This is a genomic window from Bacillus sp. MM2020_4 (genome assembly GCF_011250555.1).
In the GTDB taxonomy this organism is placed as follows: Bacteria; Bacillota; Bacilli; order Bacillales; family Cytobacillaceae; genus Neobacillus.
On record NZ_JAANMZ010000001.1, the window covers coordinates 172850 to 230520 of the forward strand.

Genomic DNA, 57671 nt, shown 5'->3' on the forward strand with positions numbered 1-57671 from the left:
GAGAAGTTTCGGAATGGAGAGTATGATACCTCTTTCATTGATACAACCCCAGAGCTATTCGTATTCCCTGTTAGTAAAGACCGAGGGACGAAGATGCTAAATTATATTGGAACGGTAACGGTAAATGGGTTCCCAGGTATTGAGAAAAAGAAGAGGCCTGTTTTCTCTAAACCAAGAATTCCAGCTTTAAAATATGATTTACCCATTCAAGACGGTACGAAGCAAATTTTAGATAAGTATGGAGCGGACGGACTTGTTCAATGGGTTAAAAACCAAAAACAGGTTTTATTAACGGATACCACCTTTCGCGATGCGCATCAATCATTGTTAGCGACAAGGATGCGGACAACAGATATCATGCATATTGCGGAACCAACAGCCAAATTATTACCTGATTTATTTTCGTTTGAAATGTGGGGTGGAGCAACGTTTGATGTTGCCTATCGGTTCTTAAAAGAAGATCCATGGGATCGATTGTTAACACTCAGGGAGAACATCCCAAATGTTCTGTTCCAAATGCTCATTCGGGGGGCCAATGCAGTGGGCTATAAAAACTATCCCGATAATCTAATCCGTGAGTTTGTTAACCAATCCGCTACTGCCGGAGTTGATGTTTTCCGGATTTTTGACAGCTTAAACTGGGTAAAAGGAATGGAAGTTGCCATCGATGCAGTGCGGCAGACGGGTAAAATAGCAGAGGCCTCTATTTGTTATACGGGTGATATTTTAGACCCATCAAGGGCCAAATATAATCTTGAATATTATAAAAATCTTGCTAAAGAACTCGAACAGCAGGGAGCCCATATATTGGGAATTAAGGACATGGCGGGCCTGTTGAAACCGGAAGCAGCTTACCGTTTAGTGACTGAATTAAAAGAAGTAGTTGAGATCCCAATCCATCTTCATACCCATGATACAAGTGGAAATGGAATCTTTACTTATGCCCGTGCCATCGAAGGTGGGGTTGACATTGTTGATACGGCATTAAGTACTATGGCAGGGTTAACATCACAGCCTAGTGCTAATTCATTATATTACGCTTTAGAAGGAACTGAACGAAAGCCAAAGGTAAATATCGAGGCACTCGAGAAACTATCGTATTATTGGGAGGATGTCCGCAAATATTATCAGGACTTTGAGAGTGGGATGATGTCACCTCATACAGAAGTCTATCAGCATGAAATGCCTGGCGGACAGTATAGTAATCTTCAACAACAAGCAAAGGCAGTTGGCCTTGGTGAGCAGTGGGAAGAAGTTAAAGACATGTATGCCCGTGTGAATAACCTGTTCGGTGATCTTGTCAAAGTGACACCTTCATCAAAGGTTGTCGGGGATATGGCATTATTCATGGTTCAAAATGAGTTAACAGAAGATGACGTATTATTAAAGGGACATTCGCTCGATTTTCCAGACTCAGTTGTGGAATTATTTGAGGGATACCTGGGACAGCCATATGGAGGATTTCCTAGCGAGCTTCAAAAGGTCATATTAAAAGGAAAGAAGCCTTTAGTAGCGAGACCTGGTGAACTTCTAGAGCAAGTAGATTTTACCAAACTTCAGGAGGATCTTTTCGCAGAGCTTGGCAGAACAGTAACAGCCCATGAAATTGTTTCTTATGCCTTATATCCAAAGGTATTTATGGAATTTATGAAAACGGTAGAACTTTATGGGAAAATTTCCATGCTTGATACCCCGACCTTCCTTTACGGGATGAGGTTGGGTGAAGAAATCGAAATAGAAATTGAAACAGGTAAAACATTAATTGTGAAACTTGTTTCAATTGGTCAGCCTCAGGCTGATGGCACAAGAGTGGTCTATTTTGATTTAAATGGGCAGCCGCGGGAAGTTGTGATTAAGGACGAAAGTATTAAATCCTCTGTGATTTCTAGATTAAAAGCAGATCCGAAAAACGATGAACATCTGTCTGCTTCTATGCCAGGAACAGTCATAAAAGTTGTCGTCGAAAAAGGGGAGAAGGTGGAACGTGGTGATCATTTAATGATTACAGAGGCGATGAAAATGGAAACGACGGTTCAAGCTCCTTTTTCCGGTATTGTTAAGGATATTTATGTGAAAAGCGGAGACGCAATTCTGACAGGAGACCTATTACTTGAATTAACTAAATCATAAAAAAAGCTGCCGGGAGAATTTTCACCGGCAGTTTCTTTATTGATGATTTCTTTTTGAACGAGAATATAACAATAAAAAATAACTTAAGACCCCAAATAAGCAGGTAATAAAGAAGGCGTGGAGCAGCGCAATATATAAGTTTAATCTGCTAAAGATGATGAAAGCACCTGCTATCACTTGTAATGATACAAGGATAAAAGAGATCATCCATCCATAATAAAGTACCTTTTGTTCTTTGTAATGGCGAATAGTTAAATAAAAAATATAGGTAATCCAGATAAAGATTAGCCCTGCAGCAGCCCGGTGTCCCATTTGCACCCATTCATAAATATTGGACGGTAATGAAGGGGCATCGTTTAAACATAGAGGCCAATCTCGGCAAATGAGGCTTGCTTTCATGTGTCGGACTAGTGCGCCTGTATAAATGACAAGGTAGCTATAGATGGATACACCAAGAATATGGAAGCCCATCCTTTTGTCAATGATGACCTTATCTGCATCAAATTTTTTATCAATTTCAAAAATCAGTAGTGTCAATAAAAGGACAGCCGCAAAAGAAACGAGAGAAATACCAAAATGCAAGGCAAGAACAAAACCTGATTGGCCCCATTTGACGGCAGCTGCTCCAATCAATGCCTGTAATAGTAAAAAGAAAAAGGAAAGTATGGAAAGAAATTTGGTTTCCCTAATGTGACCGATTGCCTTCCACGACCAAACTGAAAGAACGAGAACCATAATACCACCCACACCGGAGACAAGCCGATGGGCAAGTTCAATCATTAATTCAGGGGTTATTTCCAAAGGAAGAAATTTCCCGTGGCATAATGGCCACGATCTTCCGCAGCCCATTCCAGAACCAGTCTTTGTTACTAATGCCCCGCCAATTAAAATAAATATCATTCCGATTGTAGTTGCAACAGCCAACCACTTCAAAGAACGTCGCAAAAAATTCACCTCTTAAAAAGTTCAATAATTTGTCAATGGATAATTCTGACAGTATAATGAGTGAAAAATAACTAGATGTAAAAGTCCTTACCTATCATAACGAAAAAAAAAGAAAAAGAACAGGATTTACGCATAGATTTTTAGATTACTTTTAATTAATATAGGTGCCTGATGAATAATAAATATTTTTCACTATTATTATAGTGAAAACAGTTGAAACTTGAGTTTGAGTCTGTTAGAAATATATATATAGGTATTTTATTTAGAATCATTATTTTTTAAAAGTAATATAAATTAATATATATTTGGGTTAATTACTCTAGGCTTTTCATGAATATAATATGAATGGATACGAAAGAAAAGAGTTATGATTGGTAATTGTGCTAGTTTTCAACAAATATTTAATTCTGTCACAATTTAGTCAAAAATTATTCAAAAAAAGTTCACAAAAATACCTGAAAGTGTGATTTAATATACAGAGAAAGTGTTTTAAAAATCACTACATTTTTTAAAAATTGATTTTTACATAATATTATCGGACAAAATTAATAGTGGAGACATTTAAAAATAACTTTTGTATTTATATCCCCTCGATTGGTTAATATTTGGTAGTAAGGATTAGGAGGAGAAATATATGTCTAACACAAAGGCTTATGGAGACGCTGCCATAGAAAATGGCGCTGCGAGCCTACATACATCATTGGAAAAGACTTCAGCTTGGAAAGACTTCATGGCCCTTATCAAGATTGGAATTGTGAATTCTAATTTGATTACCACATTTACAGGTCTTTGGCTTGCACTTCATTTTTCAGGCCAAAGCTTTCTAAGTAATTTAGATATTGTATTTTTTACTGTGGCAGGATCTTCCCTCATTATTGCAGGCTCTTGTGCAGTCAATAATTATGTTGATCGTGATATTGATCATTTGATGGAAAGAACGAAAACAAGACCTACTGTTACGGGAAAAATAGTACCCGGAAAAGTTCTTGGATTAGGTATTTTACTGATAGGACTGGGAACACTGTGTTTATTCTTTACAACCATGACTGCAACAGTAATTGGACTGCTTGGAGTTTTTAGCTATGTTTTCCTCTATACACTGTGGTCCAAGCGACAATTAGTTTCGAATACAATCATTGGAAGTATTTCAGGTGCGGTGCCACCGTTAATCGGATGGGCAGCAGTTGATGCAAATCTTGACATCATGGCCTGGGCATTGTTTGTTATTATGTTTGTTTGGCAACCTCCTCATTTTTATGCACTTGCCATGAGGAGAGTGAAAGAATACAAAGCAGCGGGTGTTCCGATGCTCCCGGTTGTGAAGGGCTTCAAAACAACCAAAATTCATATTGTCATATGGGTAGCTTTGCTCTTACCCATACCGTTTTTTCTTACCAAATTAGGAATCCCATTTCTAATTCTTGCGACCGCTTTAAATATTGGTTGGCTGGCATTAGGGATTTATGGATATAGGGTCAAAGATGATATTAAGTGGGCAAAGCTAATGTTTGTTTATTCTTTGCAATATTTAACTATTATTTTTGTAGCGATGGTTATAGTTACGCTAATTTAGTTTTGTCTACGATTCTTTCCGTCGTATAAAAGGGAAGAATCGTCTTACATACTTCTTCGACCAAACACAATTTTTTAGAATTCATTAGTGAAAGAGGGGTTTGATTAAGCTATGAAAAGGCTTGCGAAATGGCGCTTGACTTCGTTGTTTGCGATCTTAGCGCTTATACTTTCCGGATGTAGCGGTGAAAGATATGTTTCCGCACTCCGACCAGCCGGTGAAGTTGCTGACATGCAATATGGTTTAATGAAGTTAAGCACCTATGTCATGGTGGGAGTAATCATTGTAGTAATGCTTATTTTTGTTATTATAATGGTTCGTTTTAGAAGAAAAGATGATAAAATTCCTAAGCAAGTTGAAGGAAGTCATACATTAGAAATATTATGGACGGCAATTCCTATCCTTTTGCTTCTAATTTTGGCTGTACCAACTGTTTCTGCAACATTCAAACTTGCTGATGTGAAAGAAATGGATAAAAAAGATACAAAAGCGTTAGTTATTAATGTAAGGTCACATTTATATTGGTGGGATTTTGAATATCCTGGTCAGAAGATTGTGACGAGTCAGGAATTAGTCGTACCAACGGATGAAAAGGTTTATTTCAACTTAAAGTCTTTGGATGTTAAGCACTCATTTTGGATTCCAGCTGTTGGCGGAAAATTAGATATGAATACTGACAATATTAATAAATTCTGGTTAGAATTTGATGATAAACGTGCAAATGAAGCTGGAAATCTCTTTTACGGAAAATGTGCAGAGCTTTGTGGTCCATCACATGCTTTAATGGACTTTAAAGTAAAAGCAATGAGCCGTGATAAATTTGATTCATGGGTATCTGCGATGCAGGATGTAAAAGAACCGCAAAAAGCACAAACAGATTTAGCTGCAGAAGGACAGGATATCTTTAATCAAAGCTGTATTGGCTGTCATGCTGTCACGCCTGCAAATAAAATGCCAGAAACAGCACGTCTTGCACCAAACTTAACCAATTTTGGTGACAGATCCCGTGTTGCAGGTATTTTAGATCATAAAAAGGAAGATTTAAAAAATTGGATCAAAAATCCTGAAACATATAAGCCAGGTAACCAGATGACTGGTAAATATCAAGATTTGTCAGATGATCAACTTGATGCGTTAGCAGAATATCTGATGGGCTTAAAGGTTCAGGAATAAGGGGAATCGGTTGAAAGGGAGGTAAAATTGTGAGTACCATTGCTCAAAAAAAGGGATTTGGCGGAACATTATGGGACTTTTTAACAACTGTCGACCATAAAAAAATTGCTATCCTCTATCTGATCGCAGGCGGATTTTTCTTCTTAGTGGGCGGACTTGAAGCAGTATTTATCCGTATCCAGCTTGCAGTACCAAATAATGACTTTGTTAGTGCAGGTGCATTTAATGAAATAATCACCATGCATGGAACAACAATGATTTTCTTAGCCGCTATGCCGCTTTTGTTTGCATTTATGAATGCGGTTATGCCTTTACAAATTGGTGCACGTGACGTTGCTTTTCCATTTGTAAATGCCTTAGGATTTTGGTTATTCTTTTTCGGAGGGATTTTCCTTAACCTTTCTTGGTTTTTAGGTGGTGCCCCTGATGCAGGTTGGACATCTTATGCCTCACTTGCCTTACACTCAAAGGGACACGGAATTGATTTTTATGTACTAGGATTGCAGATTGCTGGTCTAGGTACCTTAATAGGTGGGATTAACTTTCTTGTTACCATCATTAACATGCGGGCACCTGGTATGACGTATATGAGGATGCCGTTGTTTACATGGACAACATTTGTTGCATCTGCCATGATTTTGTTTGCTTTCCCTCCGCTTACAGTGGGTCTTACACTCATGATGTTTGACCGTTTGTTCGGAGCTAATTTCTTTGATGTAACGATGGGTGGTAACACGGTTATTTGGGAGCATCTTTTCTGGATCTTTGGACACCCTGAAGTTTATATCTTGGTACTTCCTGCTTTTGGGATTTTCTCAGAGATATTTTCAATTTTTTCAAGAAAACGTCTTTTTGGATATTCATCGATGGTATTTGCAACTGTGTTGATTGGTTTCTTAGGCTTCATGGTTTGGGCACACCATATGTTCACAACCGGTCTAGGTCCTGTTGCCAACGCAATCTTTGCTGTTGCTACAATGGCGATTGGTGTACCTACAGGCATAAAGATTTTCAACTGGCTCTTTACGATGTGGGGAGGAAGCGTTAAGTTTACGACCCCAATGTATTATGCATTTGGCTTTATTCCGTCCTTCGTTTGCGGTGGTGTAACGGGGGTAATGGTTGCAACGGCAGCTGCTGACTATCAATATCATGATACGTACTTTGTTGTAGCCCACTTCCATTATGTAATCGTTGGTGGGGTTGTATTGGCAATTTTAGCAGCAACACATCTTTGGTGGCCAAAAATGTTTGGTACTATGTTAAATGAAACATTAGGAAAAATCACTTTCTGGTTCTTCTTTATTGGCTTCCATTTAACATTCTTTATCCAACATTTCTTAGGGCTATGGGGCATGCCTCGTCGTGTTTTCACATACCTTCCGGGACAAGGATTTGACACATCGAATATGATTAGTTCGATCGGCGCTGCCTTTATGTCCGTTGGTGTCCTAGTTATGCTTTATAACATTATTATGACATCAGTGAAAAATGTTAAAGTTGGCAACGATCCATGGGGAGATGGAAGAACACTTGAGTGGTCTATTCCGTCACCACCACCTTTTTATAACTTTAAGCAGCTTCCGTTAGTTCGCGGCTTAGATGCCTACTGGTTAGAAAAAATGGAAGGTAAAAAAGGTATGACACCGGCGGAGCCATTAGGTGATATCCATATGCCGAATTCATCCTTTATTCCATTCATGATTCCACTTGGATTGTTCATTGCTGCATTTGGGGCAATGTACCATGTAGATAAAGTAGCATGGGCACTTCCACTGATGATTATTGGATTACTTATAACATTTGGTTCTATGTTTATTCGTTCTATTAAAGATGATCATGGTTTCCATATTCATAAAGAAGAATTGCAAGAAGAAAAGGGGGCTAAGGCATAATGCATGTTGAAGAGAAAATGACGTACGAAACATGGCCTGCGGCACCGGAGAAATCCACCCTTGAAGCAAAAAATAAATTTTTAGGTTTTTGGTTATTCTTAGGGGGAGAGACAGTTTTATTCGCCTCTCTCTTTGCTACCTATCTTGCTTTAAAGGATAAGGTACCAGATGCAAGTCAGCACTTGGCAAAGGATTTATTTGAATTACCACTTACATTTGTGGCAACCATGTTATTATTAACAAGTTCGTTAACAAGTGTATATGCAATGTACCATATGAAAAACTTTGCCTTTAAAAAAATGATGGTCTGGCTTGGCCTTACAGTATTATTAGGCCTTGGATTCTTAGGCCTTGAGGTTTATGAATTTTCACATTATGTCCATGAATATCATCATACCTTTACAAGCAGTGCATTTGGTTCTGCCTTTTATACACTAGTTGGTTTCCATGGCGCACACGTTGCTTTTGGATTATGTTGGATTTTAAGCTTAATGATTCGAAACTCTAAACGCGGTTTAAGCCTTTACAATGCTCCAAAGTTCTATGTTGCCAGCCTTTATTGGCACTTTATCGATGTTGTATGGGTGTTTATCTTTACGGTAGTATATTTAATGGGGATGGTGGGATAACATGTCAAATCAGCCATTAAACTCAGGTAACCCAAGTGTAGATTTAGAATATCGCCGCAAGAAAAGTGCAGAGGAAATGCGCTATCAAATTATTTCCTTTGCCCTGATGATTTTCTTAACGCTAGTGGCTTTTGCATCAGTAGCAATCGAAGGATTTACTTCATGGTTTACAGTACCTTTTATCCTTCTACTAGCGGCAGTCCAGGTAGTTTTTCAATTATTTTACTTCATGCATATGAGTCATAAAGGGCATGAAGCTCCACAATTGTTTCTGTTTTCAGGAGTCTTTGTTGGATTTACTGCGATATTGACATTTCTTACCATTGTTTGGTGGTAAGGGAAAAGAAGAAAATCGGCGTTATGCCGATTTTCTTTTTAAGTATTATTGTGTAATTCAATTTTTTGCACTCACAATTTTCTCTGGCTATAATAGAGGCAAGGATTCTTTTACTAAAGATTGAGGTGATATCAAGGTGCTACCACTAGATATATTTGGATTTAAAGCCCTTTGGAGCCCGTACTTTTTACTAATCTTAGTTGCGTTGACTATTGGCTATTTTCTCATGACAATTCCATTTAGATCAAGGTTTCGTGATAGTGAACCATTGACGGTGAAACAAGCTGCGATGTTCTTGACAGGTATGATATTATTGTATGCCATTAAAGGTTCACCGCTCGATTTAATGGGCCATCTCATGTTTTATGTTCATGGGATTTCCATGGTTATTTTTGTATTATTGATCCCACCACTGTTTATTTTATCAATTCCACAGTGGCTTTGGAGAAGTGTAGTTGAGATTAAAATAATCAATTCTTTATTTCGGCTTTTTACGAAACCGGTTATTGGAATTCTTCTATTTAATGGTTTCTTTTCCTTTTACCACATTCCGATCATTTTTGATCACGTTATGCAAAATCGATTTTACCATGGCGGGTACTCGATTCTTTTATTCGTATTGGCCGTTTTTATGTGGTGGTCATTAATCAGCCCGCTTCCAGAATATCAGCCATTAAGCGGAATTAAAAAAGTTGCTTTTTTATTTGCCAATAGTATGTTAATCACACCGGCTTGCGCCTTGATTATTTTTTCGGATGTCTCCCTTTATGCAACCTATCACGACCCAAAAGTTTGGGGGCAGGTAATGAGTTTATGCGTCGGACCATCAGTATTTTCAAATTTGAACTTGAGTGGACCAGAGTTATTTAGTTCGATGTCACTGGTTGATGATCAACGTCTTGGTGGGGTTGTCATGAAGATTATTCAAGAAATCATTTATGCTGTTGTATTAGCCCAAGTATTTTTTGAATGGTACCGTAAAGATCAAGAAGATTCAGAACGCGAAATGAAAAAGCAAATGTTAAATCCTCATTTTGTTGAATAAACTCCCATTTCATATGGGGGTTTTTTTTGAAAACTTCTGTATTTATTGAAAAGGATAGGGAACTCCACTAAAATGAGGGTAGAATATGTAAAAAGAGAGGAACTATATGAATTCGTTACCGATTTTACCAACAATCAGTACCACCTTTATTGTTTTAAGCGGCCTAACTGTAGCGATTGGATGGTGGCAAATAAAACAAAGGAAAATTGAGGCCCACAAAAAGACTATGTTTATTGCTGGGGTTTTTGCACTTATCTTTTTTATTATTTATGCCTCACGAACGATTTTTATTGGGAACACTGCTTTTGGCGGACCGGAAGAGATGAAGATTTATTACACGTTATTTTTAGTCTTTCATATTACGCTAGCGACAATTGGGGCTTTATTTGGAATTGTCTCCATCCTGACCGGGTTTAAGAATAAATTATCCATCCATCGTAAGCTTGGTCCTATCACGAGTATCATTTGGTTTTTTTCAGCGATTACGGGTGTAGCTGTCTACCTATTGTTATATGTTTTTTATCATGGCGGTCAAACGACCTCGATGATCAAAGCGATTCTTGGTTTTTAACAAAATTAAATGAGGGTGCAAAGTCATGCACCCTCATTTAATCCGTAATTATAATGCAAACTTACTAACATCTTCTTTAACGGTTTCGAGAATCTTCTTGCATTGGTTTACTAGTGAGGCAGGGAAATTCTCACCTTCGCCGTATTCAACTCCGTGCGGATAATAATGTTTACCTAAAAATGGTGTCATTAATTGTATGGTTGCCTTGAACGTATCGACGTCCCCTTCAAGCGCATAACCTTGAACACGAAGGTAATATATGCCCTCTTTTAATTCAAACTTGCGATCGTATGTAACACGCTCGTAATCCCATTGTCCTGCCCGGACCAAACCATGTTCATGCATGACTTCGTCTAAGCGGTTTAATTCCGCTTTTAACTTTTCTAGTCCCGTATTCTCAAATTTCATTATTAACCCTCCTAAAACGATTGCCTTACCGATCTTCCCTATATTGGTAGTATAGCAATTATAGTTCATTTTAATAATAGTTGAAAATGTTTCAACTTGCAATGGATAGTTCACTCGAATAAATTATTCGCGGTTTGATAACCATAGTATTGATAATGAAATAATTTTCTGGAGGATCGTGACATGGAGGAAATTCGTGAGATTATGACTGATAATGTGGAGTGCTGTACATTATTAGATAATATGTATGAGGTTGCAGTAAAAATGAAGGAACTAAATGTTGGCGCTATTCCTATTGTTGACGAGGAAAAACTTGTTGGTATGATAACAGACAGAGATATTGTCATCAGAGGTGTTGCTGAAAAACATCCTGGTTCAACAAAAGTAGAAGATATTATGAGTAAAACACTTGTAACAGTAACTCCCGATACTTCTAGCAGGGATGCGGCAAAGTTGATGGCAGAGCATCAAATTCGAAGACTACCGGTGGAGGAAAATGGAAAGTTACTAGGAATTGTTTCACTCGGTGATTTTGCCATAAGCGAATTAACAGATGATCAAGCAAAAGAAGCGCTGACTGAAATATCTGAGCAAAACTATAATGGTGTTCAATACTAAATTTATTTACTTGAATGATAATATTTAACAACCAGCAGGTGCATAGTGTACCTGCTTTATTTATTATCAGACATTTTTGTTAATGATTATTACTATTCTGGATATTGGTGATATAATTAAATTACCCATACATAAAATAATAGAAATACTAAAAGAGAGGGTGAATGCCTCTGCGGACTCTTAGTAGAATTTTAATACTCTCAGTCGTTTTTTTAACGATTGGTTTTTATGTTAGCATAAATGAAAAAAATGATGATAATGTTTTGATCAAAGAGGATCCGACCTTGGAAATGAAACAATCATTGCCTCAAGGGCTTGAAAATCCTGAAGGGAATAAAGCCTCTTTCGATAAACCAAAAGAAGGGGTAGCATTATTGATTGGACAAGACGTTTCTGTCCTAGAAAAGGAATTTGGAACTCCTGACAGAATTGATGAATCATTGTATGGCTATCAATGGTATGTATATAAACAGAACTATAACCGGTATATACAGGTTGGGGTTGAAAGTAATCGGGTTGTGACTATTTTTGCAATTGGCGAAACGCTGGATGTTGCTCCCTTTGAAATTGGACAGCCAGTTGAGGAAATTTTTAATACACAATACTTTGATACAAATATTAATCTAGTGGTAAATGGAAATTCCTACCGATTTGAATTGAATGATAATGATTTAAATCTTCGACCGATGGTTAAATTAGGAGATCTTTATGTCCAGCTCTACATTGACAGGATTACCGGGAATTTATCAAGTGTGCGCTTTCTAAACGCTGAAACACTTATTAAACAACGTCCATATGAACTTGCTTATAGCGGGGAGTTACCACAGGTGGAAGGACCATCTGAGGAAGCGTGGAAGCTAATAGAAAATGGGGTGGCACAGGAAATATTTGATATCACCAATGTATTACGGGTAAGGAACAAATTAAAACCGTTAATCTGGGATGACGCAATCGCTGAAGCGGCCTATGGGCATAGTAAGGATATGGCAGAAAATGACGACTTTTCCCATACATCTAAAAAATTTGGTGATCTAACCAATCGATTAAAAGCAGCAAAAATAGCTTATCAGACTGCCGGAGAAAATATTGCCGCAAAATATACGGATGCCCCTGGAGTAGTTGAAGGTTGGCTCAACAGTAAAGGTCACAGAGATAAGTTATTAAATAAGGATTATTCCCATCTAGGTGTTGGGGTCTATCAAAAGTTTTATACGCAAGATTTTATTCAAAAAGCGAACAATGAAAAAAGGTGACGATGTCACCTTTTTTCATTGTTCGTGATTTTCTTCTTTTCGTAATGATTAAATAAAATGGTGCTGCCTTCCCAGCTTCCATAAACTCGAATGACATCACCGATGATGAAAGAATCAGCTTTGACGTTTTTCTTAATTGGAGTGATCATTTTTGCGTTGATTATTTTTGCTTCAGTTTGCAGTTTAAGTGTTTGTACAAAAATGTAGCGATGATAATAAAAGCGCTGTCTCTCCTCCACAATATCTTTAATTTCTCCTGTAATGACGGCCTCATGCGGGATATTACCAACATTAAGCCATTTCACATCCTGTTCTTTCATCTCTTTTCTTGTCAGCCAGTAAAAATACAGGCAAATGATAGGAATAACGATGGCGGTAACCATTTTGATTAAACGCCCCTTACATTATTTTTTAATGATAAAAAAGGTTCCTGTTGCATAGGCGATTTTTTTCCCATCACTACGGTATACCTCCCCGGAGATAACCATCGTTTTACTGCCTTGATGAATGATTTCGGCTTTGCAACGAAGTGAATCACCAATACCTGGTGCAATATAATGAATATTAAGCTGATTGGTTACTGCGGCAAATCCTTCCGGAAGCTGTTGATAAGCCATGACACCCATGGCCGAATCAAGAACGGTCGCTGTAATCCCGCCGTGGACAATACTAAGGTCATTATTAATAATTGGATTAATCGGAATAGTAATTTCGCAGGAATTTTGGTCAAAACTTCTTTCCATATGTAGAAGGCCATCAATAAAGGTATTCCTGTTTCGTTTAATTTTTCTTTGGACACCTTCTAATAGGGTGGCAATGGCCTGAAGGTCTGTTTCTGATCCGGTTTCGAGACATGTTTCTAATAATCGACGCAATTCGTCTTTCATACTACTACCTCTTTCACTACATTATCTTCTGACATCTTACCACTTAGAAAGATAATAATAAATCATTTCACTCAGATTTGATGTTTCACATTTCATCTTTTCCTACATATTGTATTATTGGCGATTATTATGGGCTGAGGTGAGAAACATGACGCAAAAAAAATTGCACCCTTCCGTGCTCAAATTCAAAGAATTTGTCAAAAGTAATCCGAAAATCATTAAAGAGGTTCGGGATGGGAAGGCGACCTGGCAAGAGCTATATGAGGATTGGTATTTATTAGGGGAAGAGGATCAACGCTGGGAAGTGATAGGTACTGAAAAAAGCACTGACACTGAACCAAATAAAGAATCCAAGGGAGATTGGATGGCAAATATTATGGGGATGGTCAAAAAGATGGACCCAAATCAGATGCAAAATCATATTAATAATTTAAGTCAGGCATTAGGGGCAATCCAGGGTGTTATTTCCCAATTCCAAGGTGGAAATTCTGCCCCGGGATCAAGTAAGCCACCGGAGGGGCCGAAGCATCCTTTTGGATTTCGAAAAGACTAATGGAGGGGAATAATAAATTATGCGAAGAGATGTACTAGATTATATAGAACGCCAGAAGGACCTAAAGCAATTTGTTCGGGAGCAGCCACAATGGTATCGAAAACTATCAAGAAATCCCTATGATTTACAGTCGCTTGAAATTGCCTCCTTACATTATTATAAAAAGACTATTCCTGATCAAGTCGAAAAGTTTTCTAATAGTGTTCAAATGGCCTCCATGATGTATCATATGTTTCAAGCAATGAAGACTCAAGGGTGACAAAAGACCACATTCATTTTATATGTGGCTCTTTTTTTTGCGATTAGAATACGACTAAAAAGGTAAATGGAGGCGAACAATACCTAAATAAGGAGTGATAAGGTTGAAGATGATTATACGATTTTATATTCTACTAATCCTGCTATCGGGAATTGTTTCTGGATGCCAAAAAGATTTGCCAAAACCAGAAACAAAACCAAAAGTTATCTCTATTGACCGGTCGAGTCATTCAGATGTCAATTTAATCCCTGTTTATAATCAAAATTCAAGGGAGATTCCATCATTATTTGTACAGCATAAGATAAAAGGAAATCAACTTTTAGTTGAATGCATTGTTAATGGAATTAGTTTCAGGGAATCCGACCATTCTCGGAAAAAGACTGGGAAAATGGTTGTTTGGGTTGATGGGAAAAGGAATACTGAGGTAACTTCAGCAGCGTTTATTATTAAGGGCCTTTCTCCTGGGGAACATAAAGTAAAACTTGAAGTGGTAAAACTTACAAATGAACCTTACGGATTAGCAAAAGAATTTATGGTAAATATCCCTTGATAGGTAGAATATTTAGCATTCCATATACTTTCATGGTAAAATGGCATTGGAGGTGGGCACAGTGCTTGCTACTATTGAAAGAATTGAATTATTGGAAAATGCAGAAGGTTTAGCTAAGATGGTATTAGAGTCCGATATTGCGGAACAATACCAAATATGTTTATATAAAATGCAACATAACAAAGAAACACAAAGAAAGATAAAACAATTTGCCAACCTTAAGGAACTTTATGAAGAGGTTCAACGCTTCGGAAAATATCATCCTGATTATAAAAAGGTCATGATGAAAATTCGTGAGTATAAACGGGAAATGGATTTAGATCCTCTCGTTGCCGAGTTCAAGGTGGCTGAAAATGAATTACAAGATCTTTTAGATCAAATCAGCAGACTGGTCGGAAATGCAGTATCAGAACACATCAAGGTACCGAGTGGGAACCCATTTTTTGATAATGGCCACGGGAGCGGTTGTGGCACTGGCGGCAGCTGTGGGTGCGGATGAAAAAAATCAGCTTCCTAACTAGCTGATTTTTTTTATTATGAATTGAAAAGGGTTGTTTTAATGTGCTAGACTAATGTAAAATGATGGTTTTGCTGAAGGGGAAAAAAGTATGTTTGTTCAGAGACAGGGATTAGTTGTTTGGCTATATTCTTTAAAACAAGCTAAGATGTTAAGACGATTTGGAAATGTTCATTTTGTGTCTAAAAAGCTTAAATATGTTGTCTTATATTGTAATCAAGAAGAGATAGAGGGAATAATGGAAAAGTTAAATTCTTTTTCATTTGTTAAGAAAGTAGAACCTTCATATAAGCCATTTTTAAGAATGGAGTATGAAAATTCAGCCCCGGATAAGGCAAAGGAATATGACTATAAAATGGGAATTTAAATAGGTGAGGGGATTTTGGAACCCTCACCTATTAATTTGGGTATTGGTTATAAAAAAAACCCTGCAGAATTTTCTGCAGGGTCCTTCTACATCCTAATTAAAGGATAGAAGGCAAAGGGAGAGGAGAAACCGGAGGAAGAACTTATGGGGAAACGTAAGTCTTCTCCGCGGTTGGCAACAACATCCTCGAATTGATGTTGTTACTTACATTATTTCCACTACGCAAAAGGTTATACGTCTATTTAATAATTTTTCCATCCGGGCTGTTTTTGCTAACCAGGTATCATGATAAAAAGAAATGCTAGAACGGATTGTCTACTTTTTATAAATTATGATAGGATGGTAAAAAAAGCATAAGGCGCCTGTTTATTAGCGCCGAAGGCTGGACATTTCTCAAAGTCCAATATAATTCTGTTAAAATGTGGTGATAGGTCCATGAGAGTAGTTTCGGGTATTTGTAAGGGGAGACCTCTTAAAGCTGTTCCAGGAAATACAACTCGTCCGACGACGGATAAAGTGAAAGAAGCCTTATTTAATATGATTGGTCCTTATTTTGATGGGGGGATAGGGTTGGATTTATTTGCAGGCAGCGGTGGGTTAGGCTTAGAAGCTCTGAGCAGGGGATTAGAGAAGGTCATTTTTATTGACCGTGAGGCAAGAGCAATTCAAGTGATCCATGATAATATTAAAGCTTGTAAATTTGAGGAGAAATCCGAAGTTTTTCGTAATGATGCTGATAGGGCCTTAAAAGCTCTAGTAAAAAGGGAAGTCTGTTTTGATTACATATTTTTAGATCCGCCATACAAAAAACAGCAGCTTGTTCATTTAATGGAAAAGATGGATCAACAAGACTTGGTACAAACAGGTGGGATTATTGTTTGTGAGCATAGCTTTGATGTGGAATTGCCACAAACGGTTGGAAGATTCACAGAAATAAAACATGAAGTGTATGGAATGATTGCTGTGACGATTTATTCGCGAAATGCAGAAAGTAAGGGGGAATTAGGTTGGTTGGAATAGCCGTCTGTCCAGGGAGTTTTGATCCAATTACATATGGCCATTTAGATATCATTAGAAGAGGTGCAAAAGTATTCGATATGGTCTATGTGAGTGTGATGAATAATTCATCAAAAAATCCATTATTCAGCGTTGAGGAGCGAATTAATCTAATAAAAGCAGTAACTAAAGATCTTTCAAATGTAAAGGTTGATGAACATTCTGGTTTATTAGTTGATTACGCTAAAGAGGTTAAGGCAAATGCGATTTTACGAGGCTTACGAGCGGTTTCGGACTTTGAGTATGAAATGCAAATTACCTCGATGAACAGGGTGTTAAATGACGATATCGAAACCTTTTTTATCATGACAAACAACCAATATTCTTTCTTAAGCTCAAGTATTGTAAAAGAAGTAGCGAAGTATAATGGCGATATTTCCTCACTTGTTCCACCTATTGTGGAAAAAGAACTTCACAAAAAGTTTAAACTGTAAAAGAGCTGGGCACGTGCCTAGCTCTTTTTTAACCTGGTAAACAAGATTAGGATATACAAAAACAAAGAACAGATGGTTATGAGCGGTCCCATCTCCATGATTTTATGATAAAAATGGTTCGTCCATGAACCTTCTTCGAAAAACCAACCAACTGGCAATGCGTTTGATGGCTGTTCTTTGTTAGTAAAATGTACATAAATTGGTTTCCACAGAATAAGTGCAAAAAAACTGGCGAAAATACCATGGAAAATTCTCGCAATAAAAAAGGGTTTAAATCTAATATCTGTTTGGGCAAGGATACTGGCGACCTGTGCTTGGACACTAAAACCGCTAAAAGCTAAAATAAAACTGACGATCACTGCCTGTTGAAGAAGTGTTGCAGTTCCAACATGGCTGGTCAGGTCACTTCCCAGTGTTATTTCAAATAGCCCAGATATTAGCGGGATACTTAATTTTTCCGGAAATGATAAAAATGCTAGGACAATTTCCACGAACCTACCAAGTGCTGCCGTTATATGTAAATGATAAAGAAGTTTATTTACTACTGAAAACACTATAATGAATCCGCCCACCATTAATAAGGTTTGAATCGAAGAATTGACAGCATCGCCAAGAAGTTTCCCTATTGGTCGATTATCTTTTAATCTAGTTTGATGTAAGGCAGATAAAGCTGCTTTTATTTTGAATTTTTTCCCTTTTTCAGTGGTTTTGTCCGGAGATTCATTTCCATAAAAACGCATGATAATCCCAACGGAGATATTCCCCAAATAATGGGCTAATGCCAGGAGAATTCCTAAATTAGGATTATGAAAGAATCCCACTGATACAGCCCCAAAGATAAATAACGGATTTGAGGAATTGGTAAAGGAAACAAGCCTTTCTGCCTCAATTTGGGTTAATTGCCCTTCTTGGCGTAATCTTGCGGTAAACTTCGCTCCTGCCGGAAATCCGGAGGCCATGCCCATTGCTAATACAAACCCGCCCACGCCGGGAACTTTAAAAAGAGGTCTCATGAAGGGTTCTAGTATAACACCAATGAACTTAACTACACCAAAGCCTATCAACATCTCGGAGACAATAAAAAAAGGCAAGAGGGAAGGAAAGACAATTTTCCACCACATATTAAGGCCGCGGATCGAGGCTTCAAACGATACTTGTGGAAAGGAAATTAGCGAAGCCGCTAAAATCGTGACAGAAACAGAAAGAACGATTGTTTTTAATTTTGACCGAAACAATGAAGGGACCTCCTTCGGACAGATTGCTATAACTGTGCAATTCAATATTATCAATGCTAAAATAGAGAGTATTCTAAAAGTGAAAAACGCCAACCCTTGTCCCTATTTAATTCAAATATACTCATAGAACATGAATTTAGACCATAAGATTGAACGAGATTTCTATTCAGTAATTATTAGGAGGTCAAGCGATATGGAGCACCCAAAAATAGGCTTGGCACTTGGTTCCGGTGGTGCGCGCGGGTTTGCTCATTTAGGTGTCATAATGGCATTGACTGAAGCAGGAATTCCGATTCATTTGATTGCTGGCAGCAGTATGGGTGCGCTTGTGGCCGGCTTTTACGGTGCTGGGATTGATTTGGATCGGTTATATAAACTATCAACCGCTTTTAAAAGGAAATACTTTTTAGATTTTACTGTTCCTAAAATGGGGTTAATCTCCGGTAAAAAAATCAAAGAGTTTATCAGGGTTTTTACCCACGGGAAAAATATTGAAGATCTAACTTTACCAATCAGCATTGTGGCAACTGATTTATTGACAGGAGAAAAAGTCATTTTTAAAAAGGGGCCAGTTGCAGAAGCGGTACGAGCAAGTATCTCCATCCCTGGTATTTTTGTGCCGGAAAAATATAATGGAAGAATGTTAGTGGATGGCGGGGTAACAGACCGTGTTCCTATTTCAGTTGCCAAAGAAATGGGGGCGGATATTGTCATCGCGGTGGATGTTTCGCGAGTGAAACGGAATGCTGAAATAACCACCATTTACGATGTCATTATGCAGAGCATTGATATTATGCAAACAGAAATCATCAACAATCGAGAAAATTCTGCAGATGTGATGATCCGTCCTCCTGTTGAAATGTATAGCTCACGGGCCTTTACACATCATGAGGAAATCATTAATGCCGGAAGGGAAGAAACAAAAAAGCATATACGGCAAATTGAAACCGTTATTGAACAATGGAAGGGTGAGCACTAGCCATGCGTAAAAAAATTTATTTAGGATCTTTACTATTAATAGCTCTTATTCTTATAGGCGGAATGTATTATTCCTTGCCATACTATGTATCAAAACCAGGAATGGCTAAAGAACTAGCGCCCATCATTTCGGTTGAGGAAGGCTACAAGGATGAAGGGAATTTCATGTTGACAACGGTTAGAATGGGTAGAGCCAATATTTATTCCTATTTAGAAGCAAAGCTGCGAAAATATGAAGAAATTTATCCTTTAGAAATGATATTATACAAAAAGGAAACCGAGGAAGAATACAATGCTAGACAGCTCCATCTAATGGCAGGTTCGAAATTAAATGCTATTGAGGTTGCCTACCGTAAAGCGGGATTGCCTGTTCAATATAAATATAAAGGTATTTATGTTGTCCAGGTGGTTCCGGGAATGCCTGCGGAAGGAAAACTTCATGCAGGTGATCGAATTTATAAAGTAGATGGACATCAATTTCCTTCTTCAGAGAAATTTATTGATTATGTTGGTCAAAAACGTGTCGGGGATAAGGTCACGCTAACATATTCAAGAAATAAAAAAACACAGACAGCCATCTTAAGTCTACAGCCATTTAAAGAAGATCCTACAAAAATAGGTATTGGTATTTCATTAGTGGACGATAAAGAAATTTTGGTTGAGCCTAAGGTAAAGGTAAAGACGGATGAAATTGGCGGACCGTCTGCCGGATTAATGTTTTCTTTGGAAATATATAACCAATTAACAAGTGAAGACTTAACTAAAGGGTACCAAATAGCCGGAACAGGGACGATTGACGGGGCGGGAAATGTAGGGCCTATCGGTGGGATAGAACAAAAGATTGTTGCGGCTGACAAGGCGGGTGCGGAAATTTTCTTAGCTCCAAATGAAAAAGGGGCAAAAAAATCAAACTACAAGGATGCATTAAAAACAGCAAACGAAATTAACACGAAAATGAAAATAGTACCAATTGATACATTTGATGAGGCCGTTCAATATCTAGAACAACTACCTAAGAAATAGAAAAAGATGATGCATAGCGCATCATCTTTTTTATTCAATATAAATGGGCGACTGTGAATATTCCCGCTTTATCATTTCCTTTTTCAGCTGATTAGGGACGCCAAGTGCATACACACGTGCTGCTCTAACATCAAGGAGGATTTCATTTCCCTTAAAGGAAGAAAGCTTAGAAACAAGAGGAAGGCTGAAATTCTTTTTATTCTTGTTCAAATATTCTCTACCATTGCTGGTCATCCCTAATAGTCTTAAATAGGTGGCGGTTTCTCGTTGATTTTTCAATTCTGTTTTTTTCGTATTCGTTAGAATATGAACGCACAGACGTTGTAGTCTCGTCCATGTATACCGTTTCGTTTTTATTTTCTGCATAAATTCTTGAAAACTCCCAGCCTCTAAGGCAGCAGCCTGTAACCTGTTTTCAAGTCCTTCCTCCATCTCATAAATTTCTCGAAGTTCGTCCGGGGTCGTATGGAGAAGACGAAATTGCAGATAGCTCCAATAATTTTCCCATTGATGGAAAATTTGATAGCGTTGAAGATAGTCCTTTAACAATTGCCTGGTAGGTTCAGGTACGTATTGGTCAATTTCCGTTTTGCCATCTAATTTAGAGAAAATGGCCTTGCGGATACTCGTAGCACTTGCGATCGTTTCTGAGGCAAAATGTTCATCATGATAATCAGCATTTTTTCGGGGCACCGTCAACGGTTGCATCCCGCTTTTTTGTTTGTTAACCGCTTTTATGTATTCAAGTCCTAGGATGTTGTTCGGTTTCGCTAAATCTAAGTAATTTTCTGAGTTAGCCAATAGTTTAAATGCAAGCGATACGGCTTTTGGATAACTGACACCTTTATCCATGTATTGCTGGATATTTTCATCAAATGGTTGTTTCTGCTCATTTAAAAAATCAATGGTCTGATAAAAATCAGAGATATTTCCATTCTCACTTCCGAAGCTGACTGATTCGCAGCGGGCAGCATCTAGAATGGACACGGCCCCATTTGCAAAGGTTTCCGCTTTGTGTACAGCGAAGCGGTAGGGAAGTTCAAAGACAAGGTCGACACCACTCAATAACGCCATTTTCGTACGGGACCATTTGGAAACAAGTGCTGGCTCCCCACGCTGCAAAAAGTTCCCGCTCATTACGGCGATGACAACATCAGCCGTTGCTGCTTCCTTCGATGCTTTTAAATGGAAGGCATGTCCGTTGTGAAAAGGGTTGTATTCGACAATTACACCAACAGCATTCATTTACAATCTCCCTTTGATTTTTAACTTTTTTAACATTATAGCAAAATTCTAAGGAAACCAATCAAATAATGTGATAAGATGTTGAAGATGTTTGTCTTGGACTTATCTGGATACACTATAAAGGAAAACTCTTTTAAGTAATTCTAGTTACTGTAACATCACCTGACGGGGTGTAAAGAAAAAACATTGACAAAAATTTTATCGAAGGCTATAATTACCTTTGTTGCCTTGGGGTGATTCAATTGAAATGGACATTAAGTCAATTACAAAAATATCGAAACAAGGAATTTTTAATTGATGAGACGACTCGTGTGGATGAGATCAAACAAATTGATGCGACTATTCGCGAGGTTTCACCGATGCATATCACTGGTCGGGGAGATATCGACTCAACAAAAGTGACATTCCATTTAAAAATCGAAGGTCATTTAATCCTTCCTTGTTCTCGTACTTTAGTGGATGTAAAACTCCCAATTAATGTCGAAACAACTGAAACTTTCCTCTTACAAGGTTCAGTTTATGAAAGTGGAGAGGAAGCTTACCAAGTAAATGGTGATGTGATTGATTTAATGCCAATCATTAGAGAAATCCTTTTACTTGAGATTCCGATGCAAGTGTTTTGCGAGGATGTAGAATCTGAAGATGCAGCTCCGCAGTCCGGTAAGGATTGGGAAGTACTTCATGAGGAAAGTCAATCGAAAAAGATTGATCCGCGTCTGGCAGGACTTGCAAAGTTTTTTGACGAAAACAATTCTTCCGAATCATAATCGGCAAACCAAAGAAGCTAAGTGAAGAACCAGCACTCCTGGCCTTCATTACTTTCTTGATATTCTTTAAGGAGGTGGGAAGAATGGCTGTACCTTTTAGAAGAACTTCTAAAACTGCAAAAAGAAAGCGTCGTACTCATTTTAAACTAAATGTACCTGGTATGGTAGCTTGCCCAAACTGTGGTGAAATGAAACTTGCTCACCGCGTATGTAAAGCTTGCGGAACATACAAAGGAAAAGAAGTTGTGAACGACTAATTTCCGTTAAGGATAGAAAGCACAAGGAGCTAGTATAGTCCTTGTGCTTTTATCGTTTCTATACATACTATTGATTTCTGAGTTTCTAAAAATATAGTTATGAAAAGGGTGAGAGTGCTTGGCCTATACCATCGAAAAACGTGAGAAGGGCTATTTATTATTTACGATTACAAGAAGTGAAAAAAGAAACGCCATTAATTATGAAGTAATGAATGGCCTTCGTGAGGCAGTTAATAGAGCCTCTGAATCGGATATCAAGGCACTTATCATAACCGGTGATGGGTCACAAGCCTTTTGTTCCGGCGGTGATTTATCCGTTTTTCATAACCTTCATACCAAGGAAGAAGCGTATCCTATGCTCTCGATGATGGCAAACATTCTTTACTCGCTCCTTACCTTACCAATTCCGACCATTGCACTTATTAATGGGACGGTCATTGGGGGAGGTTGTGAGCTTGCGGCTGCCTGCGATTTTCGTTTAGCTCGAAAGGGAATTAAAGCAGGGTTTATTCAGGGAAAGCAAGCAATCACCACAGGCTGGGGCGGTGGCACCATCCTAGCAGAAAAACTTCCAACTGCGAGTGCGATGAAACTTTTAATGGAGGCAGAACTCAAGGAAGCAGAAGACTTAAAAAAACTGGGCTTTTTTAATGACCTCTTTGAAACCGACTCTCTTCATGCGTGCGAGGCATTCATGGAAAAGATGTTAGAGATTGATGGAAGTGTTCTTCAATCCTATAAAAAAGTCTGGATTAGAAAGTGGGAGCAATCCTTGCTGCGTGAAAGAATAGAGGAGGAGATTCGAAATTGTTCAGTCCTCTGGGAAAGTGATGCCCATCACGATTACGTAAAGTCGTTTGTGAGTAAAAAAACATTGAATAAAGAGTAAAAGACCACATAATAACAGTCTATCTTTTCTAGTAGAAGCATATGTATTATAAAAAACACTAGGAGGGATGGATTGATGTCACCTACGAGACAAGATGCATGGTCCCAGGATGAAGATTTGTTGCTTGCTGAAGTTGTCCTAAGGCATATTCGTGAAGGCGGGACACAACTGCAGGCATTTGAGGAGGTAGGTAAACAGCTGTCGAGAACTTCCGCGGCCTGCGGTTTCCGCTGGAACTCATATGTCCGTAAGCAGTATAAGTCTGGAATAGAGCTTGCAAAGAAGCAGCGGAAGGAGTTAAAGAAGCAAGACGCTCCAGTTGAAAGTGAGCCTATTCAAGAGCAGGCAATTGTGGAAGTTCTCCAGTCACCCCCTGGATGTGAACAAGGGAGTACGATCACCTTTCCCGCTGTAATCCATTTCTTAGAAGGACTCCAAAAACAAGCAGAGGCCTCATCTAGTTTTGAAGAGGATAGGAACAAATCCACTGAAAAAATCAAAGAGTTGGAAAAAAAAGCTTTTTACTTGGCAGCTGAAAACGAAAGACTGGCAAAAAATTTAAAGGCGATCGAGGAAGACTACCGTTCTTTAATTGAAATTATGGAACGGGCTAGGAAAATGGTCGTCCTTCATGATGAGGATCGACAACAAAAAGTAAAATTCCAAATGGACAAAAACGGAAACCTTGAAAGAGTGGAGAAGTAATAGGAAAAGCGGACACTTCTGTCCGCTTTTTCCGTGTTATTGGTTTTGGGCTTCCACACCTGCTGGATACCAGACTAGTGGATTTTCTCCACGGTCACGCTCCATATCATACTCTACGTTAGAAAACTCCATATGTTCCCAGAATTCTCTGGATTGAACTCTAGGGTTTGTCTTGATTGGGAGGCCCAAGCCTTTTGCAAATTCTACAAGAACTTTACCAAATCCCTTACCTTGATAGCCTGGTAATACCTCAAGCTTCCATAATTCTAAATAGTTTTGTGGTGGATAGAAATAACGGTCAAATTTAGCATCAATTTGATATAAACTCATTCGCGCTACTAGTTTGTCCCCAAAATAAATCCCGTAAAATGGAGAATCACTATCATCCTCAACCATATTTGCTTCAAGATCCTCAAGCATGGATAGTTCCTGAATCCCATATTCTTTAAATTTTTTAAATTCTTCTAGTGTTTTGAAATTTACTTTTAGTTTTTCCACTTTTGCTTTCATGGTCAACCTCCAAAAAATAATGATCTCAACATTTTGTATATATTCTTATGGATCTGAATAATATGAATGGAACAATTTTCGCATTATTCAAAATGAATTACTATCATTATATAACAAAACCATAAAAAATTCTTCAAATATCTTTCGAAAGCGTTTTCAAAATTTGCAGGAAATTCGGGGAATGATGTAGAAATTTAATTATGATGGAACAAAAGGGGTATGAAAGGGGAAAAAATGTGCAAAAAATTTTAATTGCCAATCGTGGAGAAATTGCCCATCGGATTATGAAAACCTGTCATGTGATGGGGATTGAAACAATTGCTATTTATTCTGAAGCTGATAAGGAAATGCCCTTTGTAAAGGCGGCAACAAAGGCTGTTTATGTAGGGGAATCACCTGTGAACAAATCCTATTTACAAAGTGATAAAATTTTGGAAATAGCAAAAAACGAAAAAGTGGATGCCATCCACCCCGGATATGGATTTTTATCTGAAAATGCAGCATTTGCTAGGAAAGTCATCAACGAAGGGATTATTTTTATCGGTCCGAAGCCTGAGACTATTGAATTAATGGGCGATAAAATTGTTTCCCGGCAAACAATGGAGAAAGCCGGTGTCCCCGTTGTTCCTGGCAGTGGTGGCGGCTTAAAAACTATTGAAGAAGCTCTTGGTCTTGCCGAGATAATAGGATACCCTGTTATGCTTAAAGCTAGTGGCGGAGGTGGCGGAATTGGTATGGTGCTTTGTGAAAATGAGCAAGCGCTCGTTAAGTCCTATGATTCGACAAAGTCGAGAGCAATGGCCTATTTCGGTTCAGATGAAGTTTTCATTGAAAAATATATTGCAAGTAGCAGGCACGTGGAAATTCAGATATTTGGTGACCACAGTGGGAATATGGTTCATTTGTTTGAAAGAGATTGTTCCATTCAAAGAAGACACCAAAAAGTTGTCGAAGAATCACCATCCCCTTTTCTATCTGATACGGTAAGGGAGAAAATGTATGAAACTGCTGTCAAAGCCGCGCGTGCTGTCGAATATTCAAATGCTGGGACGATTGAATTTATAGTCGATGAAAATGAAGACTTTTATTTTCTGGAAATGAATACACGACTCCAAGTGGAGCATCCTGTGACAGAAATGATTACAGGACTTGATTTAGTTAAATGGCAAATACTTGTGGCTGGGGGCGAGAAATTACCGTTGTTACAATCTGAGATTGTATCCACCGGAAATGCCGTAGAATTCCGCCTTTATGCTGAAGATCCTGTCCGGTTTTTACCGTCGCCGGGGAAAATTACCAAGTTTGATTGGAATGAAAATAATGGAGTCAGAATTGATTCAGGATATGAAGAAGGCGGAACAGTGACACCCTATTATGATCCGATGATTGCCAAATGTATTTTTCACGGTTCAACTAGGGCGGAAGCATTAGTTGCTGCAGAAAACTTCTTTAAAAAGTTGAAAATTGAAGGTATTAAAACTAACGCACCACTTTTCTTGAATATTCTAGCAGACCAAGATTTCCAACAAGGATTGTACACCACAAGCTTTCTAACAAAAAATTTAGTGAAATAGTAAGGAGTGTAAAAATTATGAAAGAAATTACAGCATCAATGGCTGGGACGGTATTAAATATTTTTGCTCAAGTTGGAGACCAAGTTAACACAGGTCAAGAGGTATTAATGTTGGAATCAATGAAAATGGAAATTCCAATCGAAAGTGCTGTTGAGGGTTTAGTTCAGAAGGTAAATGTCAGCATCGGTGACTTCGTCAATGAAGGCGATGTTTTACTTGTACTAGAGTAGTATTTCGGAGAGGAGGAGCATAATGGCAACAACTCATACATTAAATGACCAATTAAATGAAAATAGGAAAAAAATCGAGGCTGGCGGACATCCAAAATATCATGAAAAGCTGACAGAGCAAAAAAAGCTGTTTGTTCGAGACCGCCTGAGATTATTATTTGATGAAGGGAAATATGAGGAAGATGGAAAATTTGCCAACTTCCAGGCTGGTGATCTGCCGGCAGACGGTGTTGTAACAGGTATTGGTAAAATTAATGGTCAGACAGTTTGTGTCATGGCCAATGATTCAACAATTAAAGCTGGCTCATGGGGGGCTCGCACGGTTGAAAAGATCATCCGGATTCAAGAAACGGCGGAAAAATTAAAGGTCCCTTTATTTTATCTGGTTGATTCTGCTGGTGCGAGGATCACTGATCAAGTAGAAATGTTTCCAAATCGCCGCGGAGCAGGGAAAATCTTCTATAACCAAGTGAAGCTATCAGGAATGATTCCACAAGTATGTATTCTGTTTGGTCCTTCAGCCGCTGGTGGTGCATATATCCCGGCATTCTGTGATTTGGTTATTATGGTCGATCAAAATGCATCGATGTATTTGGGCTCACCGCGGATGGCTGAAAAGGTAATTGGCGAAAAGGTAACGCTTGAGGAAATGGGCGGTGCCCGCATGCACTGTACAATCAGCGGCTGTGGAGATGTATTGGCCTACAGTGAGGAAGAAGCCATTGAATCGGCAAAAAAATATATTAGTTATTTTCCTGCAAGTTTTAAGGAAAAGCCAAAATTGATTGAGGGTGTGGCAGCAAAGGATGGCCGTGAACTGGAAGCGATTATTCCTGAAAATCAAAATGCCCCATTTGATATGTTTGAATGTATTGATCGACTTGTGGATAATGCTAGTTTTTATGAAATAAAGAAGTTATTTGCACCGGAATTAATTACTGGAATAGCCAGAATCAATGGAAGAGCTGTTGGAATTATTGCCAATCAACCTAAGGTAAAAGGCGGTGTTTTATTTGTGGATTCCGCTGATAAAGCAGCAAAATTCATCCAGCTCTGCGATGCTTTCCATATTCCCTTACTATTCTTAGCGGATGTTCCAGGCTTTATGATAGGCACGAAAGTAGAAAGAGCCGGGATTATCCGTCACGGGGCAAAATTGATTGCCGCTATGAGTTCTGCTACCGTACCGAAAATCTCAGTCATTGTGAGAAAAGCTTATGGTGCAGGTCTTTATGCGATGGCAGGTCCGGCATTTGAGCCTGATTGCTGTATTGCTCTGCCAACTGCCCAAATTGCAGTCATGGGTCCGGAGGCTGCTGTAAATGCTGTTTATTCTAATAAGATTAATGAAATTGCGGACGCTAAAGAAAGAATCGCCTTTGTTCAAGAAAAGCATAAAGAGTACAAAGAGCATATTGATATTTATAAACTTGCTTCAGAGCTCATTGTTGATGAAATTGTCGCCCCGTCAGAATTAAGAGAGGTGCTTATTCAACGATTTGCTTACTATGAAACAAAGGAATTAACCTTCAGTGTCAGAAAGCATCCAGTTTATCCAGTTTAACATGCTTCCCCCTTTTCGATTTTATCGGAAAGGGGTTATTTTTTTGAAAAATCCTACTAATAAGTCTTCAGCATCTGCTAAAATAACGAATAAAGACAATTTAAAACGAGGGATTATGATGAAAGTTGGAATTATTGGAGCCGGTTCAATAGGATTATTATTTGCATCCTACATTAGCAGGGCTCTTGATGTGACGATATATACGAGAACATCTAAGCAAGCACAAGAGATTAATAAAAATGGAATCAAACTACGTAATGAGGGAAATGAGAGAGTAACGATGGTCAGGGCGCAGCCAATCGGGATGTGGACGGGCACAGAAAATTTTACGATTATAGCAGTGAAACAATATCAGCTTCCACCCATTATCGAGAAAATAAATCAGTTATCGGCTGTGCCAGAACACCTATTATTTTTACAAAATGGAATGGGGCATTTAAAGCTTCTCGAGGGTGTAAGAGCAAATGATCTCTATGTTGGATCTGTGGAACATGGAGCACTAAAGGAAAATTCAACTACTGTCAGCCATAATGGAAACGGCGTTACGAATGTGGCTGTATTTAAAGGTGCTGCCGTTTCATTACAGCAATTGGTATCCGAACTTAATGGAGAATTTCCAATGGTGTTACATGAAGACTTTTATCCAATGTTGATAAAAAAATTAATTGTTAATGCAGTCATAAACCCCTTAACCGCACTCCTTCAGGTGAAAAATGGAGTTTTAATCAAAAATCGTTTCTATTTCCAAGCGGTACAGAAGGTTTTTGCGGAAATTTCCTTTATTTTGAACCTTGAGCAGCCGGAGGAATATTTGCGTCTGGTCATTGATATTTGTAAAAATACGGAAGATAACCGGTCCTCGATGTTTAAAGATATGCAAGCAAACAATTTAACAGAAATTGATGCAATTTTAGGCTATTTACTAGATGAAGCAGAAAAGCAGGAGAAAGAGGCACCACAATTGAGTCTTCTTTATCATTTTATTAAGGGAAAAGAACTTGACAGGGAGGGCGCTTTATGAGCACAATCCTTTCTGCTTTTTTAACCGTCTTCTTTACATTACCGTTTTTAGGAACTATTCTTGTTTTTTTAATGCTTAAATTCATCACAAGAAATTCACGTAGATCTTTACATCTGGCACTGGATTACACAACCATCTTGTTTATCTTTTCTGTTCACTTTTTAATCGTTATCATTTGGGGGAAATCGTTATTATGGATGATCATCCTTATCATGATCATGATTGCCATGGTCTTTGTTTTTGTCCATTGGAAGCTAAAAGAAGAAATTATCCTAGGAAGGGTAATGAAAGGTTTTTGGCGCTTTAGTTTTCTGTTCTTTTTTCTCGTGTATATCACCTTAACTTTGTATGGATTAATCCATCGAGTCGTTATTTTTACGTTTTTTACATAATTACAAGTCGAAGTTTTTTTAAATTTGGATGGGGAGTGGTATACTCGTAAAAGAATGAATTTGGGTGATCAGAAAGGAAGTACATAAATGGAGATTTTAAATCTCTCGTTACCAGCAACGAACCGGTTTGCATCACATTATTTGGAACAATCTGTTGAAATCCAGTCTTTTTTTCATTATCGTTTTAATGATCAACAAGAAGATATGAAAAGAATAGCTGAACTTAGCAGCCGATCGTTTCCGCGCAAAGAGGTTGCTGCACATATTGAGGGTTTTATGGAGCGCTTTCCGTCTTCAGATGCTGTAAAGAATTCACTTGAAAAGTTGAAGGCAAATAATAGTGCTGTTGTTATTGGCGGCCAACAGGCTGGGATTCTGACGGGACCTCTTTATTCCATACATAAAGTCATCTCAATCATAAAATTAGCTGAGCAAAAAGAAAGACAGTTGGGAATCCCCATCATCCCTGTTTTTTGGATTGCCGGTGAGGATCATGATTTCCAGGAAGTCAATCATATCTTTGTACCTTGTGCAGGAAGAGTAGATAAGTGGACATATCCCGAAAAAGTCCATCAAAAGAAAATGGTATCGGATATCACATTAAACAAGGATATCTGTCTTTCATGGGTAGAAAATTTGATAAAAAATTTTGGTGAAACAGAGCACACAAATAATCTTTTAGAATTTGCCGAAGTACAAATAACTAAGTCACCCACCTTTGTCGATTTCTTTGCGAATATAATTATGGAACTTTTCAAGGATTACGGGTTGTTAATTGTTGATTCGGGGAATAAGGATTTCCGCCAGATACAAAAGGATTTCTTTAAAGAACAAATTGTTCAGCACGAAGCGATCACTTTCTCGCTTTTAGAGCAGCAAAAGCAAATAACGGAAAATGGCTTCCCTATTACCATTGAGGCAGACGAGAAAGCGGCAAACCTTTTCTATTATAATAAAAGAGTAAATGAGCGAATTTTGCTAGAATATGATCGTGAAATTGATTGCTTTGTGGGAAAAAGTGGTGCTATTACCTTTACTAAAGAAGAATTACTAGTGCTGGCTGATGAAAATCCTGCTGTATTAAGTAACAATGTGGTGACACGTCCGCTCATGCAGGAATGTCTTTTTCCGACAATAGCTTTTATAGCAGGCCCTGGTGAAATTGCTTACTGGGCTGAACTTAAGCTTGTATTTGAGCATTTTCATCTAAAAATGCCGCCTATTGTCCCACGCTTGAATATTACTTTTTTAGATCGTTCAGTGGAAACAGATATTTCAGAATTGAAGCTGGATTTGATGGAGATCTTGAAAAATGGAACCGAGCAGGTAAAGGAAAAATTTTTGGCTGCAATTAAAGACAAAGAATTAGCAGAATTATTCTCCCGGACGATAGAGCAGTTAGGAAATCAATACAAACTGATTGAAGCCAAAACAGAGCAACTAGATCGTTCGCTCATGCCGATGTTGAAGAAAAACGAGAATTATTTATTAAAAGAGATTGGCTTCATGCAATCAAAACTAGAAAATGCAGTAAAGTTGAAACACGATGTCCTCTTAAAAAAATATGCCAGGATTGATCTGGCATTACGGCCTGATGGATTTCCGCAAGAACGAGTATGGAATGTATTTTATTATTTAAATAAACATGGTTTATCGTTCATGAATAAGGTAATGGCAGGGACCTTTGAATTTGATGGCCGTCATAAGGTATTAAAAGTATAGGAAACCTTCACACTTGTTGTGAGGTTTTTTTTTTGCCCAAAATTACGAATAAAAAAGGATTTTCAAGAAAGTGGAGCGAATTGTTTAAAAATAGGTGGTGAAAAGTGGGGGAATGTGGTACATTTTTTATAGAAAGTGGGGGTAACGGGTATGTTCATGGGTGAATACCATCACAGCATTGATATTAAAGGCCGTATGATTGTGCCCTCCAAATTCCGAGATGAACTTGGCGACATTTTTATCATCACTAGAGGATTGGATCAATGTTTATTTGGTTACCCAGTTTCAGAATGGGAGCTTATAGAAGAAAAGCTAAAAGGGCTGCCGCTGACAAAAAAAGACGCCCGTGCCTTTACAAGATTCTTCTTTTCAGGTGCAACAGAGAGTGAACTTGATAAGCAAGGAAGAATCAATATCCCTGCACCACTGTTGCAATATGCAAAATTGGAAAAGGAATGCGTAATCTTAGGTGTTTCCAATCGAATTGAAATTTGGAGCAAACAGATTTGGGAAGATTATTTTACACAGTCTGAAGAATCTTTTGCGGAAATTGCAGAAAATATGATTGGCTTTGATATATAATGGGAAAGTTATATTAATATATTTTCTTGTTATTATCGTTCGATTGGAAAAGGAAGGTACGAAATGTTTGAACACACAACTGTATTGTTAAAAGAAGCTGTAGACGGCCTAAATATTAAGCCAGATGGAATTTATGTCGATTGTACATTGGGCGGTGCGGGTCATAGTTCCCGTATTCTTTCAAAGCTTGGGGCAGGTGGTAAATTATATGCATTTGACCAAGATGAAACAGCCATTGCACATGCAAAGGAAAAATTAGCTGAATATGGTGACCAATTAGTTATTATTAAAAGCAATTTCTTATATTTAAAAGACGAACTTGAGAGTCTTGGAATTAATCATGTAGATGGAGTCTTATATGATTTAGGAGTATCATCACCACAGCTGGATACACCTGAAAGGGGTTTTAGCTATCATCATGATGCACCACTGGACATGAGAATGGACAATGATGCAGATGTTTCCGCTTATGACGTGATTAATCATTGGTCATATGAAGATTTAGTCCGTATCTTCTTTCGCTACGGGGAGGAGAAATTCTCCAAACAAATCGCTCGTAAAATTGAGGCAGCGAGAGAAGTAAATCCAATTGAAACTACGTTCGAGTTAGTAGAATTGATTAAGGATGGGATTCCGGCACCTGCGAGAAGAAAAGGTGGACATCCTGCGAAAAGAATTTTTCAAGCTGTCAGAATAGCTGTAAATGATGAATTAGCGGTATTTGAAAAGTCTTTGAACCAAGCGATTGACCTGCTAAAGCCTGAGGGTCGAATTAGTGTCATCACCTTCCATTCACTTGAGGATCGAATTTGTAAGGCTGCCTTTAAGAAGGCGAGCGAGACCCCACAATTGCCTAAGGGATTGCCTATCATTCCCGATGAGTATAAACCGGAATTAAAGCTAGTCTCCCGGAAACCAATTCTTCCATCTGAAGAGGAATTAGTGCATAACAATCGCGCGCGATCAGCAAAGCTTCGTATAGCAGAAAAGCTATAAGAAAAGCGAAAGCGCCTTGGTGCTTTCGCTAGAATAGAAAACTAATCTGGAGGGGAAATGGTTGAGTAATCTTGCCAGGAAATATTTAGAACAGCAACAAGCAGAACAAAAAGCGCAAAACAAAGGTCAAGTGAAAATAAAGAAGTCCTGGCTTACTCCAGGGGAAAAAGTAATAGGCGTCGTATTCGCCGGAATGGTATGTTTTGGGGCAGTTCACCTTGTTTCAAACCAATCAAAAATTTACCAGGTTAACAAGGACATTCAATTGGTGGAAGAAAAAGTCTCGGATCAAAAAAAGGTTAATAGTGATTTACAGGTACAAGTAAACGAATTAAGTTCCTATGATCGAATTTTTAAAAAGGCAGAGGAAATGGGTCTTTTTAGAGATGAAAATAACGTCAAGGTTGTGCAGAAAAAATGAACAAGAAACAGCCATATATGAATGTAGGAGCAGCGATATTGTTTGCGATATTCGGCCTGCTCTTTTTTGTATTGATCTGCAGGTATTTTTCGATTCAAATTTCTGGGGAAGTTAGCGGACAGCCACTTGCTGCAAAAGCTCAGCAAAAATATGGACGGGAGGGAATCCTTCCAGCCGAGCGTGGGATCATATTTGACCGTAATGGTGAATTGGTGGCCGAGGATACAGCAGCCTACACTCTTATCGCAATTCTAGATAAAAAAATGACTGTGAATCCAAAAAAACCGAAACATGTAAAGGATCTTAATAAAACAGCACAGGAGCTTTCCAAGTATATAAATATGGAAGAAACAGAGATTTATAAAATCCTAACCACTGGGAAAGAAAAGAAAAGGTTCCAAGTCGAATTCGGCAAGGCAGGAAGAGATATTTCCTATGATACAAAGAAAAAAATAGAAGACCTTGAGCTCCCTGGGATCACATTTTCACGTGATTCGAAACGTTTCTATCCAAATGGAATCTTTGCTTCACATTTAGTTGGATATGCTGAAATAGAGAAAAAAAAGGATGGGACTTACGTCAAACAAAAGGATGGAACCTACAAAGTAGAAGGAAAAATGGGAATTGAACAAGCCTTCAATGATGAATTAACAGGGAAAAATGGAAAAATTGATTATGAGGGAGATTTGTGGGGCTATATTCTTCCTGATGGCAAAGAAAAGATCACCCCAGCGCAGGACGGAAACGATGTATATTTGACAATCGACCAAAAAATCCAAGCCTTTTTGGAGGATGCCATGGATAATGTGGTGAAGGAATATAAACCGAAAAAAATCATTGCACTAGTGGCAGACCCAAAAACAGGGGAAATTTTGGCAATGGGTCAGCGCCCATCGTTCCATCCGAAAACAAAAGAAGGAATTGACAAAAGTTGGCATAACGAAGCAATTGAAACGTCATTTGAACCAGGTTCAACCATGAAGATTTTTACCCTTGCAGCTGCCGTTCAAGAAAAAGTGTTTAACCCAAATGAAATCTATCCATCCGGTTCCTATCGGGTGACCGAGAAATCTCAAGTAATTCATGATCATAATTACTCCGGCTGGGGACCGATTACTTTTCTTGAAGGTGTTCAACGATCTTCGAATACAGCTTTTGCAAGAATTGCTAATGAAAAATTGGGGTTTGACAGATTTAGGGAATATTTAACTAAATTTGGATTTGATAAACCAACAGGAATCGAACTTCCGAATGAAACATCAGGAAAAATTCAATATACCTATCCAATAGAAAAAGTCACTACCGCTTATGGTCAAGGAACAGCGATTACACCGATTCAACAAATTCAAGCAGCTACTGCAATTGCGAATGATGGAAAAATGGTAAAGCCGCATGTGGTTGAAAAGATTGTTAATCATGATACTGGTGAAACAATTAAAAAAATGACACCAGAGGTTGTTTCAACCCCAATTTCTGCAGAGACGGCGAAGGAAGTAAGAGATATATTGGAAACAGTTGTTACCTCTCCAAAGGGTACTGGAGGACTATATAAACTTGATGGTTACAGTGTGGCAGGTAAGACAGGGACTGCTAATATCCCTGGACCTAATGGAAAATATTTAACTGGTACAGATAATTATATATTTTCATTTTTAGGCATGGCACCCAAGGATAATCCCAAATTAATTGTTTATGTGGCAGTTCAACAGCCTGAAGGATTAGAAAATTATGGGCAAGGAGCGATTCCTGTTTCAATGATTTTTAATCCTGTGATGAAGAACAGTCTGCATTACTTAAATATCCAACCATCTATGCTTGAAAAGGCTGTAGTTAATAAACTACCTAATCTTAAGGGACAAGCGACCGAGGAAGCTGTAAAGAATCTAAAAGAAATTGGCTTTGAAACAGTTGTGCTTGGCAATGGAACAAAAGTTGTTGGACAGCTGCCAAAAGCCGGGACGACTGTTTTGGAAGGTGAGAGGATAGTCATCCAAACCGAAGGTGATCTAACGGCACCGGATATGACTGGGTGGTCACTTAGGGATGTTATGAAAGTATCTACCATTGCCGGATTAAAATTAACTTCAAAAGGTCAGGGATATGTCACTCAGCAAAATATTACGCCAAACACTCTCTTAAAGAGTGGGGATTTCCTTATTGTTGATTTAATAACCCCTGAAGAACAATGGAATGCAGAAATGAAAACAACAGAAGATGAAACTGGAAAAACGAAGGATGAACAAGAACAAGATAAGAAGGTGCAAGATTAATCGTTAATCCCGCTTTTTAAGCGGGATTTTTGCTTTACCGTGGACAGATGTAATTACGTTCTATTAGAACAGGTACAAGCATATAAATGAATGATAATGGAATGCAGTGCGTGATAAAGGAGGATTATTCATTGTATGCGTGTTTCTAATGTAACTGTCCGTAAACGGCTTATGATTGCTCTATTCGTTGGCATCCTTACCTTTTTAATAATTGATGTTCGGCTGGGGTATGTCCAATTTATCCTTGGTGACATGCTGACTGATGGGGCAAAAGGATCTTGGAGCCGGAATATCCCTTTTGAACCTGAGCGAGGCAAAATAGTTGATCGGAATGGGGTACCGTTAGCAACGAATATTAGTGCCCCTACTGTTTATGTGATTCCAAAACAGGTAAAAGACCCGGCAGCGACGGCTGAAAAGTTAGCAGCAGTGCTGGATATGCCAAAGGAAAAGGCATATCGGGACATAACAAAGGGTGCTTCGTCCGTCCGGATTAAGGAAGGCAGAAAAATATCTCACGAGAAGGCAAAGGAAATTAGAGCCCTCGATCTTGAAGGTGTTTACATTGGGGAAGATTCGAAACGGCATTATCCAAATGGGAGTTATCTTTCCCACGTTCTAGGATTTACAGGGGTGGACAACCAAGGATTAATGGGACTTGAAAAGTACTACGACAAAGAGCTAAGTGGTGAACGCGGAGCAGTAAAATTTTACGCCAATGCCAAGGGTGAAAGAATGAATGATATGGCTGACGATTATGAGCATCCCGTAAACGGCCTTGATTTGAAACTAACGATTGATTCAAAAATAGAAACGATTATCGAAAGGGAACTGGATATTGCTGAAGCAAAATATAATCCAGATGGAATTGTAGCGATTGCTATGAATCCAAATAGCGGCGAAATATTAGGAATGTCAAGCAGACCGACATTTGACCCGGCCAACTTCCGTAATGTTCCACAAGAGGTTTATAACCGGAATCTTCCAGTATGGTCAACGTATGAGCCAGGTTCTACCTTTAAAATTATTACCCTTGCCGCAGCACTGAATGAAGGAAAGGTTGACTTGGAAGGAGATCATTTTCATGATTCAGGGTCAGTACAAGTTGCTGGTGCGAGGTTAAAATGCTGGAAAAGAGGGGGGCATGGGAGTCAAACTTTTTTAGAGGTTGTTCAAAATTCCTGTAACCCGGGGTTTGTAGAATTAGGTGATCGATTAGGAAAAGACAAGCTATTTAAATATATAAAGGATTTTGGCTTTGGACAAAAGACGGGGATTGATTTGCAAGGGGAAGGAACGGGTATTTTGTTTAACTTGAACCGAGTGGGTCCTGTTGAACAAGCCACAACCGCCTTTGGTCAGGGTGTGTCGGTAACGCCCATCCAGCAGGTCACAGCCGTTTCAGCAGCCGTTAATGGCGGGATTCTTTACAAGCCGTTCATCGCAAAGGAGTTAATTGATCCAGTTACAAACGAAGTAGTGATGAGAAATACTCCGGTAGAAAAAAGACGAGTGATTACTGAAGAAACATCAAAGGAGATCCGCAATGCACTGGAAAGCGTTGTGGCGCAAGGAACAGGCGGCAAAGCATTTGTTGAGGGATATCGTGTTGGCGGTAAAACAGGAACGGCACAAAAGGCACAGGGGGGTAGATACTTAGAAAATAACTATATCGTTTCTTTTGTAGGTTTTGCACCCGCTGATGATCCCCAGATTGTTGTTTATGTGGCAGTGGATAATCCCAAAGGTGTCACCGCCTTTGGGGGAACCATTAGCGCTCCAATAGTCGGTAATATAATGAAGGATGGCCTAAGTGCGATGGGGATAGAACCTAGAAAGGATCAAATTGAAAAGAAAATCAAGTGGCCAGATACCCCACTATTAACATTGCCAGACTTTGTAGGATTGTCAAAAAGCGAACTTCAAGAGCAAATGATCAATTTGAAAGTTGATGCGAGTGGTGAAGGAGATGTCGTTGTAAAACAATCACCTGAACCGGGAACAAAGGTTAAGGAAGGCTCAAAAGTACGGCTTTATTTCGGTAATGGGGAATAGCTGACATAAGAAGAATAATCAACAAAGGGCGGTCGGAATGTGTTCCGCCGCCTAAAATTTTATTAAGCTTTAAATACTAAATGGAAAAATAAAATGTTTTAATGTAAAATAAGATGGAACTTTCAAGAGAAGGTTAATTAGGTAAATAGTGATAAAAAGATTTTTGGACGGTTATGAGAGGATTTGAGAGAAAATGAGGTTACAAAAGCTGCTTGAATATTTGCATCCGATCCATCCTTTTATGGGGGAAGACCCGGAAATCACTTCAATTGAAAATGATAACCGGAAGGTGCAAAAAGGGAGCTTGTTTATTTGTATTAATGGCTATACTGTGGATGGGCATGATTTTGCAGCGTCTGCTGTTAATAATGGTGCTGCAGCCATCCTTGCTGAGCGTCCGTTAGACCTGGATGTACCTGTAGTCGTTGTTAACGATACGACAAGAGCTATGGCAGTGCTAGCTGATTGCTTTTACGGACAGCCAACGAAAAGGCTGCAATTAATTGGCATCACAGGAACAAACGGAAAAACGACCACCAGTCACCTGATTGAAAAAATATTTGCCGATACTGGGAAAACAACAGGCTTGATCGGTACCATGTATACGAAGATTGCTGATAAGACATTGGAGACAAAAAACACAACTCCAGAAAGCCTGACACTTCAAAAAACATTTCACCATATGGTAGAGGCTGGTGTCAGTCTTGCGGTAATGGAGGTTTCATCGCATGCCCTTGACTTAGGCAGGGTCCACGGATGTGATTTTGATATTGCTGTTTTTACTAACCTTACACAGGATCATCTTGATTACCATAAAACGATGGCGGAATATAAGCGGGCAAAAAGTATGTTGTTTGCCCAGCTTGGCAACTCCTTCGATAAAAACAAACCGAAATTTGCAGTCTTAAATGCAGATGACCCCGCATCAGAAATGTTTAGCAGGTCAACGGCTGCACATGTGGTTACATACGGAATCGATCAGAAGGCAGATCTGCAAGCTCAAAATATTCAAATGACACCAAAAGGAACAAATTTTGATCTTGTTATGAAGGGTGCCATCTATCCGGTTCAAATGCAATTAATTGGTAAATTTAGCGTTTATAATGTTTTAGCAAGTATTACCGTTGCATTAGTTTCAGGCATTGAGATTCATACTATCATCCATTCTATCGAAGATGTTGAAGGGGTGGCTGGCAGGTTTGAACTTGTTAACGCAGGCCAGGAATTTACGGTAATAGTTGATTATGCACATACACCTGACAGTCTAGAAAATGTGTTAAAGACCATTCAACATTTCGCGCAGAATCGGGTTTTCGTCATTGTTGGCTGTGGGGGAGATCGGGATCGTACCAAACGGCCATTGATGGCACAAATTGCCTGTAATTGGGCAACAGACCCTATTTTCACCTCGGATAATCCAAGAAGTGAAGATCCGCTAGCAATATTAAAGGAAATGGAAACAGGTGTGGAAGGTAAATCATACCAAGTCATACCTGATCGAAGAGAGGCGATTCATTCGGCTGTCCGTCAGGCAGAAGCGGGAGATATTATTTTAATCGCTGGAAAAGGTCATGAAACCTATCAAACCATTGGCAATGTCGTTCATGATTTTGATGACCGAATTGTAGCCAGGGAAGCTATTGAGGGGAGATAGGTATGTATTTAGCTTTGAGTGACGTGGCAGGATTGATTCCTGATAAACAAGGAATCCAGGATGAAATGGTGTTTCATACGATTACGGATCATGCAAATACCAGTCAGCCGAAAGGTTTATTTGTAGCCATAAATAAGGAATCTGGGGATCTTTTAGAAGCGATTGCGAATGGAGCAATCGCCGCTATCTGGGATCAGGAAGAGAAACTTCCAGGATACACACCAACATATTTCCCTGTTTTTTTTACAACGGATATGGCTTGGGCGGTAAAAGAGATCCTAACACATTATTATGAAAAATTAGACGGAGAATCGATTAAGCACATGGAGATTACGAACTTTATATTTTCAAATAAAAAACTTCTTAATAAAAACAAACAATCATATGATATAGCTGGGATACTAGAAAAGCTGACAAATAAACGATCGAATGATGCCGGAAGGAGGGGATAAAATGAAGGAGCAAGTTATTTTTTTCACAATTATCATGGGGTTCCTCATTTCAGTTTTACTTTCTCCCCTTTTTATTCCCTTCTTAAGAAGGTTGAAATTTGGACAAAGCATTCGGGAAGAAGGACCAAAATCACATCAAAAAAAATCAGGCACACCAACAATGGGCGGTGTCATGATTTTATTCTCAATCATCATTACCACTTTGGTCATGATTGGGAAATACTCGGATCAAATTCCGGTTACAGCATTTTTACTTATATTTGTGACATTTGGGTTCGGTTTACTCGGGTTTTTAGATGATTTTATCAAAGTGGTTTTGAAACGAAATCTAGGCCTTACTTCAAGGCAAAAGCTTTTAGGCCAAATTATTATTTCCGTTATCTTTTATTTAATCTATAAACATACAGGACTATCCACAGAAATTAAACTTCCATTTTGGGATTATTCGATTGATTTAGGCTGGTCATATGTATTTTTTATCATCTTCTGGCTTGTGGGATTCTCAAACGCAGTGAACCTTACGGACGGACTGGATGGTTTGGTGTCGGGCACAGCGGCGATTGCTTTTGGAGCATTTGCTGTACTGGCGTGGAACCAAAATAACTTTGAAATTGCTGTTTTCTCGGTTGCTGTAGTTGGTGCAGTCTTAGGGTTTTTGGTTTTTAACGCCCATCCGGCAAAAGTATTTATGGGTGATACAGGATCGCTTGCCCTCGGCGGTGCCATTGCAGGAATTGCCATTTTAACAAAACTTGAGATCCTGCTCATTATTATCGGCGGCGTTTTTGTCATCGAAACATTGTCCGTGATTCTTCAGGTTACTTCTTTCAAGACCACAGGGAAACGAATTTTTCGAATGAGTCCCTTACACCATCATTATGAATTGGTGGGCTGGTCGGAGTGGCGGGTAGTCGTTACATTTTGGAGTGTTGGTTTATTATTTGCGATACTAGGTATCTATATCGAGGTGTGGTTGTAAGTGAGACAGATTGAATCGTATCAACATAAAAAAATTCTAGTGCTTGGATTGGCCAAAAGTGGTGTAACAGCCGCTACTTTGCTACATAAGCTTGGAGCATTTGTAACAGTCAACGATAAAAAGCCATTATCGGAAAATCCCGAAGCACAAGGGTTATTAGGGCAAGGGATTAAGGTGATTTGTGGTGAACATCCAATTGGACTGCTTGATGAGGGATTCGAACTGATTGTAAAAAATCCGGGAATTCCCTATCATAATCCATTGATTGAAGGGGCTATTGAAAAGGGAATCCCTGTCATTACGGAAGTAGAGCTTGCGTATGAAATTTCCGAAGCGCCATTTATTGCTATTACTGGAACGAATGGAAAGACTACTACAACAACACTACTATTTGAAATGTTGAAAACAGGAAAGAAGCAGCCATTAATTGCCGGGAATATTGGGACAGTGGCTTCTGGTGTGGCTGAAGAGGCTACAAAGGATAATACCATTGTCATCGAATTATCCTCATTCCAGTTAATGGGAATCGAATCTTTTAATCCGAAAATTGCAATTATAACAAACCTTTATGATGCACATTTGGATTATCACGGAACACGGCAGGAATACATTCGTGCTAAAGCGAATATTACGAAAAACCAGACAGAGCTGGAATATTTAATCATAAATGCAGACCAAGAAGAAACAATGGAAATCGCACGCCAATCTAAAGCCAATATCATCCCGTTTTCCACAAAGAAAGAATTAATGGAAGGTGCTTTTCTGCGAGATGGCTGGATTATGTTTAATTGTGAAAAAGTAATGAAAATCGATGAAATAGCCTTACCAGGGGTACATAATCTAGAAAATATCTTATCTTCCATGGCTGCAGCTAAACTTTCGGGGGTCGAAAATAACGCAATCCAAGAGGTGCTCAGAACCTTTACTGGTGTCAGGCACCGTTTGCAATATGTTGCTAATGTTAATGGGCGAAGGGTCTATAATGATTCAAAGGCGACAAATAGTTTAGCGACGATCAAGGCGCTGGCTGCGTTTGAAGCACCCGTGATCCTGCTTGCAGGAGGGCTTGATCGCGGTAATGAATTTGATGAATTGCTTCCCTATTTGAAACATGTGAAGGTGTTAGTCACTTTTGGTCAAACTGCCCCTAAGATGGAGCGGATCGGTCGAGAGGCGGGAATAAAAATAATCAACCGTGTCGATAATGTGGAAAAGGCAGTGCCTGAAGCATATCGATACTCCGAATCGGGGGACGTCATATTATTGTCTCCTGCCTGCGCCAGTTGGGATCAATATAAAAGTTTTGAAGTCAGGGGAGACATTTTTATCGAAGCGGTGCATAAGCTTAAATAAGGGCTTGTACAAAGGAAAGCGATAGCGCCTGTAAAGCAGCGGGCGTATAGCCTGGAACTAGATCCTGATCTAGGTTCAGCTTATTATACTTGCTAAGCCCTAAAACTCGTGGTTGAGGTGTATAGCGGTGCCGACAAAGAGAACAACTCCTGATTTTATTTTAATGATTGTCACTTTCACGCTGCTGGCAATAGGGCTCATTATGGTTTACAGCGCGAGTGCAATATGGGCTGAATTTAAATTTGATGATTCCTTTTTCTTTGCTAAAAGGCAAACCTTATTCGCCGGGGTCGGGGTTGCTGCCATGTTTTTTATTATGAACATTAACTATTGGACATGGAGAACTTGGGCCAAAACCATATTAATTGTTTGCTTTGTTTTGTTAGTGCTAGTCTTGATACCTGGTATTGGGAATGTTCGCAATGGCTCAAGAAGCTGGATAGGAGTAGGCGCGTTTTCGATTCAGCCTTCAGAATTTATGAAACTGGCGATGATTGCTTTTCTGGCAAAATACCTTTCAGAGCGGCAAAAGCTAATTACTTCTTTTAAAAAAGGACTTGTCCCTTCGTTGGGCCTTGCTTTTATTGCTTTTGCTATGATCATGCTCCAGCCTGATTTGGGTACAGGAACGGTTATGATGGGAACCTGCGTGGTGATGATATTTATTGCCGGTGCACGCGTCAGACATTTTGCTCTTCTGGGGCTATTGGGTGTTGCTGGGTTTGTCGGCTTAATTGCTTCCGCTCCTTATCGAATAAAGAGGATCACTTCGTTTTTGGATCCCTGGTCAGATCCACTAGGCAGTGGGTTTCAAATAATTCAATCCCTTTATGCAATCGGCCCCGGAGGTTTATTCGGACTTGGTCTTGGTGAAAGCAGGCAGAAGTTCTTTTACTTACCAGAACCACAAACAGACTTTATCTTTGCCATTCTTTCCGAAGAATTAGGGTTTATTGGCGGCTCTTTTATCCTGCTATTGTTCGCACTATTGTTATGGCGTGGAATCCGCATTGCACTTGGGGCTCCAGATTTATATGGTAGCTTTCTTGCTGTGGGAATTATCGCCATGGTGGCCATCCAAGTGATGATAAATATCGGTGTTGTTACCGGACTAATGCCGGTAACTGGTATAACACTGCCATTTTTAAGCTATGGGGGCTCCTCATTAACCTTGATGTTGATGGCTATCGGTGTTCTCCTAAATATTAGCCGTTATTCAAGATATTAAAAATGATACCCTGTTCGGTGGCAGGGTTCTTTTTATTTTTAATCAAAATAGTTCATTACATTTAGGTAACATTCTTTTTTCATTCGCGTTTTTTCTTATGTTTTTATAGTAGAATGTGTTTAGCAACTTTTTAGAGGTGAGAAAATGAAAATAGTAGTTAGCGGTGGCGGGACTGGTGGACATATTTATCCTGCACTCGCACTGATCAGAGAAATTCAAAAAGAGAACAAAGATGCTGAGTTTCTATACATAGGTACAGTAAATGGATTGGAGAGTAAAATCGTTCCTAGGGAAAATATTGCATTTAAATCAATCCATATTACCGGATTTAAGAGAAAGCTTTCCATCGAAAATGTCAAAACGGTTTTTCGTTTTCTAAAAGGTGTGAAGGACAGCAAAAGAATACTAAAAGAATTTAAGCCTGACATTGTTATTGGAACGGGAGGATATGTGTGCGGGCCTGTTGTGTATGCTGCACATAAGCTGCGGATTCCAACAATTATTCATGAGCAAAATAGTGTACCGGGTCTGACCAACAAGTTCTTAAGCCGGTATGTAAATAAAATTGCTATTTGTTTCGAGGAAGCAAAAGCATATTTCCCAAGTGATAAAATTGTTTTCACGGGGAATCCGCGGGCTTCTGAGGTCATTGGCAAGGATGGAATAAAAGGCCGTCTATCAGCAGGTCTTAGCACAACTAAACCTGCTGTCCTCATCTTCGGTGGCAGCCGTGGTGCACGTCCAATCAACGAGTCGGTCGTGAAAGCCTTCGCTGAATTGGCTGAAAAACCCTATCAGATTCTCTATATTACAGGTGACGTCCATTATGAAGATGTCAAGAAGGAAGTAGAATTAGTTGGCAGTCCAAACAATGTAGTGATAAAGCCGTTTATTCACAATATGCCGGAAGTTCTTGCTGGAATTGATTTGGTTGTATCAAGAGCGGGAGCAACTACTCTTGCCGAGATTACTTCACTTGGTATTCCAAGCATACTTGTCCCAAGCCCGTATGTGACAAATAATCATCAAGAAAAAAATGCCCGGTCATTAAGTGATCATGGTGCCGCAGAATTGCTTTTAGAAAAGGATCTAAATAATAAAAGTCTTGTGAATCACATTGATCGAATTCTCCTGAATAAGGATAATTTACAAGACATGAAACTAAAAGCTAAAAAAATGGGTGTCCCGGATTCAGCTAGCAGACTTTACGCAGTAATGAAACAACTTATTAAAAAGTAAAGCAAGGGTAGCCCAAAATATTTTTGTGCATAAACTGAAATAAACGCATCTTGAAAGTAAGGGTGGTAAACATGAACGCAATTTTAACAGAATTGCAAAATTTAAATATTGGGAAAGTGAAACAAAATGAGCCTCTTCTTAATCACACAACAATAAAAATTGGCGGCCCAGCTGATCTTTTTATTGAGCCTTCATCAGTGGAAAATTTAAAACAGGTGATGACCGTGATAAAAAAACACCGTCTTAATTGGCGTGCGATTGGCAGGGGTTCCAACCTATTAGTATCTGACAAAGGGATTGAGGGAGCAGTGATTAAACTCGGTTCTGGTTTAGGTCATCTTGAGGTAAATGGTACCGAGATTACAGTCGGAGGCGGTCACTCCCTTGTCAGCTTATCCACCATAATCAGTAAAAAAGGGCTGACGGGACTTGAATTTGCTAGTGGGATCCCAGGGTCTGTCGGCGGAGCAGTTTATATGAATGCCGGTGCGCATGGCTCAGATATTAGCAAAGTATTAACGAGGGCACATATATTATTTGATGATGGAACGATGGAGTGGCTTTCGAATGAAGAAATGGAGTTCTCCTACAGAACGTCTGTTCTGCAGAAGAAACGACCGGGTATTGTAGTGGAAGCCGTTTTTCAGCTTGCGCTTGGGGAGCGAGCTGTAATAGTTGAAAAAATGCAGCACAATAAAGATTATCGAAAAGATACGCAGCCATGGAATTTTCCTTGTGCAGGCAGTATTTTCAGAAATCCACTGCCAAATTATGCAGGAAAACTAATAGAAGTTGCCGGCTTAAAAGGATTCAGTATTGGCGGGGCAAAAATTTCTGAAATGCATGGCAATTTCATTGTTAATGCCGGAAATGCGACCGCGGGCGATGTACTTGCATTAATCCAGCATGTCAAAGATACCATTTATAGTCTTTATGAAGTGAAAATGGAAACAGAAGTGGAAATAATCGGAAGAAGACAGTCGAGGGCGTCAAATTAAAGTTCCAAAATTTTAGCTTACTTTTCTTGTAAGAAATCCCTTACGAATGACAAATATTGTGTTATAATTACTGATAAACATTATACGCGGAAAAACTAATGGGAACGAATAACGGCATGATTTTTCGTGCCGTTGTTTCTCTTTTTCTAAGGAACCTTTAACTTGTTTTAGTGGACAAGCTTTTAGTAAATTAGGGCAACTGCTTTTTATTTGGAGGAAAAATAAATGGAAAAGGGTAAAATTGTTGCTCTAGAGGATCGAATACCAAAATTAAAGGAGCAAAGGCGGCGAAAGGCAAACAGGAGGCTCGTACTTTTGCTTATTTTATTTTTTACCATGATTGTCGTTGTCGCCTATACTCAATCACCATTGAGTCATGTGAAAAATATTACAGTTAAAGGAAATGAAGTATATTCAGATCGTGAATTAATTAAAATAAGCGGTATTACAAATAATACAAATATTTGGAAAGTAAGTAAAACGGATGTCACTTCAAAGCTTGAACAGTTATCCGAAATTAATAAGGCAAAAATCAACATTCATTGGCCAAACACCATCCTAATTCAGGTTAAAGAACATAAAAGGGTGGCATATCTTAAGCAAGATACAACTTTTTATCCTGTTATGGAAAACGGAAAAATCTTAAAAGATAGAAAAACGGAAATAATCCCAGTTAATTCTCCGATTCTTTTCGAATTCACCGAAGGTAAAGTCCTTAACCAAATGGTAAAAGAGTTAGAAATTCTTCCAAGTGAAATTTTAAACTCCATTTCTGAAATTCATTATTCTCCGAAAAAAACTGATCAGTATCATATTTCCTTATTTATGAATGACGGCTTTGAAGTAAGTGCTACACTTAGAACTTTTTCGGAAAAGATGGTCCATTATCCTTCAATCATTAGCCAATTAGACCCTAGCAAAAAGGGGATCATTGACTTGGAAGTAGGTTCATATTTTAAGGCTTTTGAACCGGAAGTGGAGGAAACAGAAGTTGAAAAAGATAAAGGTGAAGGGTAAGCATTTTATCATGTCCCTTGTCTTCCTTGTTTTGGGATTTATGTTGGCCTTTTCCTATCATCTAACCCAAAAAGAAAATCAAACAAAAAAATGGGACATGTCGGATAATCAATATGAAAAAACCCTGACATTAAGGGATCAATTAATCGCCCAAGAGGAAACGAATCAAAAGCTTCAAAGGGAGTTAAATCAAAAGCAAGAAGAGGTTCTTAAAAATGAAAAGGATCTTTCCAAAGAAGCACAAGTTTTCCTAAACCTAGCTGAAGATGCTGAGAAGTACCGGATGTATCTAGGAAAGGTGAAGGTAAAAGGAAAAGGAGTAAAGATTACTCTTTCTGATGGTGCATATGACCCAAAGGAGAGTAATATAAACAATTATTTAGTTCATGAACATCATGTTTTTAAGGTGGTGAATGAGCTTTATATCTCCGGTGCTGTGGCAATTGCTATAAATGGACAAAGGTTGACGAGTCATTCCTATATTGTTTGTAATGGTCCCGTTATTACGGTTGATGGTGTTCCATATCCTGCACCATTCGTTATTTCTGCAATAGGTGAACCAGATGTTCTCTCGTCCGCATTGAACTTGACCGGAGGAGTAAAGGATCAATTAGTCAATGATAATCTTGTTTTTACACTGGAAAAGATAAATGAAATTGTCCTAAATCCTATTATAAGCAGTTAATCAGTGTCCACAATACTTTAATAATTAGAAGTTTTAATTTCGACTTTGAGAATTGTCTAGCTCCAGCACCCTAGCGGCTAGTGTCCTTCGCTCTCCGCCCTACGATAAGTCAACATCGAATCGCTGACGCTCTTCGTGTTTCCTTTATCTCAGTTGGAGCGCTCCAGGCCATACGCCGCTGACCAGGGCGCTTGCGCTTTTCTATAAGGTTAGGTGAAAAAAGTGGACAAGCCGAAAATGAATATAAGCTTTACTTTAATCGCAACAGTAGTGGGATTCATGATTGCCATTCAATTCCAAACGATAAAAAAACCTGTTGAGCGGGATACACGTGATATTTGGCAGCTCCGCGAGGCATTATTAAAAGAAAAAGAACTTCAATCTGGTTTGCTAAACGAAATTCGTTCGAATGAAGTGAAACTATCAGCCTATGAGTCTAAACGGAATCAAAGTAAGGGACAAGTGTTAAAGGAAACAATAGAAGAATTGAAAACAGAAGCAGGACTTACTGAGGTTTCAGGGCCTGGTATTACTTTACAAATTGAACCTGTTATTGAAAGTGTTCAATTGGGGGCTCCGGTGACAAGAGTCGTTTCTCCTGAGCTGTTAAAAAGATTATTAAATGAAGTAAATATGTATGATGCGAAATATGTCGCAATAGACGGGCAAAGGATCATTAATAGCACCGTGATTAGGGATATTAATGGTGAAACCAAAATTGATGGCCATACAATCAGAAGTTTACCTGTAGAAATAAAAGTTGGTGTAAATGAAATGAATACGGCTGAAAAAATATCTAACCGGATGAAGGTCTCAAAAGCAAGGGATGAATTTTTTACTGAAAACTTAAGACTGAATGTTTCTGCGCCAAATCCATCTATTACTATTCCTGCCTATGACCATTCCATTCGTATAAAGTATATGGAGCCGGTCAAAGAAGGGAGCAATTCCTAATGTGGCTTCCGTTTATGGGACTCGTTCTTGGGATTATTCTGGGGTTATTAACAGAAATTCGCATTCCTGAAGAATATTCCAATTATTTGTCGATTGCTGTCCTTGCGGCATTCGACACGCTTTTCGGTGGAATCAGGGCATACTTGCAAAATATTTATGATGAAAAGGTGTTTGTTTCGGGATTCTTTTTTAATATAATACTTGCTGCAAGTTTAGCTTTTCTCGGTGTTCATCTTGGTGTAGACTTGTATTTAGCAGCAGTTTTTGCATTTGGTGTCAGGTTGTTTCAAAATATTGCCGTCATAAGACGAATATTATTGACGAAATGGTCAACAAACAAAGAAAAAATCGAAAAAAATTGATATTTTTTAAAGGGAAATATGTTGTTGTGACGAATATTTTTATAAGATATTACTATGGAAAATTTTATTGAACAAAATAAATTGTTGTTCAACTCAGGGAGATTAAAAGGAGGTGCCAAAGAATGAACAGCAATGAAATATATGTTAGTCTTGACATCGGTACATCCAGTGTAAAAGTAATCATTGGTGAAATGGTCAATGACTCGGGGAAAGACTCATTAAATATTATCGGTGTTGGCAATGTGAAATCTGAAGGCCTACGAAAAGGATCGATTGTCGACATGGACGACACCGTTCATTCTATAAAGCGGGCAATTGAGCAGGCAGAAAGAATGATTGGGATGGAGATCCGGGAAGTGGTGGTTGGTATTTCAGGGAACAATATCCAACTTCAGCACTGTCATGGTATTGTTGCAGTTTCTAGCCAAAACCGAGAAATTACCAATGAGGATGTCATTCGTGTCATTGAAGCAGCACATGTGGGTTCCATTCCACCGGAAAGAGAAAATATCGGAGTCATTCGAAAGCAATTTATTTTAGACGGTAAGGATGAGATTAATGATCCGCGTGGAATGATCGGTGTCCGTTTAGAAATGGATGGGACACTTATTACCGGATCGAAATCCATTATTATTAACACATTACGCTGTGTAGAACGTGCGGGACTTGAAATTTTAGACATTATTCTGCAACCATTAGCAGCAGGGGATTTCGCCTTATCTAGGGATGAAAAAAATCTCGGTGTTGCCCTTATTGACATTGGCGGGGGCTCTACGACAATAGCTGTGTTTGAAGAAGGATTTTTAAAGGCAACAGGTGTCATTCCTGTTGGCGGAGATCTTCTTACGAATGACCTTTCCAAAGTCTTGCACACTTCCACAGAGGATGCTGAAATAGTCAAGGTTAAATATGGACATGCCTTCTATGACAATGCCTCAGAAGATGAATTCTTCAGTGTTCCAATCATTGGGAGTGACCAGCATCAGCAATTTAATCAGCTCTATGTATCTGAAATTATAGAGGCAAGAATGGAAGAAATCTTTGAATTAATTGCACATGAATTAAAACGTCTAGGTGTTAATGAATTACCAGGTGGTTTTGTCCTAACAGGTGGTACAGCAAAAATGCAGGGTGTCTTGGAACTTGCCCAGGATATGTTTCAAAATCCAGTTCGAATCGCCTCACCAGACTATATTGGTGTAAGAGAACCTCAATACACAACAGCGGTTGGCTTGATAAAATATGCTTACAAGAATACTAGATTACCAGGTGGAACAAATGGTAGTACGTCAGCTGTTACTGAGCCAATCGAAAAAAGGATACCAAAACAACATCAACCTAAAGCAAAAGTAGAAAAACATCCGGAAGATAAGATGTCAACAAAAGTAAAAAAATTCCTTGGTTACTTTTTCGAATAAGTGAAAAGGTAAATCGACGAATTAGGAGGATTTGTCATGTTAGAATTTGATACAAATTTAGATTCTCTTGCAACAATTAAAGTAATTGGGGTTGGCGGAGGCGGTAATAACGCAGTAAATCGAATGATTGAACATGGTGTTCAAGGTGTTGAGTTTATCGCTGTAAACACAGATGCACAAGCCTTAAATCTTTCAAAAGCAGAAGTGAAAATGCAGATTGGTGCGAAGCTGACTCGTGGACTGGGAGCAGGGGCTAATCCGGAGGTAGGTAAAAAAGCTGCCGAAGAAAGTAAGGAACAGATTGAAGAAGCACTTCGTGGTGCTGATATGGTGTTTGTAACGGCAGGAATGGGCGGAGGTACAGGTACTGGAGCAGCACCAGTAATTGCACAAATTGCGCGAGATTTAGGTGCTCTGACTGTTGGTGTTGTTACCCGTCCATTTACTTTTGAAGGTAAAAAGCGGTCAAACCAAGCTTCTGGTGGAATTGGTTCTATGAAAGAAGCCGTCGATACACTTATTGTCATTCCAAATGATCGTCTCCTTGAAATTGTCGATAAAAGCACGCCAATGCTTGAGGCGTTCCGTGAGGCAGATAATGTTCTTCGCCAAGGGGTTCAGGGTATTTCTGATTTAATTGCTACCCCTGGGTTAATTAACCTAGATTTCGCGGATGTAAAAACCATTATGTCTAATAAAGGTTCGGCATTAATGGGAATCGGTGTTGCAGCAGGTGAAAACCGTGCTACTGAGGCTGCCAAAAAAGCTATTAATTCACCTTTGTTAGAAACATCTATTGATGGGGCACAGGGTGTATTAATGAATATTACCGGTGGAGCAAACTTAAGTCTTTATGAGGTGCAAGAAGCTGCTGATATCGTTGCAACTGCAACTGATCAAGAAGTTAATATGATATTCGGTTCGGTTATTAATGAAACATTAAAAGATGAGATCATCGTAACCGTCATTGCAACTGGCTTTAATGAAGAGGTTTCTCAGCCAAAAGTAACCCGTCCGTCTTTCGGGCAGGTAAAACCGACTGGTGGAGCTGGCAACACTGGTACCGTTAAGAGAGAACATAAACGTGAAGAAGCACCGCAGGAACCAGTACGAAACACGAATGCATCCCAAGAGGATGCTCTCGACATTCCAACCTTCTTGAGAAATCGTAATCGCAGACGTTAAAAATAAATATTAATAAACATGCATGGCCCAAAAAGGGTCATGCATTTTTTTATTTTGAGAAATTGCAAAATTCGACTTCGAGAATTGTCCAGCGTCAGCGCCCTAGCGGCTAGTGTCCTTCGCTCTCCGCCCTACGATAAGTCAACATCGAATCGCCTCCGGCTCTTCGTGTTTCCTTTATCTCAGTTGGAGCGCTCCAGGCCATACGCCGCTGACCAGGGCGCTTCCGCTTTTCTATGACAACATCCGATGTTAATAGTGGAAACTTCTGTTTTTTTGATTACAGAAAGTGACACACTTCAGCCCTATAACTACGTTATACTTTTTCGTAAACAGATTAATAGTGCAGTCAATTAAAGGAGGAAGCTGTTTGATTGTCTATTTAGATGTAATCTGGGCTCTAAATTTTTTATTTGATAGCCTTCTACTTTATTTAACAGCTATTTTTCTAAAAAGAAAGGTACGGGTTTGGCGATTGCTTGTAGGGGGCTTTATTGGCTCACTGATCATTTTATTATCGTTTACACCATTAAATGTTTATTCGGGCCATCCTATTTCAAAATTAATTTGTTCCGTTCTAATGGTATTAATAGTTTTTGGGTATAAACGGCTGACTTTTTTCCTGAAGGCACTGATGACACTCTATGTTTCTACCTTTTTAATTGGCGGGGGATTAATGGGGGTCCATTTTTTTATTCAGTATGATGAAGAGTTGACGGTAAATGTTCTAAAAGGATTTGGTGACCCGGTTAGTTGGCTTTTTGTCTTAGTTGGCTTTCCAGTTGCATGGCACTTCGGCAGAAAAAATATTGAAACGATGGAGATGACAAAAATTCAATACGAACAAATTGTCACTGTGAGATTGAAGCTGGGAAGTGAAAGCTTGTTATTTAAGGGTTTAGTGGATAGCGGTAATCAGCTATATGATCCTCTATCTAAAATGCCAGTGATGTTTGTCTCTATCAAAAATCAATTGGATGCTGTACCGAAACCAATCGGGGATATCGCATTGGATCCTGAATCATTTATTATGGGAAACCTGCTTTTACCCGATGAATGGCAAAATAGACTGAGAATCGTTCCCTGCCGAGTGGTTGGAAAAGAACATCAGCTTATACTGGCTATAAAACCCGATTGTATTTTAATCGAACATAACGAGGATCAATTTGTATGTGAAAAGGGGCTTGTATCCTTCACGCTGCAGCAGCTTTCATCCGATGATGCTTTTGAATGTATAGTCCATCCGAAAATGCTGACGGGACCAAAGCTGCAAGGTGAGTCTGTGAAAGTAAGTTAATAATACTATACTCAGTAAAACATATTTTAGAAGGAGGAACATGCATGAAAAAATGGAGACTTCGCCTATCTTACTATTGGTATAAGTTGTTAATTAAGCTGGGCATCAAAACGGATGAAGTTTATTATATTGGCGGAAGCGAAGCCCTGCCGCCTCCTTTAAGTAAGGACGAGGAAGAAATGTTATTAAAAAAGCTGCCTGTCGGTGATAAGGCAGCTCGTTCAATCTTAATTGAACGAAATCTTAGGCTTGTTGTTTACATTGCCAGAAAGTTTGAAAATACAGGTATTAATATAGAGGATCTCATCAGCATCGGAACCATTGGTTTAATTAAGGCTGTGAATACCTTTAACCCGGAGAAGAAAATAAAACTTGCTACATACGCTTCAAGATGTATTGAAAATGAAATTCTTATGTACTTACGGCGTAATAATAAAATTAGATCAGAGGTTTCCTTTGATGAACCATTAAACATTGATTGGGATGGAAATGAACTGTTGTTATCAGATGTACTTGGAACCGATGATGATATTATCACAAAGGACCTGGAAGCTAATGTGGATAGGAAGCTATTGTCCAAAGCATTACACCAGCTGACCGACCGTGAAAAGCAAATTATGGAGCTCAGATTTGGTCTGACGAATGGTGAAGAAAAGACCCAAAAAGATGTGGCTGACATGCTTGGTATTTCCCAATCATATATTTCAAGATTAGAAAAAAGAATCATTAAAAGATTACGAAAAGAATTTAACAAAATGGTGTAGGAAAGAAATTTTTTTCCAGCATTAAAACCATTGTTATTCATGATTAAATCGCATTTTTCGACAAATACCCACCCTTCCTTCAGTGGAGACAGGTGCATATTTTTCCTTCTCAAGGAGATACTGTTTTTTGTACAGCAGCTCCTGTGAGGAGGGAAAAGGATTGACTCGAAATAAAGTCGAAATTTGCGGTGTAGACACATCAAAACTTCCTGTTTTAAAAAACGAAGAAATGAGAATACTCTTCAAGCAAATGCAAGAGGGCGATATAACTGCCAGGGAAAAGCTTGTCAACGGAAATTTACGTCTCGTATTAAGTGTGATTCAGCGGTTTAACAACCGAGGCGAGTTTGTTGATGACCTATTTCAGGTTGGTTGTATTGGACTAATGAAATCGATTGATAACTTCGATTTAGGTCAAAACGTAAAGTTTTCTACTTATGCCGTACCAATGATTATTGGAGAAATTCGAAGGTACTTACGTGATAATAACCCGATTCGCGTTTCACGTTCTTTGAGGGATATCGCCTATAAGGCACTTCAAGTCAGGGAACGTTTAATGAGCGAAACCTCACGTGAACCAACTGCTGAAGAAATTGCCAAGGTCTTGGAAGTCCCCCATGAAGAAATCGTATTTGCACTCGATGCCATACAGGATCCAGTGTCACTGTTTGAACCGATTTATAATGATGGCGGCGACCCTATTTACGTCATGGACCAATTAAGCGATGAGAAAAATAAAGATATTCATTGGATTGAAGAAATTGCCTTAAAAGAAGGCATGCGGAGATTAAATGAACGTGAAAAGTTAATTTTACGGAAGCGGTTTTTTCAAGGAAAAACACAAATGGAAGTGGCAGATGAAATTGGAATCTCCCAAGCCCAGGTATCCCGCCTTGAAAAAGCTGCCATTAAACAAATGAATAAAAATATACAAAGTTAAAGCTGTCCATGCCGGGCAGCTTTATTTTTCTGTATTAAAGATAAAATTACATCTGCCCACATATAGTTATGATAGTAATGTAATTGGGAGTGGTGCAGGTGGTTAAAATTTCAGAATTTCAGATAAAAGATGTCGTCAATGTATCTGATGGAAAAAGGCTGGGGAATATTGGGGATATTGAAATCAATTTAACGACCGGAAAAATTGAAGCGGTCGTCATCTCAGGCAACGGCAGAGTATTGGGCTTTTTCGGGAAAGATGAAGACATTGTCATTCCCTGGAAAAACATTATTAAAATTGGTCAGGATGTCATTTTGGTAAGGTATAAGGGCGGAGTAGAGCACATATCCGAGGAGGTATAAAGATCCTAGATGTACTTTACGGTGAACATTTTTTCATTTCATGGTAAACTATAGAAAAATAGAAGAGGTATGGACATGGAACCCTTTGTTTTAAAAAATCAGTCCATTTTAACCATTGAAAGCTGGTGCCGGCAATTTCCGGAATTAGTTACCGGGTTCACTACTAAAAGAGGCGGTTTCAGTACTGGAGACTATAAGTCCCTTAACCTTGGTTTTCATGTGGATGACGATGCATTAAATGTTTGTTCAAATAGAGAAAAAGTGGCTGAATTACTTAAGTTCCCATTAAATTCTTGGGTTGGTGCAGAGCAAATCCATGATAGTATTTTGAAAAAAGTAACGAAAGCAGATCGAGGCAAAGGATCCAATTCCTATGATAATTCCTTTAAAGGTACAGATGGACTTTATACGGATGAAGAGGGTGTCCTGCTAACACTTTGCTTTGCTGACTGCGTCCCTCTTTTTTTTATTGCTCCTGAAAAAAAGATGATCGGTATCGCACATGCAGGCTGGAAGGGAACGGTTGGACAAATAGCTAAGAAAATGGTCATGGCCTGGACCCGGGAAGGAATTCAATCAAACCGGATTTTTGTCGCAATTGGTCCATCTATTTGTGAAAAATGTTATATTGTTGATAAGTATGTTATGAACTTTGTAGAAAAATCACTAGAAGATGGCGGCGTATTGCCCTATAATTTACTTAGCGAGGGGCAATTTTCGTTAAATTTACGTGAATTGAATAGGCAAATTCTTTTGGCAGCGGGTGTACCGGATGAGAATATTTCTATCACAGAACTATGCTCTAGCTGTAATCGTGAGGAATTTTTCTCACACCGCCGCGACCATGGTAGTACTGGAAGAATGCTTAGTTTTATTGGCTGGAAGGAGACTTCGGATCTTTAATGAAAGTAACTGATAATCTGAAAACAATTCGTCAACAAATAAATGATGCATGTCATAAGGTGCATCGGGGTACCGATGAAGTGAAATTAATTGCCGTTACGAAATATGTCAGCATAGAAAGAGCAAGGGAAGCGCTTGAAGCAGGAATAAGAAATCTGGGAGAAAACCGTGATGAGGGACTGCTTGAAAAGTGGGAAGTATTACAGGACAAGCCGAAATGGCATTATATAGGGACACTTCAAACCCGTAAGGTGAAAAATGTCATTGATAAGGTAGATTATATTCATTCTTTGGATCGGCTATCACTTGCTGAAGAAATTAATAAACGAGCTAATAAAATGATAAAATGTCTGGTTCAGGTCAATGTATCCGGTGAAGAATCAAAGCACGGCTTATCTGAAGTAGAGGCAATTTCCTTTATTGAATCATTGCGCCCATACGAAAATATTAGTGTGGTAGGTTTAATGACAATGGCACCTTTCACGAATGATGAACAGATCCTAAGGGGCTGTTTTCGAAAACTAAGAGAACTTCGTGATCAAGTTCAATCCTTACAGTTAGATTTTGCACCCTGCATAGAGCTGTCAATGGGAATGTCCAATGATTTTACCATTGCTATTGAAGAAGGGGCAACAATGGTTAGAATAGGGACAGCACTTGTCGGTGAAGATGGTTAGGAGAGAAAGATAATGACGATTAAATCGAAATTAAAGACATTTTTCTTTTTAGATGATGAATTTGATGAAAACAATGATGTGTATGCAGATCCTGTTGAACCTGTTAAACAAAAACAGACACCAGTAAAAAGTCATAATGTTGTTAGTCTGCAAAGTATCCAAAAGTCTACAGGTTCTTCCACTATTTCTAAGTCGTCAAAGGTCATATTAGTGGAACCAAGGACCTATTCAGAGTCAGCCGATATTGCCGACCATTTAAAAAGTCGACTGGCTGTTGTGGTGAACCTGCAGCGTATCGACAATGAACAAGGCAGGCAAATAATTGATTTTTTAAGCGGTGCCGTCTATGCACTCGGAGGCGACATCCAAAAAATCGGTTCTAGCATTTTTTTATGTACTCCTGATAATATCGAGGTGTCGGGTAATATTTCGGATTTAATTCCTGACCATGAAAATCTAAATACAAGGTGGTAATGATGATGGCTTTTGTTTTTAGTTTATTGCAGCAGATCATCCAGATTTATTCGTGGGCCTTAATTATTTACATCTTAATGTCCTGGTTTCCAAATGCTAGAGAGTCCACAATTGGTCAATTTCTAGCAAGAATTTGTGAACCCTATTTAGAGCCGTTTAGAAAAATTATTCCGCCGTTTGGAATGATGGATATCTCACCAATTGTCGCATTTCTTGTTTTAAACTTTGCTTCTAGTGGTCTAGGCAGTGTGTATTTATGGCTTACGTAAGTAATTTACTCATTAGGTTGTGTTATGCATAAATGAACATATATCAGCATTTCCGTCTGGAAGAACGGGAATATATTGACCAGGTTATAGATTGGAGAAGTTTTGTTGAAACACATTACACCCCAAAACTTACAGATTTTCTAGATCCAAGAGAGCAGCATATCCTCAAAATGCTGATTGGAGAAAATAGTGATGTCAGATTTAGACTTTTTGGCGGTCCACTTGGTGTAGAACGAAAAAGGGCTTTTATTTTCCCGGATTATTTAGAAGCTAATGAAAATAACTTTCAAATTAGTCTATTTAACATCGAGTATCCGGCGAAGTTCGTGACAATTGAACACCGTCAGGTTTTAGGCACCCTTATGTCCTTGGGGCTTAAGCGTGGGAAGTTTGGTGACATTTTAATAAAAGACGGTCAAATTCAACTATTTGCAGCCAAAGAAATTAGTGATTTTATTAAAAGCAATGTCGAATCAATTGGCAGAGCAGGGGTAAAATTAGTTGAAACTGATATGGCTCATGCAATTGCTGCAACTGAATTATGGGACGAACAGGATTTAACCGTATCTTCTTTACGAATTGATACTATTATTTCAGGGATTTATCATATTTCACGTCAAAAATCGCTTACTTACATTCAACAGGGGCTTGTGAAAGTTAACTGGACAGTCATAGAAAACCCATCGTTTGCTTGTGAAGCAGGTGATATGATTTCCGTCCGCGGTCATGGAAGAGCCAAAATTGTTGGGATCGACGGTAAAACGAAAAGAGAAAAATGGCGAATTATTGTAGGGAAACAAAAATAATTTAATAAAAAAGCAGGAT

At 38.8% G+C, this 57671-nt stretch carries 62 protein-coding genes and 1 pseudogene (1 of these 63 cut by a window edge); 56 read left to right on the forward strand and 7 right to left on the reverse strand.

The features are described from left to right. Positions 1 to 2130, forward strand: partial view of a pyruvate carboxylase gene (pyc, locus tag G6554_RS00885; protein ID WP_166237802.1) — the 3' portion only. 1314 nt of this gene lie to the left of the window's left edge; the window shows 2130 of its 3444 coding nt (coding positions 1315-3444); the start codon falls outside the window, past its left edge; it ends in the stop codon at positions 2128 to 2130. Between the two features lie 36 nt (positions 2131 to 2166). Here the strand turns inward: pyc and G6554_RS00890 are convergent, their stop codons facing one another. Next, positions 2167 to 3075, reverse strand: coding sequence for a COX15/CtaA family protein (locus G6554_RS00890; RefSeq protein WP_166237804.1), 909 nt, complete (start codon positions 3073 to 3075; stop codon positions 2167 to 2169). Between the two features lie 634 nt (positions 3076 to 3709). On the opposite strand from G6554_RS00890, the gene cyoE reads away from it, so the two are divergent. The 7 genes from cyoE to G6554_RS00925 all read left to right on the forward strand — a co-directional run bounded on the left by cyoE (position 3710) and on the right by G6554_RS00925 (position 10298). Continuing rightward, a complete protein-coding gene (gene cyoE, locus G6554_RS00895; protein WP_166237806.1) occupies positions 3710 to 4648 on the forward strand; it encodes a heme o synthase in 939 nt (312 codons plus the stop codon). Between the two features lie 111 nt (positions 4649 to 4759). Further along, a complete protein-coding gene (gene coxB, locus G6554_RS00900) occupies positions 4760 to 5821 on the forward strand; it encodes a cytochrome c oxidase subunit II (RefSeq protein WP_166237808.1) in 1062 nt (353 codons plus the stop codon). A gap of 26 nt (positions 5822 to 5847) precedes the next feature. Continuing rightward, positions 5848 to 7716, forward strand: a complete 1869-nt coding sequence (ctaD, locus tag G6554_RS00905; protein WP_166238129.1) for a cytochrome c oxidase subunit I — start codon at positions 5848 to 5850, stop codon at positions 7714 to 7716. Then, complete coding sequence (locus G6554_RS00910; protein WP_166237810.1) at positions 7716 to 8345, forward strand: cytochrome c oxidase subunit 3; 630 nt, start codon at positions 7716 to 7718, stop codon at positions 8343 to 8345. Before ctaD ends, G6554_RS00910 begins: the two co-directional genes overlap by 1 nt. A 1-nt stretch (position 8346) precedes the next feature. Then, the gene (ctaF, locus tag G6554_RS00915) at positions 8347 to 8682 is read left to right on the forward strand and encodes a cytochrome c oxidase subunit IVB (protein ID WP_166237812.1); all 336 of its coding nucleotides are present in this window, start codon (positions 8347 to 8349) and stop codon (positions 8680 to 8682) included. Positions 8683 to 8818: 136 nt separating this feature from the next. Next, positions 8819 to 9727, forward strand: a complete 909-nt coding sequence (ctaG, locus tag G6554_RS00920) for a cytochrome c oxidase assembly factor CtaG (protein WP_166237814.1) — start codon at positions 8819 to 8821, stop codon at positions 9725 to 9727. A gap of 106 nt (positions 9728 to 9833) precedes the next feature. Then, a complete protein-coding gene (locus G6554_RS00925; RefSeq protein WP_166237816.1) occupies positions 9834 to 10298 on the forward strand; it encodes a DUF420 domain-containing protein in 465 nt (154 codons plus the stop codon). Positions 10299 to 10346: 48 nt separating this feature from the next. On the opposite strand, the gene G6554_RS00930 is transcribed toward G6554_RS00925, so the two are convergent. Continuing rightward, positions 10347 to 10706 (reverse strand): YugN family protein, encoded by a 360-nt coding sequence (locus tag G6554_RS00930; protein WP_166237818.1) that lies wholly within the window; start codon positions 10704 to 10706, stop codon positions 10347 to 10349. 183 nt (positions 10707 to 10889) lie between these two features. On the opposite strand from G6554_RS00930, the gene G6554_RS00935 reads away from it, so the two are divergent. Next, the gene (locus G6554_RS00935) at positions 10890 to 11324 is read left to right on the forward strand and encodes a CBS domain-containing protein (protein ID WP_166237821.1); all 435 of its coding nucleotides are present in this window, start codon (positions 10890 to 10892) and stop codon (positions 11322 to 11324) included. Between the two features lie 290 nt (positions 11325 to 11614). Next, the gene (locus tag G6554_RS00940) at positions 11615 to 12577 is read left to right on the forward strand and encodes a CAP domain-containing protein (protein WP_242637731.1); all 963 of its coding nucleotides are present in this window, start codon (positions 11615 to 11617) and stop codon (positions 12575 to 12577) included. A gap of 5 nt (positions 12578 to 12582) precedes the next feature. Here the strand turns inward: G6554_RS00940 and G6554_RS00945 are convergent, their stop codons facing one another. Together G6554_RS00945 and G6554_RS00950 are read right to left on the reverse strand one after the other, a co-directional pair. Continuing rightward, positions 12583 to 12960 (reverse strand): hypothetical protein, encoded by a 378-nt coding sequence (locus tag G6554_RS00945; protein ID WP_166237825.1) that lies wholly within the window; start codon positions 12958 to 12960, stop codon positions 12583 to 12585. A 21-nt stretch (positions 12961 to 12981) separates the two neighbouring features. Next, complete coding sequence (locus G6554_RS00950; protein ID WP_166237827.1) at positions 12982 to 13464, reverse strand: PaaI family thioesterase; 483 nt, start codon at positions 13462 to 13464, stop codon at positions 12982 to 12984. Positions 13465 to 13612: 148 nt separating this feature from the next. Here G6554_RS00950 and G6554_RS00955 point away from each other — a divergent pair, with 148 nt between their 5' ends. From G6554_RS00955 to coaD, 7 genes are all read left to right on the forward strand, one after another. After that, positions 13613 to 14017, forward strand: a complete 405-nt coding sequence (locus G6554_RS00955) for a YlbD family protein (protein WP_166237829.1) — start codon at positions 13613 to 13615, stop codon at positions 14015 to 14017. 19 nt (positions 14018 to 14036) lie between these two features. After that, a complete protein-coding gene (locus G6554_RS00960) occupies positions 14037 to 14276 on the forward strand; it encodes a YlbE-like family protein (RefSeq protein ID WP_166237831.1) in 240 nt (79 codons plus the stop codon). A gap of 103 nt (positions 14277 to 14379) precedes the next feature. Continuing rightward, entirely contained in the window at positions 14380 to 14826 is a 447-nt protein-coding gene (locus tag G6554_RS00965) for a hypothetical protein (RefSeq protein WP_481747887.1), read from the forward strand. Positions 14827 to 14887: 61 nt separating this feature from the next. Further along, positions 14888 to 15325, forward strand: a complete 438-nt coding sequence (locus tag G6554_RS00970; RefSeq protein WP_166237832.1) for a YlbF family regulator — start codon at positions 14888 to 14890, stop codon at positions 15323 to 15325. 109 nt (positions 15326 to 15434) lie between these two features. Next, on the forward strand, positions 15435 to 15710 hold the full coding sequence (locus tag G6554_RS00975; protein ID WP_166237833.1) for a YlbG family protein: 276 nt from the start codon (positions 15435 to 15437) through the stop codon (positions 15708 to 15710). 435 nt (positions 15711 to 16145) lie between these two features. Beyond that, the gene (gene rsmD / locus G6554_RS00980) at positions 16146 to 16730 is read left to right on the forward strand and encodes a 16S rRNA (guanine(966)-N(2))-methyltransferase RsmD (protein ID WP_166237834.1); all 585 of its coding nucleotides are present in this window, start codon (positions 16146 to 16148) and stop codon (positions 16728 to 16730) included. After that, the gene (gene coaD / locus G6554_RS00985; protein WP_166237835.1) at positions 16718 to 17200 is read left to right on the forward strand and encodes a pantetheine-phosphate adenylyltransferase; all 483 of its coding nucleotides are present in this window, start codon (positions 16718 to 16720) and stop codon (positions 17198 to 17200) included. The genes rsmD and coaD overlap by 13 nt, the downstream gene beginning before the upstream one ends. A gap of 17 nt (positions 17201 to 17217) precedes the next feature. Here the strand turns inward: coaD and ylbJ are convergent, their stop codons facing one another. After that, positions 17218 to 18435 carry a sporulation integral membrane protein YlbJ gene (gene ylbJ / locus G6554_RS00990; RefSeq protein ID WP_166237836.1) on the reverse strand — a complete coding sequence of 406 codons (1218 nt, stop codon included), beginning with the start codon at positions 18433 to 18435 and terminating at the stop codon, positions 17218 to 17220. 193 nt (positions 18436 to 18628) lie between these two features. Between ylbJ and G6554_RS00995 the strand changes: the two genes are divergently transcribed. After that, positions 18629 to 19414: a patatin-like phospholipase family protein gene (locus G6554_RS00995; RefSeq protein WP_166237837.1), complete on the forward strand. Its 786-nt coding sequence runs from the start codon at positions 18629 to 18631 to the stop codon at positions 19412 to 19414. Between the two features lie 2 nt (positions 19415 to 19416). After that, a complete protein-coding gene (locus G6554_RS01000) occupies positions 19417 to 20436 on the forward strand; it encodes a SepM family pheromone-processing serine protease (protein ID WP_166237838.1) in 1020 nt (339 codons plus the stop codon). Between the two features lie 30 nt (positions 20437 to 20466). Here G6554_RS01000 and G6554_RS01005 read toward each other — a convergent pair whose 3' ends face one another. After that, positions 20467 to 21681 (reverse strand): nucleotidyltransferase, encoded by a 1215-nt coding sequence (locus G6554_RS01005; RefSeq protein WP_166237839.1) that lies wholly within the window; start codon positions 21679 to 21681, stop codon positions 20467 to 20469. A 242-nt stretch (positions 21682 to 21923) separates the two neighbouring features. On the opposite strand from G6554_RS01005, the gene G6554_RS01010 reads away from it, so the two are divergent. From G6554_RS01010 to G6554_RS01025, 4 genes are all read left to right on the forward strand, one after another. Continuing rightward, entirely contained in the window at positions 21924 to 22448 is a 525-nt protein-coding gene (locus G6554_RS01010) for a YceD family protein (protein ID WP_166237840.1), read from the forward strand. An 83-nt stretch (positions 22449 to 22531) separates the two neighbouring features. After that, entirely contained in the window at positions 22532 to 22705 is a 174-nt protein-coding gene (rpmF, locus tag G6554_RS01015) for a 50S ribosomal protein L32 (RefSeq protein WP_007086250.1), read from the forward strand. 118 nt (positions 22706 to 22823) lie between these two features. Further along, on the forward strand, positions 22824 to 23594 hold the full coding sequence (locus G6554_RS01020) for an enoyl-CoA hydratase/isomerase family protein (protein WP_166237841.1): 771 nt from the start codon (positions 22824 to 22826) through the stop codon (positions 23592 to 23594). A 75-nt stretch (positions 23595 to 23669) separates the two neighbouring features. Continuing rightward, entirely contained in the window at positions 23670 to 24299 is a 630-nt protein-coding gene (locus G6554_RS01025) for an RsfA family transcriptional regulator (RefSeq protein WP_166237842.1), read from the forward strand. Positions 24300 to 24335: 36 nt separating this feature from the next. On the opposite strand, the gene G6554_RS01030 is transcribed toward G6554_RS01025, so the two are convergent. Continuing rightward, positions 24336 to 24809 carry an N-acetyltransferase gene (locus G6554_RS01030; RefSeq protein ID WP_166237843.1) on the reverse strand — a complete coding sequence of 158 codons (474 nt, stop codon included), beginning with the start codon at positions 24807 to 24809 and terminating at the stop codon, positions 24336 to 24338. A 236-nt stretch (positions 24810 to 25045) separates the two neighbouring features. Here G6554_RS01030 and G6554_RS01035 point away from each other — a divergent pair, with 236 nt between their 5' ends. The 33 genes and pseudogenes from G6554_RS01035 (at position 25046) to G6554_RS01195 (ending at position 57652) form a co-directional block, all read left to right on the forward strand. After that, a complete protein-coding gene (locus G6554_RS01035) occupies positions 25046 to 26383 on the forward strand; it encodes an acetyl-CoA carboxylase biotin carboxylase subunit (protein ID WP_166237845.1) in 1338 nt (445 codons plus the stop codon). A gap of 17 nt (positions 26384 to 26400) precedes the next feature. Next, positions 26401 to 26613 carry an acetyl-CoA carboxylase biotin carboxyl carrier protein subunit gene (locus G6554_RS01040; protein WP_166237847.1) on the forward strand — a complete coding sequence of 71 codons (213 nt, stop codon included), beginning with the start codon at positions 26401 to 26403 and terminating at the stop codon, positions 26611 to 26613. A gap of 22 nt (positions 26614 to 26635) precedes the next feature. After that, positions 26636 to 28177, forward strand: a complete 1542-nt coding sequence (locus G6554_RS01045) for an acyl-CoA carboxylase subunit beta (RefSeq protein WP_166237849.1) — start codon at positions 26636 to 26638, stop codon at positions 28175 to 28177. A 43-nt stretch (positions 28178 to 28220) separates the two neighbouring features. Further along, positions 28221 to 29198 carry a 2-dehydropantoate 2-reductase gene (locus tag G6554_RS01050; protein WP_242637727.1) on the forward strand — a complete coding sequence of 326 codons (978 nt, stop codon included), beginning with the start codon at positions 28221 to 28223 and terminating at the stop codon, positions 29196 to 29198. Further along, positions 29195 to 29590 carry a DUF3397 domain-containing protein gene (locus G6554_RS01055; RefSeq protein ID WP_166237852.1) on the forward strand — a complete coding sequence of 132 codons (396 nt, stop codon included), beginning with the start codon at positions 29195 to 29197 and terminating at the stop codon, positions 29588 to 29590. The genes G6554_RS01050 and G6554_RS01055 overlap by 4 nt, the downstream gene beginning before the upstream one ends. A gap of 87 nt (positions 29591 to 29677) precedes the next feature. Then, on the forward strand, positions 29678 to 31312 hold the full coding sequence (gene bshC / locus G6554_RS01060) for a bacillithiol biosynthesis cysteine-adding enzyme BshC (RefSeq protein WP_166237854.1): 1635 nt from the start codon (positions 29678 to 29680) through the stop codon (positions 31310 to 31312). Positions 31313 to 31462: 150 nt separating this feature from the next. Further along, positions 31463 to 31894 (forward strand): division/cell wall cluster transcriptional repressor MraZ, encoded by a 432-nt coding sequence (mraZ, locus tag G6554_RS01065; RefSeq protein WP_166237856.1) that lies wholly within the window; start codon positions 31463 to 31465, stop codon positions 31892 to 31894. Between the two features lie 63 nt (positions 31895 to 31957). After that, positions 31958 to 32890 carry a 16S rRNA (cytosine(1402)-N(4))-methyltransferase RsmH gene (gene rsmH, locus G6554_RS01070; RefSeq protein ID WP_166237858.1) on the forward strand — a complete coding sequence of 311 codons (933 nt, stop codon included), beginning with the start codon at positions 31958 to 31960 and terminating at the stop codon, positions 32888 to 32890. 61 nt (positions 32891 to 32951) lie between these two features. After that, positions 32952 to 33311: a cell division protein FtsL gene (ftsL, locus tag G6554_RS01075; RefSeq protein ID WP_166237860.1), complete on the forward strand. Its 360-nt coding sequence runs from the start codon at positions 32952 to 32954 to the stop codon at positions 33309 to 33311. Then, positions 33308 to 35581: a penicillin-binding protein gene (locus G6554_RS01080; RefSeq protein ID WP_166237862.1), complete on the forward strand. Its 2274-nt coding sequence runs from the start codon at positions 33308 to 33310 to the stop codon at positions 35579 to 35581. Before ftsL ends, G6554_RS01080 begins: the two co-directional genes overlap by 4 nt. Before the next feature lie 135 nt (positions 35582 to 35716). Beyond that, positions 35717 to 37636, forward strand: coding sequence for a stage V sporulation protein D (locus G6554_RS01085; RefSeq protein ID WP_166237863.1), 1920 nt, complete (start codon positions 35717 to 35719; stop codon positions 37634 to 37636). Between the two features lie 193 nt (positions 37637 to 37829). Beyond that, complete coding sequence (locus G6554_RS01090) at positions 37830 to 39290, forward strand: UDP-N-acetylmuramoyl-L-alanyl-D-glutamate--2,6-diaminopimelate ligase (protein WP_166237865.1); 1461 nt, start codon at positions 37830 to 37832, stop codon at positions 39288 to 39290. 2 nt (positions 39291 to 39292) lie between these two features. After that, the gene (locus tag G6554_RS01095) at positions 39293 to 39742 is read left to right on the forward strand and encodes a hypothetical protein (RefSeq protein WP_166237867.1); all 450 of its coding nucleotides are present in this window, start codon (positions 39293 to 39295) and stop codon (positions 39740 to 39742) included. A 1-nt stretch (position 39743) separates the two neighbouring features. Then, positions 39744 to 40721: a phospho-N-acetylmuramoyl-pentapeptide-transferase gene (gene mraY / locus G6554_RS01100; protein WP_166237869.1), complete on the forward strand. Its 978-nt coding sequence runs from the start codon at positions 39744 to 39746 to the stop codon at positions 40719 to 40721. Continuing rightward, positions 40722 to 42074, forward strand: coding sequence for a UDP-N-acetylmuramoyl-L-alanine--D-glutamate ligase (murD, locus tag G6554_RS01105; RefSeq protein WP_166237871.1), 1353 nt, complete (start codon positions 40722 to 40724; stop codon positions 42072 to 42074). 127 nt (positions 42075 to 42201) lie between these two features. Next, positions 42202 to 43302: a stage V sporulation protein E gene (spoVE, locus tag G6554_RS01110; RefSeq protein WP_166237873.1), complete on the forward strand. Its 1101-nt coding sequence runs from the start codon at positions 42202 to 42204 to the stop codon at positions 43300 to 43302. A 144-nt stretch (positions 43303 to 43446) separates the two neighbouring features. Beyond that, positions 43447 to 44541, forward strand: coding sequence for an undecaprenyldiphospho-muramoylpentapeptide beta-N-acetylglucosaminyltransferase (gene murG, locus G6554_RS01115; protein ID WP_166237875.1), 1095 nt, complete (start codon positions 43447 to 43449; stop codon positions 44539 to 44541). 71 nt (positions 44542 to 44612) lie between these two features. Next, positions 44613 to 45539 carry a UDP-N-acetylmuramate dehydrogenase gene (murB, locus tag G6554_RS01120; protein WP_166237877.1) on the forward strand — a complete coding sequence of 309 codons (927 nt, stop codon included), beginning with the start codon at positions 44613 to 44615 and terminating at the stop codon, positions 45537 to 45539. 225 nt (positions 45540 to 45764) lie between these two features. Then, entirely contained in the window at positions 45765 to 46556 is a 792-nt protein-coding gene (locus G6554_RS01125) for a cell division protein FtsQ/DivIB (protein WP_166237880.1), read from the forward strand. Further along, positions 46531 to 47241, forward strand: coding sequence for a DUF881 domain-containing protein (locus G6554_RS01130; protein WP_242637726.1), 711 nt, complete (start codon positions 46531 to 46533; stop codon positions 47239 to 47241). Before G6554_RS01125 ends, G6554_RS01130 begins: the two co-directional genes overlap by 26 nt. 222 nt (positions 47242 to 47463) lie before the next feature. After that, positions 47464 to 48195, forward strand: coding sequence for a DUF881 domain-containing protein (locus G6554_RS01135; RefSeq protein ID WP_166237882.1), 732 nt, complete (start codon positions 47464 to 47466; stop codon positions 48193 to 48195). Next, positions 48195 to 48628 (forward strand): annotated as a pseudogene (locus G6554_RS01140) (small basic family protein). Before G6554_RS01135 ends, G6554_RS01140 begins: the two are co-directional and overlap by 1 nt. 51 nt (positions 48629 to 48679) lie before the next feature. Continuing rightward, positions 48680 to 49975: a cell division protein FtsA gene (gene ftsA, locus G6554_RS01145; RefSeq protein ID WP_166237886.1), complete on the forward strand. Its 1296-nt coding sequence runs from the start codon at positions 48680 to 48682 to the stop codon at positions 49973 to 49975. A 36-nt stretch (positions 49976 to 50011) separates the two neighbouring features. Continuing rightward, the gene (ftsZ, locus tag G6554_RS01150) at positions 50012 to 51160 is read left to right on the forward strand and encodes a cell division protein FtsZ (RefSeq protein ID WP_166237888.1); all 1149 of its coding nucleotides are present in this window, start codon (positions 50012 to 50014) and stop codon (positions 51158 to 51160) included. Between the two features lie 370 nt (positions 51161 to 51530). After that, positions 51531 to 52457: a sigma-E processing peptidase SpoIIGA gene (gene spoIIGA, locus G6554_RS01155; protein ID WP_166237890.1), complete on the forward strand. Its 927-nt coding sequence runs from the start codon at positions 51531 to 51533 to the stop codon at positions 52455 to 52457. Positions 52458 to 52501: 44 nt separating this feature from the next. After that, a complete protein-coding gene (gene sigE, locus G6554_RS01160) occupies positions 52502 to 53221 on the forward strand; it encodes an RNA polymerase sporulation sigma factor SigE (protein WP_007086279.1) in 720 nt (239 codons plus the stop codon). A gap of 160 nt (positions 53222 to 53381) precedes the next feature. Continuing rightward, positions 53382 to 54161: an RNA polymerase sporulation sigma factor SigG gene (gene sigG / locus G6554_RS01165; RefSeq protein ID WP_166237892.1), complete on the forward strand. Its 780-nt coding sequence runs from the start codon at positions 53382 to 53384 to the stop codon at positions 54159 to 54161. Positions 54162 to 54259: 98 nt separating this feature from the next. Beyond that, positions 54260 to 54523 (forward strand): YlmC/YmxH family sporulation protein, encoded by a 264-nt coding sequence (locus G6554_RS01170; protein WP_166237894.1) that lies wholly within the window; start codon positions 54260 to 54262, stop codon positions 54521 to 54523. Positions 54524 to 54598: 75 nt separating this feature from the next. After that, complete coding sequence (gene pgeF / locus G6554_RS01175) at positions 54599 to 55426, forward strand: peptidoglycan editing factor PgeF (RefSeq protein ID WP_166237896.1); 828 nt, start codon at positions 54599 to 54601, stop codon at positions 55424 to 55426. Then, on the forward strand, positions 55426 to 56103 hold the full coding sequence (locus tag G6554_RS01180; protein WP_166237898.1) for a YggS family pyridoxal phosphate-dependent enzyme: 678 nt from the start codon (positions 55426 to 55428) through the stop codon (positions 56101 to 56103). Before pgeF ends, G6554_RS01180 begins: the two co-directional genes overlap by 1 nt. A gap of 12 nt (positions 56104 to 56115) precedes the next feature. Next, complete coding sequence (locus G6554_RS01185) at positions 56116 to 56577, forward strand: cell division protein SepF (protein WP_166237900.1); 462 nt, start codon at positions 56116 to 56118, stop codon at positions 56575 to 56577. A gap of 5 nt (positions 56578 to 56582) precedes the next feature. Further along, positions 56583 to 56846, forward strand: coding sequence for a YggT family protein (locus G6554_RS01190; RefSeq protein ID WP_166237902.1), 264 nt, complete (start codon positions 56583 to 56585; stop codon positions 56844 to 56846). 32 nt (positions 56847 to 56878) lie between these two features. Next, a complete protein-coding gene (locus tag G6554_RS01195; RefSeq protein ID WP_166237904.1) occupies positions 56879 to 57652 on the forward strand; it encodes a YlmH family RNA-binding protein in 774 nt (257 codons plus the stop codon). Positions 57653 to 57671 lie beyond the last annotated feature (19 nt).

Excerpts from the sequence above, each read along its gene's own strand:
- cyoE (WP_166237806.1), top strand. The coding sequence starts at position 3,710 with ATGTCTAACACAAAGGCTTATGGAGACGCTGCCATAGAAAATGGCGCT.
- coxB (WP_166237808.1), top strand. The coding sequence starts at position 4,760 with ATGAAAAGGCTTGCGAAATGGCGCTTGACTTCGTTGTTTGCGATCTTA.
- G6554_RS00910 (WP_166237810.1), top strand. The coding sequence starts at position 7,716 with ATGCATGTTGAAGAGAAAATGACGTACGAAACATGGCCTGCGGCACCG.
- ctaF (WP_166237812.1), top strand. The coding sequence starts at position 8,347 with ATGTCAAATCAGCCATTAAACTCAGGTAACCCAAGTGTAGATTTAGAA.
- G6554_RS00925 (WP_166237816.1), top strand. The coding sequence starts at position 9,834 with ATGAATTCGTTACCGATTTTACCAACAATCAGTACCACCTTTATTGTT.
- G6554_RS00930 (WP_166237818.1), bottom strand. The coding sequence starts at position 10,706 with ATGAAATTTGAGAATACGGGACTAGAAAAGTTAAAAGCGGAATTAAAC.
- G6554_RS00935 (WP_166237821.1), top strand. The coding sequence starts at position 10,890 with ATGGAGGAAATTCGTGAGATTATGACTGATAATGTGGAGTGCTGTACA.
- G6554_RS00940 (WP_242637731.1), top strand. The coding sequence starts at position 11,615 with ATGAAACAATCATTGCCTCAAGGGCTTGAAAATCCTGAAGGGAATAAA.
- G6554_RS00945 (WP_166237825.1), bottom strand. The coding sequence starts at position 12,960 with ATGGTTACCGCCATCGTTATTCCTATCATTTGCCTGTATTTTTACTGG.
- G6554_RS00950 (WP_166237827.1), bottom strand. The coding sequence starts at position 13,464 with ATGAAAGACGAATTGCGTCGATTATTAGAAACATGTCTCGAAACCGGA.
- G6554_RS00955 (WP_166237829.1), top strand. The coding sequence starts at position 13,613 with ATGACGCAAAAAAAATTGCACCCTTCCGTGCTCAAATTCAAAGAATTT.
- G6554_RS00960 (WP_166237831.1), top strand. The coding sequence starts at position 14,037 with ATGCGAAGAGATGTACTAGATTATATAGAACGCCAGAAGGACCTAAAG.
- G6554_RS00975 (WP_166237833.1), top strand. The coding sequence starts at position 15,435 with ATGTTTGTTCAGAGACAGGGATTAGTTGTTTGGCTATATTCTTTAAAA.
- rsmD (WP_166237834.1), top strand. The coding sequence starts at position 16,146 with ATGAGAGTAGTTTCGGGTATTTGTAAGGGGAGACCTCTTAAAGCTGTT.
- G6554_RS00995 (WP_166237837.1), top strand. The coding sequence starts at position 18,629 with ATGGAGCACCCAAAAATAGGCTTGGCACTTGGTTCCGGTGGTGCGCGC.
- G6554_RS01000 (WP_166237838.1), top strand. The coding sequence starts at position 19,417 with ATGCGTAAAAAAATTTATTTAGGATCTTTACTATTAATAGCTCTTATT.
- G6554_RS01005 (WP_166237839.1), bottom strand. The coding sequence starts at position 21,681 with ATGAATGCTGTTGGTGTAATTGTCGAATACAACCCTTTTCACAACGGA.
- rpmF (WP_007086250.1), top strand. The coding sequence starts at position 22,532 with ATGGCTGTACCTTTTAGAAGAACTTCTAAAACTGCAAAAAGAAAGCGT.
- G6554_RS01025 (WP_166237842.1), top strand. The coding sequence starts at position 23,670 with ATGTCACCTACGAGACAAGATGCATGGTCCCAGGATGAAGATTTGTTG.
- G6554_RS01030 (WP_166237843.1), bottom strand. The coding sequence starts at position 24,809 with ATGAAAGCAAAAGTGGAAAAACTAAAAGTAAATTTCAAAACACTAGAA.
- G6554_RS01040 (WP_166237847.1), top strand. The coding sequence starts at position 26,401 with ATGAAAGAAATTACAGCATCAATGGCTGGGACGGTATTAAATATTTTT.
- G6554_RS01045 (WP_166237849.1), top strand. The coding sequence starts at position 26,636 with ATGGCAACAACTCATACATTAAATGACCAATTAAATGAAAATAGGAAA.
- G6554_RS01055 (WP_166237852.1), top strand. The coding sequence starts at position 29,195 with ATGAGCACAATCCTTTCTGCTTTTTTAACCGTCTTCTTTACATTACCG.
- bshC (WP_166237854.1), top strand. The coding sequence starts at position 29,678 with ATGGAGATTTTAAATCTCTCGTTACCAGCAACGAACCGGTTTGCATCA.
- mraZ (WP_166237856.1), top strand. The coding sequence starts at position 31,463 with ATGTTCATGGGTGAATACCATCACAGCATTGATATTAAAGGCCGTATG.
- rsmH (WP_166237858.1), top strand. The coding sequence starts at position 31,958 with ATGTTTGAACACACAACTGTATTGTTAAAAGAAGCTGTAGACGGCCTA.
- G6554_RS01080 (WP_166237862.1), top strand. The coding sequence starts at position 33,308 with ATGAACAAGAAACAGCCATATATGAATGTAGGAGCAGCGATATTGTTT.
- G6554_RS01085 (WP_166237863.1), top strand. The coding sequence starts at position 35,717 with ATGCGTGTTTCTAATGTAACTGTCCGTAAACGGCTTATGATTGCTCTA.
- G6554_RS01090 (WP_166237865.1), top strand. The coding sequence starts at position 37,830 with ATGAGGTTACAAAAGCTGCTTGAATATTTGCATCCGATCCATCCTTTT.
- G6554_RS01095 (WP_166237867.1), top strand. The coding sequence starts at position 39,293 with ATGTATTTAGCTTTGAGTGACGTGGCAGGATTGATTCCTGATAAACAA.
- mraY (WP_166237869.1), top strand. The coding sequence starts at position 39,744 with ATGAAGGAGCAAGTTATTTTTTTCACAATTATCATGGGGTTCCTCATT.
- murG (WP_166237875.1), top strand. The coding sequence starts at position 43,447 with ATGAAAATAGTAGTTAGCGGTGGCGGGACTGGTGGACATATTTATCCT.
- murB (WP_166237877.1), top strand. The coding sequence starts at position 44,613 with ATGAACGCAATTTTAACAGAATTGCAAAATTTAAATATTGGGAAAGTG.
- G6554_RS01125 (WP_166237880.1), top strand. The coding sequence starts at position 45,765 with ATGGAAAAGGGTAAAATTGTTGCTCTAGAGGATCGAATACCAAAATTA.
- ftsA (WP_166237886.1), top strand. The coding sequence starts at position 48,680 with ATGAACAGCAATGAAATATATGTTAGTCTTGACATCGGTACATCCAGT.
- ftsZ (WP_166237888.1), top strand. The coding sequence starts at position 50,012 with ATGTTAGAATTTGATACAAATTTAGATTCTCTTGCAACAATTAAAGTA.
- sigE (WP_007086279.1), top strand. The coding sequence starts at position 52,502 with ATGAAAAAATGGAGACTTCGCCTATCTTACTATTGGTATAAGTTGTTA.
- pgeF (WP_166237896.1), top strand. The coding sequence starts at position 54,599 with ATGGAACCCTTTGTTTTAAAAAATCAGTCCATTTTAACCATTGAAAGC.
- G6554_RS01180 (WP_166237898.1), top strand. The coding sequence starts at position 55,426 with ATGAAAGTAACTGATAATCTGAAAACAATTCGTCAACAAATAAATGAT.
- G6554_RS01185 (WP_166237900.1), top strand. The coding sequence starts at position 56,116 with ATGACGATTAAATCGAAATTAAAGACATTTTTCTTTTTAGATGATGAA.
- G6554_RS01190 (WP_166237902.1), top strand. The coding sequence starts at position 56,583 with ATGGCTTTTGTTTTTAGTTTATTGCAGCAGATCATCCAGATTTATTCG.
- G6554_RS01195 (WP_166237904.1), top strand. The coding sequence starts at position 56,879 with ATGAACATATATCAGCATTTCCGTCTGGAAGAACGGGAATATATTGAC.